The 53,650-nt window shown below is 70.5% G+C and carries 62 protein-coding genes (1 of these 62 cut by a window edge); 34 read left to right on the forward strand and 28 right to left on the reverse strand.

All coding sequences use genetic code 11. The features are described 5' to 3' along the window. The 4 genes from H5411_RS25290 to H5411_RS25305 all read right to left on the reverse strand — a co-directional run. Nucleotides 1-1,109 (reverse strand): enolase C-terminal domain-like protein (locus H5411_RS25290; protein WP_101439557.1); only part of this gene is annotated, 1,109 nt, incomplete at its 3' end. After that, complete coding sequence (locus tag H5411_RS25295; protein WP_101439558.1) at nt 1,106-2,899, reverse strand: thiamine pyrophosphate-requiring protein; 1,794 nt, start codon at nt 2,897-2,899, stop codon at nt 1,106-1,108. The genes H5411_RS25295 and H5411_RS25290, both read right to left, overlap by 4 nt. Before the next feature lie 53 nt (nt 2,900-2,952). Beyond that, nucleotides 2,953-4,764: a glycoside hydrolase family 15 protein gene (locus H5411_RS25300; RefSeq protein WP_101439559.1), complete on the reverse strand. Its 1,812-nt coding sequence runs from the start codon at nt 4,762-4,764 to the stop codon at nt 2,953-2,955. 10 nt (nt 4,765-4,774) lie between these two features. After that, on the reverse strand, nt 4,775-5,110 hold the full coding sequence (locus H5411_RS25305) for a plasmid stabilization protein (protein WP_101439560.1): 336 nt from the start codon (nt 5,108-5,110) through the stop codon (nt 4,775-4,777). A gap of 98 nt (nt 5,111-5,208) precedes the next feature. Between H5411_RS25305 and H5411_RS25310 the strand changes: the two genes are divergently transcribed. Next, nucleotides 5,209-7,161 carry an aconitate hydratase gene (locus tag H5411_RS25310; protein ID WP_183125236.1) on the forward strand — a complete coding sequence of 651 codons (1,953 nt, stop codon included), beginning with the start codon at nt 5,209-5,211 and terminating at the stop codon, nt 7,159-7,161. A 104-nt stretch (nt 7,162-7,265) separates the two neighbouring features. On the opposite strand, the gene ku is transcribed toward H5411_RS25310, so the two are convergent. Beyond that, nucleotides 7,266-8,165 (reverse strand): non-homologous end joining protein Ku, encoded by a 900-nt coding sequence (gene ku / locus H5411_RS25315; protein ID WP_101439562.1) that lies wholly within the window; start codon nt 8,163-8,165, stop codon nt 7,266-7,268. Nucleotides 8,166-8,267: 102 nt separating this feature from the next. Here ku and H5411_RS25320 point away from each other — a divergent pair, with 102 nt between their 5' ends. After that, the gene (locus H5411_RS25320) at nt 8,268-8,882 is read left to right on the forward strand and encodes a DUF47 domain-containing protein (RefSeq protein WP_101439563.1); all 615 of its coding nucleotides are present in this window, start codon (nt 8,268-8,270) and stop codon (nt 8,880-8,882) included. Beyond that, a complete protein-coding gene (locus H5411_RS25325) occupies nt 8,883-9,878 on the forward strand; it encodes an inorganic phosphate transporter (RefSeq protein WP_101439564.1) in 996 nt (331 codons plus the stop codon). On the opposite strand, the gene H5411_RS25330 is transcribed toward H5411_RS25325, so the two are convergent. From H5411_RS25330 to H5411_RS25340, 3 genes are read right to left on the reverse strand one after another with little or no spacing between them, the layout of a single operon-like run. Next, nucleotides 9,879-10,502, reverse strand: a complete 624-nt coding sequence (locus H5411_RS25330) for a phosphoribosyltransferase (protein ID WP_167442073.1) — start codon at nt 10,500-10,502, stop codon at nt 9,879-9,881. It lies immediately after the preceding gene. Between the two features lie 2 nt (nt 10,503-10,504). After that, entirely contained in the window at nt 10,505-11,680 is a 1,176-nt protein-coding gene (locus tag H5411_RS25335) for an SDR family oxidoreductase (RefSeq protein ID WP_101439565.1), read from the reverse strand. Next, on the reverse strand, nt 11,665-12,000 hold the full coding sequence (locus H5411_RS25340) for a DUF3040 domain-containing protein (protein WP_101439566.1): 336 nt from the start codon (nt 11,998-12,000) through the stop codon (nt 11,665-11,667). The genes H5411_RS25335 and H5411_RS25340 overlap by 16 nt, the downstream gene beginning before the upstream one ends. Nucleotides 12,001-12,155: 155 nt before the next feature. Here H5411_RS25340 and H5411_RS25345 point away from each other — a divergent pair, with 155 nt between their 5' ends. Next, nucleotides 12,156-12,371 (forward strand): hypothetical protein, encoded by a 216-nt coding sequence (locus H5411_RS25345; protein WP_143271472.1) that lies wholly within the window; start codon nt 12,156-12,158, stop codon nt 12,369-12,371. Nucleotides 12,372-12,471: 100 nt separating this feature from the next. On the opposite strand, the gene H5411_RS25350 is transcribed toward H5411_RS25345, so the two are convergent. Continuing rightward, nucleotides 12,472-13,005: a hypothetical protein gene (locus H5411_RS25350; RefSeq protein WP_101439567.1), complete on the reverse strand. Its 534-nt coding sequence runs from the start codon at nt 13,003-13,005 to the stop codon at nt 12,472-12,474. Nucleotides 13,006-13,480: 475 nt separating this feature from the next. Here H5411_RS25350 and H5411_RS25355 point away from each other — a divergent pair, with 475 nt between their 5' ends. The 3 genes from H5411_RS25355 to H5411_RS25365 are packed head-to-tail and all read left to right on the forward strand — an operon-like array spanning nt 13,481 to nt 15,591. Further along, nucleotides 13,481-13,735: a hypothetical protein gene (locus H5411_RS25355; RefSeq protein WP_183125237.1), complete on the forward strand. Its 255-nt coding sequence runs from the start codon at nt 13,481-13,483 to the stop codon at nt 13,733-13,735. Further along, nucleotides 13,728-15,341 carry a hypothetical protein gene (locus H5411_RS25360; protein WP_220817438.1) on the forward strand — a complete coding sequence of 538 codons (1,614 nt, stop codon included), beginning with the start codon at nt 13,728-13,730 and terminating at the stop codon, nt 15,339-15,341. Before H5411_RS25355 ends, H5411_RS25360 begins: the two co-directional genes overlap by 8 nt. A gap of 16 nt (nt 15,342-15,357) precedes the next feature. Continuing rightward, nucleotides 15,358-15,591, forward strand: a complete 234-nt coding sequence (locus H5411_RS25365; RefSeq protein ID WP_101439570.1) for a hypothetical protein — start codon at nt 15,358-15,360, stop codon at nt 15,589-15,591. A gap of 103 nt (nt 15,592-15,694) precedes the next feature. Here H5411_RS25365 and H5411_RS25370 read toward each other — a convergent pair whose 3' ends face one another. Further along, nucleotides 15,695-16,153 (reverse strand): cupin domain-containing protein, encoded by a 459-nt coding sequence (locus H5411_RS25370; RefSeq protein ID WP_101439571.1) that lies wholly within the window; start codon nt 16,151-16,153, stop codon nt 15,695-15,697. Between the two features lie 65 nt (nt 16,154-16,218). On the opposite strand from H5411_RS25370, the gene H5411_RS25375 reads away from it, so the two are divergent. Further along, nucleotides 16,219-16,797, forward strand: a complete 579-nt coding sequence (locus H5411_RS25375) for a TetR/AcrR family transcriptional regulator (RefSeq protein WP_220817439.1) — start codon at nt 16,219-16,221, stop codon at nt 16,795-16,797. Between the two features lie 106 nt (nt 16,798-16,903). Here H5411_RS25375 and H5411_RS25380 read toward each other — a convergent pair whose 3' ends face one another. Continuing rightward, nucleotides 16,904-18,106: an NAD(P)/FAD-dependent oxidoreductase gene (locus tag H5411_RS25380; RefSeq protein ID WP_101439572.1), complete on the reverse strand. Its 1,203-nt coding sequence runs from the start codon at nt 18,104-18,106 to the stop codon at nt 16,904-16,906. Between the two features lie 143 nt (nt 18,107-18,249). After that, the gene (locus tag H5411_RS25385; protein WP_101439573.1) at nt 18,250-18,771 is read right to left on the reverse strand and encodes a COG4315 family predicted lipoprotein; all 522 of its coding nucleotides are present in this window, start codon (nt 18,769-18,771) and stop codon (nt 18,250-18,252) included. A gap of 162 nt (nt 18,772-18,933) precedes the next feature. Between H5411_RS25385 and H5411_RS25390 the strand changes: the two genes are divergently transcribed. After that, nucleotides 18,934-19,425, forward strand: coding sequence for a DoxX family protein (locus H5411_RS25390; RefSeq protein ID WP_101439574.1), 492 nt, complete (start codon nt 18,934-18,936; stop codon nt 19,423-19,425). Here the strand turns inward: H5411_RS25390 and H5411_RS25395 are convergent. Beyond that, complete coding sequence (locus tag H5411_RS25395; RefSeq protein WP_183125262.1) at nt 19,336-20,472, reverse strand: 8-amino-7-oxononanoate synthase; 1,137 nt, start codon at nt 20,470-20,472, stop codon at nt 19,336-19,338. The genes H5411_RS25390 and H5411_RS25395 overlap by 90 nt on opposite strands. A gap of 5 nt (nt 20,473-20,477) precedes the next feature. Then, nucleotides 20,478-21,536, reverse strand: a complete 1,059-nt coding sequence (bioB, locus tag H5411_RS25400; RefSeq protein ID WP_101439576.1) for a biotin synthase BioB — start codon at nt 21,534-21,536, stop codon at nt 20,478-20,480. Between the two features lie 48 nt (nt 21,537-21,584). On the opposite strand from bioB, the gene H5411_RS25405 reads away from it, so the two are divergent. After that, entirely contained in the window at nt 21,585-22,127 is a 543-nt protein-coding gene (locus H5411_RS25405) for a TetR family transcriptional regulator (RefSeq protein ID WP_101439577.1), read from the forward strand. On the opposite strand, the gene H5411_RS25410 is transcribed toward H5411_RS25405, so the two are convergent. After that, entirely contained in the window at nt 22,128-24,446 is a 2,319-nt protein-coding gene (locus tag H5411_RS25410; protein WP_183125239.1) for an APC family permease, read from the reverse strand. Between the two features lie 249 nt (nt 24,447-24,695). Between H5411_RS25410 and H5411_RS25415 the strand changes: the two genes are divergently transcribed. Next, the gene (locus H5411_RS25415) at nt 24,696-25,646 is read left to right on the forward strand and encodes a bile acid:sodium symporter (protein ID WP_183125263.1); all 951 of its coding nucleotides are present in this window, start codon (nt 24,696-24,698) and stop codon (nt 25,644-25,646) included. Here H5411_RS25415 and H5411_RS25420 read toward each other — a convergent pair. From H5411_RS25420 to H5411_RS25440, 5 genes are all read right to left on the reverse strand, one after another. Continuing rightward, entirely contained in the window at nt 25,598-26,851 is a 1,254-nt protein-coding gene (locus H5411_RS25420; protein WP_220817440.1) for a methionine--tRNA ligase, read from the reverse strand. The two genes, H5411_RS25415 and H5411_RS25420, sit on opposite strands and share 49 nt — an antisense overlap. Before the next feature lie 141 nt (nt 26,852-26,992). Beyond that, nucleotides 26,993-27,457 carry a DinB family protein gene (locus tag H5411_RS25425; RefSeq protein ID WP_183125240.1) on the reverse strand — a complete coding sequence of 155 codons (465 nt, stop codon included), beginning with the start codon at nt 27,455-27,457 and terminating at the stop codon, nt 26,993-26,995. Between the two features lie 17 nt (nt 27,458-27,474). Further along, nucleotides 27,475-28,071: a class I SAM-dependent methyltransferase gene (locus tag H5411_RS49820; RefSeq protein ID WP_183125265.1), complete on the reverse strand. Its 597-nt coding sequence runs from the start codon at nt 28,069-28,071 to the stop codon at nt 27,475-27,477. Nucleotides 28,072-28,717: 646 nt separating this feature from the next. After that, on the reverse strand, nt 28,718-29,023 hold the full coding sequence (locus H5411_RS25435) for an SRPBCC family protein (RefSeq protein ID WP_183125241.1): 306 nt from the start codon (nt 29,021-29,023) through the stop codon (nt 28,718-28,720). A 61-nt stretch (nt 29,024-29,084) separates the two neighbouring features. After that, a complete protein-coding gene (locus H5411_RS25440) occupies nt 29,085-29,510 on the reverse strand; it encodes a DUF6292 family protein (protein WP_246369218.1) in 426 nt (141 codons plus the stop codon). A 304-nt stretch (nt 29,511-29,814) separates the two neighbouring features. Between H5411_RS25440 and H5411_RS25445 the strand changes: the two genes are divergently transcribed. After that, the gene (locus H5411_RS25445) at nt 29,815-30,426 is read left to right on the forward strand and encodes an HSP18 transcriptional regulator (RefSeq protein ID WP_183125242.1); all 612 of its coding nucleotides are present in this window, start codon (nt 29,815-29,817) and stop codon (nt 30,424-30,426) included. Nucleotides 30,427-31,041: 615 nt separating this feature from the next. After that, nucleotides 31,042-31,413, forward strand: a complete 372-nt coding sequence (locus H5411_RS25450) for an STAS domain-containing protein (protein ID WP_183125243.1) — start codon at nt 31,042-31,044, stop codon at nt 31,411-31,413. On the opposite strand, the gene H5411_RS25455 is transcribed toward H5411_RS25450, so the two are convergent. Further along, nucleotides 31,414-32,640, reverse strand: a complete 1,227-nt coding sequence (locus tag H5411_RS25455; protein ID WP_183125244.1) for a PP2C family protein-serine/threonine phosphatase — start codon at nt 32,638-32,640, stop codon at nt 31,414-31,416. Nucleotides 32,641-32,900: 260 nt separating this feature from the next. Between H5411_RS25455 and H5411_RS25460 the strand changes: the two genes are divergently transcribed. Next, the gene (locus tag H5411_RS25460) at nt 32,901-33,338 is read left to right on the forward strand and encodes an ATP-binding protein (protein WP_183125245.1); all 438 of its coding nucleotides are present in this window, start codon (nt 32,901-32,903) and stop codon (nt 33,336-33,338) included. A gap of 9 nt (nt 33,339-33,347) precedes the next feature. Here H5411_RS25460 and H5411_RS48535 read toward each other — a convergent pair whose 3' ends face one another. Next, on the reverse strand, nt 33,348-33,476 hold the full coding sequence (locus H5411_RS48535) for a hypothetical protein (RefSeq protein ID WP_268744698.1): 129 nt from the start codon (nt 33,474-33,476) through the stop codon (nt 33,348-33,350). 113 nt (nt 33,477-33,589) lie between these two features. Here H5411_RS48535 and H5411_RS25465 point away from each other — a divergent pair, with 113 nt between their 5' ends. The 3 genes from H5411_RS25465 to H5411_RS25475 all read left to right on the forward strand — a co-directional run bounded on the left by H5411_RS25465 (nt 33,590) and on the right by H5411_RS25475 (nt 34,791). After that, on the forward strand, nt 33,590-33,823 hold the full coding sequence (locus H5411_RS25465) for a DUF2188 domain-containing protein (protein WP_183125246.1): 234 nt from the start codon (nt 33,590-33,592) through the stop codon (nt 33,821-33,823). A 100-nt stretch (nt 33,824-33,923) separates the two neighbouring features. After that, entirely contained in the window at nt 33,924-34,607 is a 684-nt protein-coding gene (locus H5411_RS25470; RefSeq protein WP_183125247.1) for a methyltransferase, read from the forward strand. Then, nucleotides 34,594-34,791, forward strand: a complete 198-nt coding sequence (locus tag H5411_RS25475; protein ID WP_101439589.1) for a CDGSH iron-sulfur domain-containing protein — start codon at nt 34,594-34,596, stop codon at nt 34,789-34,791. Before H5411_RS25470 ends, H5411_RS25475 begins: the two co-directional genes overlap by 14 nt. Before the next feature lie 72 nt (nt 34,792-34,863). Here H5411_RS25475 and H5411_RS25480 read toward each other — a convergent pair whose 3' ends face one another. Both H5411_RS25480 and H5411_RS25485 read right to left on the reverse strand, forming a co-directional pair. Further along, a complete protein-coding gene (locus H5411_RS25480; protein WP_183125248.1) occupies nt 34,864-35,844 on the reverse strand; it encodes an iron-containing redox enzyme family protein in 981 nt (326 codons plus the stop codon). After that, nucleotides 35,841-36,959 carry a carboxylate-amine ligase gene (locus tag H5411_RS25485; protein WP_183125249.1) on the reverse strand — a complete coding sequence of 373 codons (1,119 nt, stop codon included), beginning with the start codon at nt 36,957-36,959 and terminating at the stop codon, nt 35,841-35,843. Before H5411_RS25485 ends, H5411_RS25480 begins: the two co-directional genes overlap by 4 nt. 134 nt (nt 36,960-37,093) lie before the next feature. On the opposite strand from H5411_RS25485, the gene H5411_RS25490 reads away from it, so the two are divergent. Beyond that, entirely contained in the window at nt 37,094-37,510 is a 417-nt protein-coding gene (locus H5411_RS25490; protein ID WP_183125250.1) for a low affinity iron permease family protein, read from the forward strand. 7 nt (nt 37,511-37,517) lie between these two features. Here H5411_RS25490 and H5411_RS25495 read toward each other — a convergent pair whose 3' ends face one another. Further along, entirely contained in the window at nt 37,518-37,718 is a 201-nt protein-coding gene (locus tag H5411_RS25495) for a nitroreductase family protein (RefSeq protein WP_246369210.1), read from the reverse strand. Then, nucleotides 37,691-37,873 carry a hypothetical protein gene (locus H5411_RS25500; protein ID WP_183125269.1) on the reverse strand — a complete coding sequence of 61 codons (183 nt, stop codon included), beginning with the start codon at nt 37,871-37,873 and terminating at the stop codon, nt 37,691-37,693. The genes H5411_RS25495 and H5411_RS25500 overlap by 28 nt, the downstream gene beginning before the upstream one ends. 167 nt (nt 37,874-38,040) lie before the next feature. On the opposite strand from H5411_RS25500, the gene H5411_RS25505 reads away from it, so the two are divergent. Continuing rightward, a complete protein-coding gene (locus H5411_RS25505; protein WP_183125251.1) occupies nt 38,041-38,517 on the forward strand; it encodes an SRPBCC family protein in 477 nt (158 codons plus the stop codon). On the opposite strand, the gene H5411_RS25510 is transcribed toward H5411_RS25505, so the two are convergent. Then, a complete protein-coding gene (locus tag H5411_RS25510) occupies nt 38,514-39,233 on the reverse strand; it encodes an alpha/beta fold hydrolase (RefSeq protein ID WP_183125252.1) in 720 nt (239 codons plus the stop codon). The two genes, H5411_RS25505 and H5411_RS25510, sit on opposite strands and share 4 nt — an antisense overlap. Before the next feature lie 131 nt (nt 39,234-39,364). Here H5411_RS25510 and H5411_RS25515 point away from each other — a divergent pair, with 131 nt between their 5' ends. The 14 genes from H5411_RS25515 (at nt 39,365) to H5411_RS25575 (ending at nt 52,498) form a co-directional block, all read left to right on the forward strand. Next, the gene (locus H5411_RS25515) at nt 39,365-39,706 is read left to right on the forward strand and encodes a winged helix-turn-helix transcriptional regulator (protein WP_183125253.1); all 342 of its coding nucleotides are present in this window, start codon (nt 39,365-39,367) and stop codon (nt 39,704-39,706) included. Nucleotides 39,707-39,834: 128 nt separating this feature from the next. Beyond that, complete coding sequence (locus H5411_RS47100) at nt 39,835-40,044, forward strand: hypothetical protein (protein ID WP_220817443.1); 210 nt, start codon at nt 39,835-39,837, stop codon at nt 40,042-40,044. Nucleotides 40,045-40,051: 7 nt separating this feature from the next. Beyond that, on the forward strand, nt 40,052-40,378 hold the full coding sequence (locus H5411_RS47105; RefSeq protein WP_220817444.1) for an SDR family oxidoreductase: 327 nt from the start codon (nt 40,052-40,054) through the stop codon (nt 40,376-40,378). Nucleotides 40,379-40,623: 245 nt separating this feature from the next. Beyond that, nucleotides 40,624-41,124 carry a MarR family winged helix-turn-helix transcriptional regulator gene (locus H5411_RS25525; RefSeq protein ID WP_183125267.1) on the forward strand — a complete coding sequence of 167 codons (501 nt, stop codon included), beginning with the start codon at nt 40,624-40,626 and terminating at the stop codon, nt 41,122-41,124. A gap of 748 nt (nt 41,125-41,872) precedes the next feature. Further along, nucleotides 41,873-43,141 carry an FAD-dependent monooxygenase gene (locus H5411_RS25530; protein ID WP_183125254.1) on the forward strand — a complete coding sequence of 423 codons (1,269 nt, stop codon included), beginning with the start codon at nt 41,873-41,875 and terminating at the stop codon, nt 43,139-43,141. 40 nt (nt 43,142-43,181) lie between these two features. After that, the gene (locus H5411_RS25535; protein WP_183125255.1) at nt 43,182-44,576 is read left to right on the forward strand and encodes an MFS transporter; all 1,395 of its coding nucleotides are present in this window, start codon (nt 43,182-43,184) and stop codon (nt 44,574-44,576) included. Nucleotides 44,577-44,601: 25 nt separating this feature from the next. Then, nucleotides 44,602-45,480, forward strand: a complete 879-nt coding sequence (locus H5411_RS25540) for an FAD binding domain-containing protein (RefSeq protein WP_101439601.1) — start codon at nt 44,602-44,604, stop codon at nt 45,478-45,480. Beyond that, nucleotides 45,480-47,882 carry a xanthine dehydrogenase family protein molybdopterin-binding subunit gene (locus H5411_RS25545; RefSeq protein WP_183125256.1) on the forward strand — a complete coding sequence of 801 codons (2,403 nt, stop codon included), beginning with the start codon at nt 45,480-45,482 and terminating at the stop codon, nt 47,880-47,882. Before H5411_RS25540 ends, H5411_RS25545 begins: the two co-directional genes overlap by 1 nt. After that, the gene (locus H5411_RS25550; RefSeq protein WP_101439603.1) at nt 47,879-48,385 is read left to right on the forward strand and encodes a (2Fe-2S)-binding protein; all 507 of its coding nucleotides are present in this window, start codon (nt 47,879-47,881) and stop codon (nt 48,383-48,385) included. Before H5411_RS25545 ends, H5411_RS25550 begins: the two co-directional genes overlap by 4 nt. Continuing rightward, nucleotides 48,382-49,035: an SRPBCC family protein gene (locus H5411_RS25555; protein ID WP_101439604.1), complete on the forward strand. Its 654-nt coding sequence runs from the start codon at nt 48,382-48,384 to the stop codon at nt 49,033-49,035. Before H5411_RS25550 ends, H5411_RS25555 begins: the two co-directional genes overlap by 4 nt. Then, the gene (locus H5411_RS25560; protein ID WP_101439605.1) at nt 49,022-49,681 is read left to right on the forward strand and encodes an isochorismatase family protein; all 660 of its coding nucleotides are present in this window, start codon (nt 49,022-49,024) and stop codon (nt 49,679-49,681) included. Before H5411_RS25555 ends, H5411_RS25560 begins: the two co-directional genes overlap by 14 nt. 20 nt (nt 49,682-49,701) lie before the next feature. Beyond that, nucleotides 49,702-50,580 (forward strand): alpha/beta fold hydrolase, encoded by an 879-nt coding sequence (locus tag H5411_RS25565; RefSeq protein WP_101439606.1) that lies wholly within the window; start codon nt 49,702-49,704, stop codon nt 50,578-50,580. Between the two features lie 104 nt (nt 50,581-50,684). Continuing rightward, nucleotides 50,685-51,731 (forward strand): M29 family metallopeptidase, encoded by a 1,047-nt coding sequence (locus H5411_RS25570; protein WP_101439607.1) that lies wholly within the window; start codon nt 50,685-50,687, stop codon nt 51,729-51,731. Then, on the forward strand, nt 51,728-52,498 hold the full coding sequence (locus H5411_RS25575; protein WP_101439608.1) for a maleate cis-trans isomerase family protein: 771 nt from the start codon (nt 51,728-51,730) through the stop codon (nt 52,496-52,498). Before H5411_RS25570 ends, H5411_RS25575 begins: the two co-directional genes overlap by 4 nt. Nucleotides 52,499-52,543: 45 nt before the next feature. Here the strand turns inward: H5411_RS25575 and H5411_RS25580 are convergent, their stop codons facing one another. Next, nucleotides 52,544-53,404: an LLM class flavin-dependent oxidoreductase gene (locus tag H5411_RS25580; protein WP_101439609.1), complete on the reverse strand. Its 861-nt coding sequence runs from the start codon at nt 53,402-53,404 to the stop codon at nt 52,544-52,546. Nucleotides 53,405-53,479: 75 nt separating this feature from the next. On the opposite strand from H5411_RS25580, the gene H5411_RS25585 reads away from it, so the two are divergent. Next, a protein-coding gene (locus H5411_RS25585; RefSeq protein WP_101439610.1) for a MarR family winged helix-turn-helix transcriptional regulator crosses the window boundary here: on the forward strand, nt 53,480-53,650 show its 5' end (the start). Its footprint extends 297 nt past the window's final position; only the first 171 of its 468 coding nucleotides appear in the window; its start codon is at nt 53,480-53,482; the stop codon falls past the right edge of the window.

Raw genomic sequence — 53,650 nt, forward strand, 5'->3', positions numbered from 1 at the left:
CGGCCCTCCTTGACCGCATACTCGGCCGCGGCGTCGGCGTGCAGGCGCATCCCGTGCCCGGCGGTGGACATCGACGGGGCGACCCGGCCGCCGCTGGGGTCGAGGCCGCCGTAGAACAGCTCCCGTTCGATCCGGTCGTGGTCTGCGAACCATTCGATGTGCCGGAAGTTCGGGGTCGCCGCGGCCGCGTGCGCGGACAGGTTCGGCGCGCAGTGCGCGGAAACCTCGCGGTTCGCGGCAGCGGCCAGCGCGGCGACGCGACGCCATTCGGTGTAGCCGCCGCACCGCGTCACGTCGACCTGGAGACAGTCGACCGACGGCAGCATCCGGGCGAAGTACGGCAGGTCGTAGCCGTACTCGCCGGCGGCGATGTCCGGTCCGTCCGGCGTGCGCAGCTGCGCGAGCCCGGGCAGGTCGTCGCTGGACACCGGCTCCTCGAACCAGGTGACGCCGAATTCCCGCAACGTCTTCGCGATCCGGCGGGCCCGGCCCACCGAGTAGCCGCCGTTCGCGTCGACGTACAGCGCGGCGTCGTCCCCGATCGTCTCGCGCGCCAGCCGGACGCGGCCGATGTCGCGGGCGACCGCGGACCCCCAGGACTCGCCGATCTTGATCTTCACGCGCGGAATGCGCTGCTTGCGGACCCAGTGGTCGAGCTGTGCGACCAGTTCGTCGTCGTCCTGGGAAGTGAAGCCGCCGCTGCCGTACACGTCGACCTCGTCGTGCACCCGGCCGAGCAGCCGGCTCAGCGGCACGTCGAGCAGCCGCGCGGCGGCGTCCCAGATCGCGATGTCCACAGCGGACAGTGCACAAGAGACCAGTCCGGCGCGGCCGAGGTTCCGGATCGCGTGCTGCATGGCGGTCCAGCACGCGGGCGGGTCCAGGACCGGCTGCCCGACGACCGCGGAGGCCAGCTTGCCTTCGATCAGCGGGACGCAGGAGAAATCGGCGTACGTCCAGCCGAGCCCGTCGGTGTCGCCGGCCCGCACCTTGGCCACGACGAGGGTGGTGGAATCCCAGGCGAGCGTGCCGTCGGCCTCCGGCGAAGGAGTCGGCACCCGGTAGGCGCGCGCGTCGATCCGTTCGAGGTGCGGGGCGGCGACGGTCACCGCGACCGTCCGGGCAGGAACTCCTGCAGCTTCGTCTTCGCGCCCTGGAACATCAGGTGGAACGCTTCGGGATCGCCCTTGAGCACGGACTCGGTCACCGATTTCATCTGCTCGAACGTCGCGTGCGGCGGAATCGGCGGGACCTCGGCGTCGCAGCGGACGTCCAGCACGGTCGGCCGGTCCGCGGCGAACGCGGTCCGCCAGGCCGAGGCGAGATCGCCCGGATCGTCGACGTTGACCCCTTCGAGGCCGATGCTGCGCGCGAACCCGGCGTAGTCGACGTCCGGCAGCGACTGCGATTCCTCGAACTTCGGCGCGCCGCCCATCGCCCGCAGCTCCCACGTGACCTGGTTGAGGTCGTTGTTGTGGAACACGCAGACGATGCAGCGCGGATCCGTCCACAGCCCCTGGTAGCGGGCGATGGTGATCAGCTCGGCCATCCCGTTCATCTGCATCGCGCCGTCGCCGACCAGCGCGATCGCCGGCCGGTCCGGGTGCGCGAACTTGGCGCCGATCGCGTATGGCACGCCGGGGCCCATCGTCGCGAGCGTGCCGGACAGCGTGCTGCGCATGCCTTCGCGGATCCGGAGGTTGCGCGCGTACCAGTTGGTCGACGAGCCGGAATCGGCGGTGACCATCGCGTTGCCCGGGATCTGCTGGGACAGCTCGTGCACGATCCGCATCGGGTTGACCGGTTTCGCGTCGACCGCCGCCTGCTGGTCCATGGTGGCCCACCATTCGGCGACGTCCTTCTCGATTTTCTCGCGCCACGAACGGTTTTCGGTCCGGGTCAGCTTCGGCAGCAGCGCGCGCAGGGTCGCCGCGGCGTCGCCGACCAGGTTGACCTCGGTGGGGTAGCGCATGCCGATGAACCGGCCGTCGATGTCGATCTGCACGGCGCGGGCCTGGCCGTACTCCGGCAGGAACTGGCTGTACGGGAAGTTGGAGCCGATGATCAGCAGCGTGTCGCAGTCGCGCATCATCTCGTAGCTCGGCCGGGTGCCGAGCAGCCCTATCGCGCCGGTCACGTACGGCAGGTCGTCGGGAAGAACGTCCTTGCCCAGCAAGGCTTTCGCCACTCCGGCACCGGTGACGTCGGCGACCTGCTTCACCTCGTCGAGCGCGCCGCGGGCACCCTGCCCGACGAGGATCGCGACCTTCTCCCCGGCGTTGAGCACGTCGGCCGCTTCGCTGATGGCGGGTTCCGCCGGCACCGGGTTCGGCCACGCGGTTCCGGGCGGGCTCGACGGCATCTGCTTGAACGCGTGCTGCGGCGGCTCGTACGGCTCTTCCTGCAGGTCCGCCGGGATGATCAGCGCGGTCGGGGTGCGGGACGCCTGCGCGACCCGGAACGCGCGGTCGAGCGCGTTGGGCAGCTGCTCGGCGACGTTCACCTCGATGCAGTACTCGTTCGCGACATCCCGGTACAGCGCCTGGAGTTCGACCTCCTGCTGGTAGCTGCCGCCCATCGCGGTGCGCGCGGTCTGGCCGACGATCGCGACGACCGGCACGTGGTCGAGTTTCGCGTCGTACAGCCCGTTCAGCAGGTGGATCGCGCCCGGCCCGGACGTCGCCATGCACACGCCGACCGCGCCGCTGAACTTCGCGTAGCCGACCGCGGAGAAGGCGGCCATCTCCTCGTGCCGGGCCTGGACGAAGCGCGGCTGGTTGTCCGCTTTGCCGAAGGAAGCGACGAGACCGTTGATCCCGTCCCCGGGGTACGCGAACACCTGTTCCACACCCCAGTCGCGCAGCCGCGAAAGCAGGTAGTCGCCGACGGTCTCGGTCATGACAAGTCCTCCCGTGCGTTGGGTCTTCCCCGGCTACCCGGAGGTCCGGGGGGTTACACGTCGTGCCGCAGCCCCTGTTGGCGCCCGGTCGCGTTGGTGGTGGTTTCCGCGCCGTCGAGGTGGCGCGCGGTGTTGACGAGCCCGACCATGCTGAAGGCCTGCGGCATGTTCCCGAGCTGGCGTCCGGCGGCGACGTCGTATTCCTCGCTCAGCAGCCCGACGTCGTTGCGGACCCCCAGCATCCGTTCGAAAACCTCGGTGGCTTCCTCGGTGCGGCCAGTCCCGTGCAAGGCGTCGGCGAGCCAGAAACTGCACGGCAGGAACGCGCCTTCGCCGCCGTGCAATCCGCCGGGCCCGGGGTCGGCCTCCGGGTCGAAACGATGGACGAAGCCGTCGTGCGACAGTTCTTTCCGCACCGCGTCGACGGTTCCGCGCACCCGAGGGTCGCTCCCGGGAAGGAAGCCGACGCGGGGGATCAGCAGCAAAGCGGCGTCGAGGCCGCGGGAACCGTAGAACTGGGTGAAAGTGTTGCGGTCGGCGTCGAAACCCTCGCGGCAGACTTCCTCGTGAATCCGGTCGCGCAGTGCCCGCCACCGGTCGACCGGTCCGTCGAGCCGGTGGCGTTCCACTGTCCGGACCGCTCGGTCGATGCCCGCCCACGCCATCACCTTGGAATGCACGAAATGCTGCGGTTCTCCGCGTACTTCCCACAGGCTGCGGTCGGGCTGGTCCCAGTGGCCCTCAAGGAAATCGAGCAGTCCGCGCTGCAGGTCCCACGCCGAATGCGTCACCGGGAGCCCGGCTTCGCGGACGAGGTGCAGGCCGTCGAGCGCTTCGCCCCACACGTCGAGCTGGATCTGGCCCGCGGCGGCGTTTCCGATGCGGACCGGGGTCGAACCGGCGTACCCGTCCAGCCAGTCCACTGTGGACTCCGGCACGCGACGGGACCCGTCCAGTCCGTAAAGGACCTGGAGTTCGGCCGGGTCTCCGGCTGCCGCGCGGACGAGCCATTCGCGCCACGCTCGCGCCTCGTCCGGGTAGCCGGTGCCGACGAGCGCCTGCAGGGTGAAAGTGGCGTCGCGCAGCCAGCAGTAGCGGTAGTCCCAGTTGCGTTCGCCGCCGAGCTGTTCCGGCAGCGACGTCGTCGGCGCGGCGAGGATGCCGCCGGTCGGCTCATACGTCAGCGCCTTCAAGGTGATCAGCGCACGACGCACCGCGACAGGCCACCGGCCGTCGTACCGGCAGCGGCCGATCCACTCCGCCCAGAATTGTTCGGTGTGCTCCAGGGCTTTCTCGGCGTCCGCCGGATCAGGGCGTTCTTTGTACGAGGCGTGATAGGTCAGCACGAACGGCACTCGCTCGCCCTCGGCGACGGTGAATTCGGCGATGCCCTCGGTCGACACTTCGACCGGCGTTGTCAGCCAGACCGCGTCCGGGCCCGCGACCGCGTCGAAGCGCCCGTCGACGTTGCGGACCCACGGCCGCACCGAGCCGTAGTCGAACCGCGGACGCAGGCAGGTCCGCATCGGGACCCGGCCGCGCAGTCCTTCGACGATCCGGACGAGATCAGCGGCGCCGTCGCGCGGCGGCATGAAGTCGAGCACGCGCACGGCACCCTCGTCGGTTTCCCATTCGCTGGCGAGGATCAGGGAGTCGCCGACGTAGCCACGCCGCGTCGCCGGCCCGCCTTCCGCGGGCCCGAGCTGCCACACCCCCGCGCGGTCGTCGTGCAGAAGCGCGGCGAAGCACGCGGGGGAGTCGAACCGCGGCAGGCACAGCCACTCGACGGCGCCTTCCCGCGAGACCAGCGCCGCGGTGTGCAGGTCGCCGAGCAGGGCGTAATCCTCGATCGGGCGCTGGTTCATCGCTGAGGAGTCAGTCCCGGCCGAGTGCCTTCGCCAGTTCCTTCTTGGTCATCGTGGACCGGCCGTGGATATTGCGCTTCTTCGCCTCGTTGTACAGCTGGTCACGCGTCGGGCCGCCGGGGCCGAGCCGCTTGCCGGAGCGGTGCCCGCCGCGCTGCTGCGGCGATTTGTCCCGCAGCGACGTCTTGCTCGCGCGGTCCGATTCGCCCGACTGCGCCCGGTTCTTGTTCACCGTGCGGGCGGCGATCTCCTTGGCGCGCCCCTTGCTCGCGCCGCGCTTCTCCTGCGACTCCTCGATGTGCTGGTACTGCCGTTCGCGTTTCGAACTCCAAGCCTGCTGCGGCATCCCAGTCTCCTTCCGCCGTTCTTGATCCCGGATTGCCCGCGCGGCGGGGGGCGGAAACATCGCGGTTCGCCGCGCCGGAAACGGGTACCCGGCCGCGAGTGGGACGCGAACAGACTCTCGCCGGGCGGCTGCTGGCCGAGCACCTGGTCGCCGGCCGGCTCGAACCAGGGACCGAAATCGGCCTGCGGGTCGATCAAACGCTGACGCAGGACGCCACCGGCACGCTTGTGATGCAGGAGCTCGAGGCGCTCGGGCTCGACCGCGCGCGGACGGAGCTGAGCGTCCAGTACGTCGACCACAACCTGTTGCAGGCGGACGAGAAGAACGCCGAGGACCACGACTATCTGCGTTCGGCGTGCCGCCGGTTCGGGCTGTGGTTCTCCAAACCGGGCAACGGCGTTTCGCATCCGACGCACATGGAGCGGTTCGGCGTGCCCGGCAAGAGCCTCGCCGGATCCGATTCGCACACCTGCGCGGCCGGGGCGCTGGGCATGCTCGCCGTCGGCGTCGGCGGGCTCGAAGTGGCGCTGGCCATCGCCGGGGAGCCGCTCTACCTGCGGATGCCGGAGATCTGGGGCGTCCGGCTGGACAACGAGCTGCCGCCGTGGGTGTCGGCGAAGGATGTCGTGCTGGAGATGCTGCGACGGCACGGCGTGAGCGGCGGACGGCACCGGATCATCGAGTACCACGGGCCGGGCCTGGCCTGCCTGAGCGCGATGGACCGGCACGTGATCGCGAACATGGGTGCCGAGCTGGGCGCGACGGCGACGGTGTTCCCGGCCGACGAGGCGATCCGCGCGTTCCTGCGGGCGGAAGGGCGCGAACACGACTTCCGCGACCTGCGCGCCGGACGCGACGCTTCCTACGACATCGAAGAGGAGATCGATCTGTCCACTGTGGAGCCGTTGGTGGCGAAGCCGTCGTCGCCGGGCAACGTGGTGCCGGTGCGCGAGGCGTCCGGAACGCCGGTGGGACAGGTCGTGATCGGTTCGTCGGCCAACCCCGGGTTCCGGGACTTCGCGGTCGCGGCGGCCACCGTGCGGGGCAGGCAGACGGCCGATTCGGTCAGCTTCGACGTCAACCCGACGTCGCGCCAGATCCTCGTCGAACTGGCCCGCAGCGGGCACCTCACCGACCTCGTCGCGGCCGGAGCCCGCGTGCACCAGGCGGGCTGCCTCGGCTGCATCGGGATGGGCCAGGCGCCCGCGCCCGGCACGAACTCGCTGCGTACTTTCCCGCGGAACTTCCCCGGCCGGTCCGGCACCGCCGACGACTCGGTGTGGCTGTGCTCGCCGGAGACCGCGGCGGTGTCGGCACTGACCGGCGTGCTGACCGATCCGCGCGACTACGCCGCTGAACACCACCTCGCGCACCCGCGGGTCACCGCCCCGGCCCGTTCGGCCGCCGACCCGCGCGTCTTCGCCGCTCCGCTGCCCGAGGACGAGGCTCTGCGGGAGGAGCTGGTGAAGGGCCCGAACGTCGCCGGGCTGCCGGACTTCGACCCGCTGCCGGACGAGATCGAGGGCCCGGTCCTGCTGAAGGCCGGGGACGACGTGTCGACCGACGAGATCTCGCCCGCCGGCGCCCGAGCGCTGCCGTACCGCTCGAACATCCCGAAGCTGGCCGAGTTCACCTTCACCCGGATCGACGAGGACTACCCGAAGCGCGCGGCCGACAGCCCGGTGCATTTCGTGGCGGCGGGGGAGAACTACGGCCAGGGCTCGTCGCGCGAGCACGCCGCGATCACCGCGCGGTACCTGGGCCTGCGCGCGGTGCTGGCCCGGTCGTTCGCCCGGATCCACTGGCAGAACCTGGTCAACTTCGGCGTGCTGCCGCTGGAATTCGCCGACCCGGACGACAGCGAGAAGGTCCGGCGCGACGACGTGCTGTGCGTGTCCGGGCTCCATCGGCTGGCCGAGACGGCGGAGTTCACCGTCCGCAACCAGACTCGAAACGAGGAATACCGCGCGAAGCACCAGTTGTCGCCGCGCCAGGTCGACGTCTTGCTGGCCGGCGGACGAATCCCGCAGCTGGCTCGGGCGCTGCACTGAGGTACCCCCGCCTCCGCAGTTGTCCGTGAAGGACTCTTTGAGGGAATCTGATTCCCTCAAAGAGTCCTTCACGGACAACCGGGAAAAGGGGACAGCTGGGCTGGTCAGGAAGCCTTGAGGGCGGCCTCCAGGTCGGCGCGGGACATCTTCGAGCGGCCCTTGACGTCGCGCTCCTTCGCGAGTTTCTGCAGCTCCGTCTTGGACAGTTCGGACAGATCCGGGGTGCGCGGCTTGCGGCTGCTGCGCACGCTGTTGGCCAGCGCCTCCATGAGGTCGACCACCTTCGTCGGCTCCTCCGGCTCGGAGGCGGGCGTGACGGTGTTCCCGGCCCGCTTGGCCTCGATCAGCTCCTCGACCCGCTCGCGGTAGGTGTCGCGGAACTCTTCGGGCTTCCACGGCTCGGACATCGCGTCGATCAGCTTGACCGCGAGGTCCAGCTCCTTCTGGTTGGTCTTGGCCTTGGCGGGCAGCTGCGGCACGTCGTCCGCGTCGCGCATCTCGGCGGCGTAATGCAGCGTGTTGAGCACGATCACGCCGTCGCCGGCGCGGGCGAGCGCGAGGTGTTCGCGGCCGTGGAAGACGAACTTCGCGACGGCCGCTTTGTCCCGGCTGGCCAGCGCGTCGAGCAGCAGCACGTACGGGCGCTGGGCTTCCTCTTTCGCCGGGGCGAGCCAGTAGGCGCGGTCGAAGTACATCGGGTCGACCTCGGCGAGGTCCACGAAGCTCTCGACCTCGAGCGAGCGCGACCGGCCCGGCGCGATCTCGTCCAGTTCCTCCTGCTCGACCAGCACGTACTCGTCGCCGCCGACCTCCCGGCCGCGGACGATGTCGTCGTAGGGCACCTCGTCGCCGGTCCGCTCGTTCACCCGCCGGTAGCGGATCCGGTCCCGGGTCCCGCGCTGGAACTGCGTGAAGTGCACGGCGTGGTCCTCGACCGCCTTGTACATCCGCACCGGAACGTTGACCAGCCCGAACGACAGCGAACCCTGCCAGACCGGACGCATCGGCGACTCCTTCCTCCCTGGATGCCCGCCGGGTACCCGATGCGGACGCGCGGCACACGGCACCGGTGTAACCGAGGGTGATTCGGGGTAACTGATCCTCCGATGCGCATAAAACCTCGCGGAAGCCAGTTCTTCCAGCTGCTCGCGGACGCGGCCGCGAACCTCGTCACCGCCACCGCGCTGCTTCGGGACCTCACCGAGGCGGCGCCGCCGGACCGGGACGCGATCGCGGCGCGGCTGCACGAAGTCGAACACGCCGGCGACGAGCTGACGCACACCATCATGGTCGAGCTGAACAGCACGTTCGTCACGCCGTTCGACCGTGAGGACATCCAGGCGCTGGCCGCGCGGATCGACGACGTCCTGGACTTCCTGGACACCGCGGCCGACCTCGCGGTGCTCTACCGGCTCGAGAAGTTCCCGCCGGGCACCAAGGGAATGCTGCGGGTGCTGTGCCGCGCCGCGGAGCTGACCGCGGAAGCGATGCCGGGGCTGGCGAAGGTCGGCGAGCTGTCGCCGTTCTGGATCGAGATCAACGCACTGGAGAACGAGGCGGACCACACCTACCGGCGGATGCTCGCCGATCTGTTCCAGCCCGGGGCCGACGCGCTCGAAGTGCTCAAGGCGAAGGAAGTCGTCGAACAGTTCGAACTGGCGGCCGACGGGTTCGAGCACGTCGCGGACGTGGTGCAGACCATCGCGGTCAAGGAGTCCTGAGTGGACGGCACCGCCGCGCTGGTCGCCGTCGTGGTGCTGACGGTCTTCTTCGACTACACCAACGGGTTCCACGACGCCGCCAACGCGATCGCCAGCGCGGTGTCGACCCGGGCGCTCCCGCTGCGCACCGCGCTCGTGCTCGCCGCGGTGATGAACCTGGCCGGAGCCCTGCTGTCGACCGGCATCGCCGCGACCGTCGCCAAGGGAATCATCGACGTCCCGGCCGGTCCCGGCGCGCTGACCGTGGTGCTCGCCGCGCTGGTCGGCGCGATCGCGTGGAACCTGGTGACCTGGTATTTCGGGCTGCCTTCCTCGTCCTCGCATTCGCTGATCGGCGGCATGGTCGGGGCCGCGCTGGCCGCGGCGAGCACCGTGCACTGGACGGGCATCGTGGAGAAAGTGCTGGTGCCGATGGTCGCGTCGCCGCTGCTCGGGCTCGTGCTCGGCTACGCGGCGATGGTGGCGGTGCTGTGGTTGCTGCGGCGGAGGAATCCGCACCGCAGCGGCCGGGTGTTCCGGCGGCTGCAGATCGTGTCGGCCTCGGCGCTGGCGCTCGGGCACGGCTTGCAGGACGCGCAGAAGGGGATGGGCGTGCTCGTCCTGGCGCTGATCGCGGCGGGCAAGCAGAGCACGTTCTCGGTGCCGCTGTGGGTGACGCTGGTGTGCGCCGGGGCGCTTTCGCTCGGCACCTGTTCGGGCGGCATGCGAATCATGCGGACGCTCGGCCGTCGCGTATTCCCGCTCGATCCGCCGCACGGGTTCGTCGCGGAATCGGTCGGTGCTTCGGTGCTGTACTTGACCGCTTTTGCCGTGAAGGCACCGATTTCGACCACGCACGTGATCACCGCGGCGGTGATGGGCGTGGGTGCCACGCGGCGGCTTTCGGCGGTGCGATGGGGGATCGCGCGCGACATCGTGCTCGGGTGGGTGCTCACCTTCCCGGCCGCGGCGGGGGTGGCCGCGCTGGCTTTCTGGCTGCTGTCGGCGCTCGGCTGATCACGAGGGCAGCAGGGCGAGGACTTCCTGGTCGCTGGTCGGGCTGAAGTCCACGTAGAACTCGCCGACGGCGTGGAACTGCTTCGGCTCGCGGAGGAAAACGACCTCGTCCGCCTCGCGGGCGAGCTTCTCCGCTGCGGACGGCGCGCCGACGGGAGCGGCGAAGACCAGCCGAAGCGGCGCGGACGACCGAAGGGCCCGCAGCGCCGCGATCGCCGTCCCGCCGGTGGCCACGCCGTCGTCGACCACCACGGCCTCGTGGCCCGCCGCCGAGCGCGGGGTGCGCTCGCCCAGGTAGCGCCGGACCTGGTCGCGGGCTTCGGCGCGGGCGTGGTCGACCTGGTCGGCGATGTCTTCCGGCGTCAATCCCAGCGCGCGCAGCCCGGCGCGGTCGAAGAACGGCGGCCCGTCCGCCGCTACGGCGCCTAGCCCGAGTTCCGGCCGTCCCGGGGCACCGATCTTGCGGGCCACCATGAGCTCCAACGGCGCGTCCAGTTCCTCGGCGACCGGCGCGGCGACCGGCAGCCCGCCGCGAGCGAGCCCGAAGACGACCGGGTCGGACCAGTCCCGCTCGGCCAGTACGGCCGCGAGCCGTGCACCCGCGTCGGCGCGGTTCCGGAACATTCTCAGCGGCGTCCCTTCTTCGCGGGGCGGCGGAACCGAGTGTCCTTCCCGGACTTCTGGATGCGGCGCAGCCCTTGCCCGGCGATGGCAAGACCGGTTGCGGCGCGGCTGAGCGTTTTCGCCTGGCCGGATTTCCCGCGTGTCGCGTCCCGGCCGTCCGAAGTGTCCTTTGTGGACTTCAGGGTACGGCTCAGCAGCTGTCCGGCGGCGAGGGCGGCAGCGGCCAGCCCGGCCGCCACCGCGCCGTGGTGTCGGCTCAGCACCGGCTGGATGTCCCGCGCTTTCGCCTGCTGGTCGAACTCCCCGTGCGCGCCGTAGTCGAATCCGCGCGGGCCGTCCACCGGCTCCCACAGGTTCGCCGGCTGGCTCGGCGGCTGGGGCTGGCCGGTTTGCTGCGCGCCGAAGCCGGTCCGGGCGAGGTACCGGTCGAGCAGCCCGGGTGCGACGGCGTTGGCCAGCAGCGTCGCGGCGGTGCTCGAACCGACCCAGTACTCGCGGCGGCGCGGATGGTCGGCGGCGTGCAGCACCGCGCGGGCGGCGAGTTCGGGCTGGTAGATCGGCGGCACCGGCTGGGCGTGCTCGGGCAGCCGGGTCAGCAGCCAGGTGAACTGCGGCGTGTTGACCGCGGGAAGCTGCACCATGGTCGTGCGGATTCCGCTGTGCTCGTGGAGAAGTTCGCAGCGGAGCGCTTCGTTGAAGCCCTGGATGGCGTGCTTGGCCCCGCAATACGCGCTCTGCAGCGGGATTCCGCGATACGCGAGCGCCGAGCCGACCTGCACGATCGTGCCGGCGTCCCGCGGTTTCATCCGGCTGAGAGCGGCCATCGTGCCGTGCACGAAACCGAGATAGGTGACCTCGGTGACCCGCCGGTACTCGTCGGGTTTGATGTCGGTGAACCGGGCGAACACCGAGCTGAACGCGACGTTCACCCAGACGTCGATCGGCCCGAGTTCGTCCTCGGCGCGGGTCGCGGCGGCGTCGACCTGGGCGAAGTCGGCCACGTCCGTCGGCAGCTCCAACGGCGTGCCCCCGGCTTCGCGGACGTCCTCCGCCGCGGCGGCGAGCCCCTTCTCGCCCCGCGCCAGCAAGGCGACTTTCGCGCCGCGGCTCCCGAAAGCCCGGGCGACGGCCCGGCCCACTCCGGCGCTGGCTCCGGTCACGACTACGACGGGCGGCATGGAAATCCTTTCCCCGGACCAGGAGTCCGGCGGGTCGGCGGACGCAGACACTCCTGGCGGGCGACGTGCCCGCACACCGCGATCGCCGCCAGCACGAAGCCGAGCAGCGCGAGCGGCACCTCCGGCGGAAAGGCGATCCCGCAGGCCACGAGCCCCGCCGCGACCGCGGTCAGCGCCCAGCACGCCACCGCCCACGCCCGGCGCAGCGGCCACGCCGACTGGCCGAAGGCGCGGCGCACCCACAGCGCGTCGGTGGCGAGAAGCTCTCGTTCCATCGACCGCAGCGCCCGGTGGGGATCCGGCTGCCGGTGCGCGGCCATCGCCTGCTCCCTTCCGCCTGGCCGACGGCTTACCCGCTCCTGGCCAGGCCAAACCGGAACGGCGGAAGAGTCCGGTTTGCCCGGGAAGGCGAGGGGTAACCGGGCGGGCGGCAGCAACCGCCGGAACTCGGCGGAATCGCCGGAAGGAGCACGAGATGAGCAGGCTGCTGGTAGACCCGGAAAGCGCGACCGTCCCTTGTGGACAATGCGGCCGCGCGGCGGTGCACGTGGGAAGGCTGGTCCAGGAGGACGGGACGCCGGTCAGCCACGCCGTCGTGTGCACCGTGTGCCGCGCGCACCGCCCGGGACCCGGGCTGGGGGAGACGCGGCGGCCTCGGCTGGCCGTCGTGTCGAGGCAGTCGGGAGGCTGACTCTGGGCGCGCTGGGAACGTCCGGGAAGGGGTCCTTGACGGAATCTGATTCCGTCAAGGACCCCTTCCCGGACGGTTGCGGGAGCTCCGGGATTCCCGGTCAGCCGATGCCGAGCACGGACTCCGCGGTGGTCCAGTTGGTCAGCATGGCGTGCTGTGCGTCGGCGAGGGTGACCTGCCCCGCGCAGACCGCCTTCTTGACCGCGTTTTCGACGGAATCCTTGGTGTAGGAGTTCTGGTCGCCGTCGTGCGGTTCCGGCCAGAGGTTCTTCGGGTCCTTCGGCGCGCCGCCCAGTTCGAGCGGCAGGAAGTGGTCCTCCTCGTACGAGCTGAGCGAGGTGTCGGAGTAGCCGTAGTCGATGATGCCCTGCTTCTTGAGCGGGGTGGTGTAGGTCGTCGGCGGGCGGATGGTCGACGTCCAGCCGGGGACGCAGATCGTGTCGCCGATGGTGTCCTGCGTGACGTCCGGGTTGGTCGCGCCGGGCGTGCAGGCCGGGTCGGGCAGCGGCAGATAGGACTGCGAGCATTTCGCGGCGAGAGTATGCGGGACGGCGGCGTGCGCGGCCGGCGCGACCAAAGCGAGCGAACCGGCGAGAATGACGGCAGGCGCGGCGAAACGGGCAAGTCGGGACATGGAAATCTCCTCCCAGTAAGACGGTCGCGCCAGCGTCCGCCGGGATCGGGCCATCGCACCACCTACCTTCGAAGGAATGCGTGAAGAATTAACCGGGTGCTCAACTTGTCAGGCGACAAAATGCGCAAGGTGGACGTAAGTCTTCGGCTGCGGGACCGGGATGATTCGCTGATGGGGCGCAAGCCGGGCGAGCGAGGACGAACAGGACCGAAGTGCTTGATCCGTCAGCATTCGGTCGTTCGGGGCAGATCGAAGCCGACCGGCCCGGGAATCAGGAAAGGTTCTTCGGAACGGTTTCCGGTCCGTTTTTATGCGCCTTCCGGGATATCTGGAGAAAAAGTGCGAGAATCCGGTCGCGCTGCGCCGTTCGGCTGAAGGTTGCGGTTCTTCCGTATCCGTTCCCGGCACTCGTGCGACCTTTTTCGTGAACGTCGCCGGAATTGATCTTTTCGGGCGAAATTCCCGGGGGTGAACGATGGGCGAACGGGAAGAACCGCGGTCCGGTGCGGGACGCGGCGAGGGCGCGGAAAGCGGTTCGGCGCGCGAAAACGCGCCCGCCGAACCGGAAGCGGGATACGAGATTCCGATCGGGACGCCGGTTCCGGCCGCCGAGATGGCGCGGCTGAAGGCGGCCGCGGAGCGGCACCGCGATCGGGAGGAGGAGGCCGACGCCCCGGCACGGGCCGGTGACGAGGCCGCGGAGGAAGAGGGTGATCACCGTGATGCCTGAAGCACAGGTGCTCGAGGGCCAGGCAGGCGAAACGGCCGGGGGCGCGTCGCGGGAGATGGCGGAGCTGACGGTCGGCGAACTGCTCGCCGCGCCGCCGTCGCCGGAGCGGTCGCCGTTGTTCGCGCAACGGTTCCCGGTGCCGGTCGAGGAGTACGACCAGCTGAAGACCGGTGCGCGGGAACACGGCGCGGAGGCACTGGCTCCCGAGGACGCGCTCGCCGTGCAGCTGGACGAGGAAGCGGCGGCGGAACCGTCGGAGGAGAATCCGCCGGAGGACGAGATCGCCGAGGGCCTGGCCCCGGCGGCGTCGGCGAGTTTCGAGGGGATCTCGCAGACCGCCTTCCGGCCGCCGGACTGCACGGTCGCGGTCGGTCCGAAGCAGGTGATGGCCGCGGTCAACGTGGACCTGGTCGGCTACGACAAGAGCGGCCTGCAACAGTTCCGGTGGGCGAATTTCACCGCGATGTTCAACCCGGTGCTGCCCGCCGGGGCGCAGCTTTTCGACCCGAAACTGGCCTACGACCACTACAGCGGTCGGTGGATCGTCTGCATCGCCGCCCGCCGCGCCAACCCGCAGGGCTCCTGGATCATGCTCGGCGTCTCGCAGACCGGCGACCCCGCGGGCGGGTACTGGATCTGGAGCACCGACGCGACCGCGAACGGTGCGACCGCGACGGGCAACTGGTCGGACTACCCGATGCTCGGCTTCGACACCCAGGCGATTTACGTGTCCACCAACCAATTCGCCTTCGGCGGCGGGTTCGCCTACGCGAAACTGCGGATCTTCAACAAGGCGGAACTCTACGGCGGCGGGGCCGGCGGGAGCCACACCATCCGCTGGTGGGACTTCTGGGGCCTGAAGAACCCGGACGGCAGCGGCGCGTTCTCCGTGCAGCCGTGCTGTCATTTCCAGGGCATCGGAGGGAATCCGCGGGCCTACCTGGTGAACTCGCTGTTCCCGTCCGGGTCCAGCCTGACCCTCTGGACGTTGTCGAATCCGCTGGGCCTGTGGTCCGGCGGCGCACCGACGCTGACCTCGGCCGCCGTTCCCTGCCGCGGCTACAGCCTGCCGCCGGGCGCGGTGCAAAAGGACGGCGGCACAACGCGAATCGCCACGAACGACACGCGGTTGCTCAACGCGGTATTCCAGGCGGCGGGCCGCACCCAGCGGTTGTGGACCACGCACACTTCCGCGTACAGCTGGCCCGGCGACAGCGAGGCGCGGTCAGTGGTGCAGTGGTACGAGATCGACGTGCCCAGCCACGCGGTCGCGCAACAGGGCGCGTTCGGCGCACCGAGCAGGCATTACTTCTTCCCGGTGATCCAGACCGACATCTCCCGCAACGCCCACGTCGCGTTCGGCCGGTCCGCGCCCGACGAGTACGGCCACTTCCGCCAGACCGGCCGCCTCGCCACCGACCCGCCGGGCACGTTGCAGGGCAGCGCTTCGGTGATCGCCGGGCAGAGTGCCTACACCGGCGGCAGATGGGGCGACTACTTCGGCATCGGCCGGGACCCGTCGGATTCCCGGACCGTGTGGAGCTACGGCGAATACGCAGGCGGGGGCAACACCTGGCGGACGCGTCTCAACGCGGCGAAGTACTGAGAGCGGGGAGGTTGTCATGATCACTGCACGAAAGCTTCGGATCACGGTCGAGTCTGTGCTCGCCGCGCTCAGTGCTGTCGCGTTGGTGCTGACGTTGACCGTTCCGGACTGGATCGAGCGCACGACCGGCGCTTCTCCGGACGGAGGCGGCGGGGAAGCCGAGCGGCTGGTGACGGCTGTCGCTTGCGTAGCGACGGTCGCGTTCGCGGGCCTGGCCGCGTGGGAGTGGCGGCGGTTGCGGACGGTCTGAGCTGTCAGCGGACTTTTGTGGTCCGTGAAGGGCTCCTTGAAGGAATCTGATTCCCTGGAGGAGTCCTTCACGGACGTTCGGCTGCCCAAGTCGCACCGGCGCGTCACTCCTCATAGGCGATCGAGTGCCGAGCCGCCACCGGATTGATCTTCGCCGGGTCCAGCGCGCCGTCCGTGAGCACCGCAGGTCCCGCCTCGAAGAGATCCTCCAGATAGTGTTCCCACCCGCCCGGCGAGGAGATCTGCAGCAAGCGCGGCGGAGGATCCGAGACCGCCCGCAACGCGTGCGGAACCCCGTGCGGCAGCAACGCGAACATCCCCTTCGTCGCCACGTGAGTCTCATCCGCGAAGTCGATGCCCAGTTCGCCCTCCAGGACGTAGATGCACTCGTCGGCCTGGTGGTGGACGTGCCTCGGGATGTCACGCGCCAGTGTCACCTCCAGCAGGGAGAACCGGGTTTCGGTGTCGCCCGTCATCGCCTTCACGGCGAACGCGGGCGGCAGCGGCACCCGGCCCGGCCGCGCCTCGCCGGGCCGCAGGAGCAGGAAGCGGTCCTTCGTCATGGGGTATCCTCGCCAACGTATCGGAAGTGGAGTCCGTTTCCACATTAGCGGCAGGAGGGCGTCGGTTGTCAACGGAGCGCAAGCCGAGGGCGGACGCGGAACGCAAGCCGAGGGCGGACGCGGAACGCAACCGGGCGCGGGTGCTCGAAGCGGCCCGTGCGCTGCTCGCCGAGCAGGACGACGTCCAGTTGCCGGAGATCGCGCGGGTCGCCGGGGTGGGCGTCGGAACCGTGTACCGGAATTTTCCGGACCGGCGGGCGCTCGTGGAAGCGTTGGCGGAGCAGCGGTTCGCCGAGATCGCGGAGTACGCGCGGAAGCGGTGCCTCGACGGGAAATCCGGCGTCAAACGCTATCTGCGGCACGTCGGCGAGGTGCTGTCGGGGGACCGGGCGCTGTCGTCCGCCATCGAGACGGCGCGGGCGTCGGCGGGGAGCGAACCTCGTGGAGAAGCGCTGAAGCAGCTGGAAACCGTGGTGGCGCAGGCGATCGCGGCGGACCGGGCGGCGGGGGTGCTGCGCGCGGACTGCACGGTGGCCGACGTGTACTTGCTGGTCGGCTGCCTGTCGTCGGTGGTCCGCACGGAAAGCGGGGACTGGCGGCGGTTTCTGGAGCTGTCCCTGGAGGGGATACTGCCCCGGGACTAGTCGGTCAAGCGTTCCCGGCGGCGCGGACGGAGAGATCCGGTCGCCGCGGCGCGACCTCAGCGGGCCGCTCCGGGAACGAGTCCGGAACGGCCCGCGGACGCGGGAATCAGGCGAGGTCCTCCAGCGGGACCTCGGGGTCGGCCAGCCGGTCCGGGTCCACCGCCTTGCCCGAGCGGATGAGCGCCTTGATCGGGTCGGTGACGTCCCAGACGTTGACGTTCATCCCGGCCAGCACCCGGTTTTCCTTGAGCCAGAAGGCGATGAACTCGCGCCCGGGCACGTCGCCGCGGAAGACGACGCGGTCGTGGCCCTCGATGGCGCCCAGGTATTCCATGCCGAGGTCGTACTGGTCGGTGAAGAAGTACGGCAGCTCGTCGTACGCCTCCTCCTTGCCGAGCATCCCGGCCGCGGCCACCGCGGGCTGGTTCAGCGCGTTCGCCCAGTGCTCGACGCGGATGTGCTTGCCCAGGAACGGGTGGTAGGCGTTCGCGACGTCGCCCGCGGCGAAGATGTCCGGGTCGCTCGTGCGCAGGCTCGCGTCGGTCACCACGCCGTTGTCGACGCGGAGGCCGGCCGCCTCGGCCAGTTCGACGTTCGGCTTCGCGCCGATCCCGGCGAGGACCGCGTCCGCCTCGAGGACGCTGCCGTCGCCGAGGCGGATCCGCTTGCCCTGGCCGCCGTTGGTGATGTGCTCGACCTGGACGCCGAGCCGCAGGTCGACGCCGTGCGCGCGGTGCAGGTCGGCGAACACCGGGGCGACCTCCCGGCCGAGCGCGGTGATCAGCGGCAGTTCGAGCGTCTCGATCACGGTGACCTCGACCCCGGCCTGACGCGCGGCGGCGGTCGCTTCGAGGCCGATCCAGCCGCCGCCGACGACCACCAGCTTGGCGGCGGTGCCGAACAGCTCCTTGAGCCGGTCGGAGTCCTCGATCCGGCGCAGGTAGTGGATCCCCGCGGTGTCGGGCAGTTCGCGCGGGCTCGCGCCGGTGGCCAGCAGGAGCTTGTCGTAGCCGAGGCTGGTGCCGTCGTCGAGCGTCACCTGCTTCGCGTCCCGCGAGATCGCCGTCGCCTTGACGCCCTGGCGCAGCTCGACGTTTTTCTCGGCGTACCACGCGGCGTCGTGCACCTGGAAGCTCTCGGCCTCGGCGTTGCCCGCGAGATAGTCCTTCGACAGCGGCGGCCGCTCGTAGGGCAGGTGCCGCTCGTCGCCGACGATGGTGATCTTCCCGTCGAATCCCTTGTCGCGCAACGCTTCCGCGGCCTTGGCCCCGGCCAGTCCGGCTCCGATGATGACGAACGACGAGGTCACTGGCGAACTCCTTCGATGCGGGGACGACGGGAGTACTTATATCACTAGCGAAGTTTGGTCTTATTCGGCTGCCCGGTCAAGGTGCCCTGATCAGAGGTACCCCATCGAGACAGCGCCTACCCGCGAAGGCGTTACTTCGCTGCTCAGCCGTACCCGCCGCCGGTGTAGCCGCCTCCGCTGTAGCCGCCGGTGCTCGACGGCGCGGAACTGGCCGTCGCCGTGGTGATCGCGGCGCCGTCCGGCGTGACCATCCACCACAGCCCGCCGTTGACGTTCAGGCCCTGGCCGTTGGTCTGCCCGGCGGAGTGGTCGCCGACGTACCGGTACAGCGGATGTCCGCCGAGGGTCTCTTGCTTGGAGCCGTCCGGCCGGGTGATGGAGCCGACGCTGCCCCGCGCCGGCCCGGTGAGCGGTGTGCCCGCCGCGACCGGGGGCCAGTAGCTCGCGCAGTTCGCGGTGCAGACGGACTGGCCGTCGTGATCCGCGGCGAACAGGTAGATCGTGTCGCCCTTGCTGTCGGTCAGATGCGTCGGCGCGGCGGGCGGCTTGGCGGGTGGCGCGGCCGTGCTCCCGCCGCCCCCGCACGCGGCGGCGAACAAGCCCGCCGCGGCCAACGCGGCCAGCAGCCCGAAATTCCTTGGGGTCGCCAGAGTCGTGACAGTCATCCCAGCCTCCAACAGTGCGTGGGTGGTGCCCTTCCCCCGACACGCGGCTGGAGCCGGAACGGTTCAGCCCGATCCGGCGAGCAGCACCGCCATCTAGACGCGAAGCGTCCCGGCACGTACGGTATGGCAAGCCTAACCTTAGTAACTCTCCGAGGAGGTCCCATGCCAGAGCGTGTGCTCGACCGGGCCGTCCCGTTCGTGCTCGGCCTGTTCCGGATCGTCGTCGGGCTGCTGTTCGCGGCCCACGGCGCGGCGGCGCTGTTCGGGGTTTTCGGCGGCGGCCCCGAGGGCGGAACCGTCGCGGTCGGCGTCTGGCCGTCCTGGTACGCGGCGGTGATCCAGCTCGGCTGCGGCCTTCTGGTCGCGTTCGGCCTTGGCACGCGGATCGCGGCGCTGCTCGCGTCCGGGTCGATGGCGTACGCCTACTTCGTCGTCCACCAGCCGGACGGGTTGCTGCCGCTGCAGAACCACGGCGAACCCGCGGCGATGTTCTGCTGGGCCTTCCTGCTGCTGGTCTTCACCGGTCCCGGCGCGCTCGCGCTCGACGCGCTCTTCGGGAAGCGGTCAGACGACGCTGGCGGCGCGCGACCACTGGGCAGCGAGGCGCGCGGCGTGCTGAGCCCGGTCCAGGTCAACCCCGGCGCGCGCGACTAGCCGGAGCCGGGAAACGCCGTCCGGGACGCTCGGCGGCCGGAAGCAGCCCACGACGATGTCCCGTTCGTAGAGCTGGTTCGCGGCCGCGACGGCCTGGTCCGGCGAGTCGGCGGGAATCGACTGCACCGCGCCCGGCGCTCGCGAAACCCCTGCGGCATCGGCGATCGCGACCGCGGCGCGGTGCAGATCCTCGACCCGCGAAGGCTCGGCGGCGATGATCCGGCACGCTTCGGCCGCACTCGCGGCAGCGGCGGGGGCGAGGCCGGTGTCGAAGATGAACGTCCGCGCCGTGTTGACCAGATGTTCGCGCAGCAACGGCGATCCCAGCACCGCGCCGCCCTGCGCGCCCAACGCCTTCGACAACGTGGCAGTCACCGCGACGTGCGGCGCTCCCGCGAGACCGGCCGCGTGCACCGCGCCCCGGCCGTTGCCCGCGACGCCGATGCCGTGTGCTTCGTCCACCACCAGAAACGCGTCGTACTCGGCGCACAACGCCGCGGTGCGCACAAGGTCCGTGGCGTCGCCGAGCACTGAATAGATCGACTCGACCACCACGATCGCCCGTTCCTGCGACCGGTCGCGCAGCAGCTGCGCGAGGGCGTCCAGGTCGCCGTGCGGGCAGATCGCGACGGGGGAGCGGGACAGCCGCGCGCCGTCGATCAGCGACGCGTGGATGTGCGCGTCGGTGACCAGCAGCGTGTCCGGCGAACCGAGTGCGGTGATGACGCCGATGTTCGCCGTGTAGCCGCTGGAAAACCCGAGCGCGGCCGGTTGCCCGGTGAGGCTGGCCAGCTCGCGTTCCAGCTCCGTGTGACACGGCGTGGTGCCGGTGACGACTCGTGACGCGCCAGCTCCCGCACCGTACTTCTCGACGGCTCGGACGGCGGCCGCGCGCAGTCGCGGATCGGTGCTGAGGCTCAGATAATCGTTCGACGCGAGGTCCAATGTGGACTTTCGCGGATGCCGTCGATCATCGGTCCGCCGGACGAGACCGGCGACGTGCCGGTCCCGTTCCGCGGCGGTCAGCCAGTCGTGCATCGACACCATGGCGGTCACGCGTTGGGTGCGGCGGCGGTGCCCGCCCCGCGTTCCCGGAGCGCCGGGGAGGAGTGCGCGGCCTGCGGCTGTTCGCCCGCGCCGAGGACCTCGAAGCCGGCGTCGGCGATCATCTCCAGGTCGGCCTTCGCCGCCTGGCCTTCACTGGTCAGGTAGTCGCCGAGGAACAGCGAGTTCACCACGTGCAGCGCGAGCGGCTGCAGCGACCGCAGGTGCATCTCGCGGCCGCCGGCCATCCGGACTTCCGTTGCCGGGCAAGCGAACCGGGCCAGCGCGAGGATGCGCAGCGCGCGCAACGGGCTCAGCTCCCACGTCCCGGCGAGCGGCGTGCCCTCGAACGGCATCAGGAAGTTGACCGGGATCGAATCGCTGCCGATGTCGCGCAGCGCGAAGATCGCGTCGATCAGCTCGTCGTCGGTCTCGCCCATGCCGACGATCAGGCCGGAGCACGCGGAAAGCCCGGCGGACTTGGCCTTTTCGACCGTGTCGACGCGGTCGTCGTACCCGTGCGTCGTGCAGATCTCGGAGTACCGGGACTCGCTCGTGTTCAGGTTGTGGTTGTACGCGTCGACCCCGGCTTCGCGGAGCCGCTCGGCCTGGCCGTCCTTGAGCAGCCCGAGGCAGGCGCACACCTCCACGTCGGAATGCGCGGACTTCACCGCCTCGACGGCTTGCGCGACCCGGTCGACGTCGCGGTCGCTCGGCCCGCGCCCGCTCGCGACCAGGCAGACCCGCGACGCGCCGCCCTGGATGCCCGCGCCGGCCTGGCGCGCCGTCTCCTCGGCGGACAGCCACGAGTACTTGAGGATCTGGGCGGACGACCCGAGCCGCTGCGAGCAGTACCCGCAGTCCTCGGGGCACAGGCCCGACTTCAGGTTGACGAGGTAGTTGACCTTGACCTTGTTGCCGAAGTGCGCGCGCCGCAGCCGCCCGGCCGCCGCGACCAGGCCGAGCACGTCCTCGTCCGGCGCTTCCAGCACCGCGCGGGCGTCAGTTCGGTCGAGTACGCCGCCGGCCAGCTGCCGGTCGGCCAGGTCGTCGAAGGTTTTGAACACCTATCAAATTCTAGGCGGCCGCTCGGCCGGAAGCAAGCGGCGGGCAGAATGAGAGGGGTGAAGGTGACGCGAGACCAGATCGTCGACCGGGCGTACGAGCTGCTGGCCGAAGCGGGGCTGAGCAGCCTGTCGATGCGGCGGGTGGCCCTCGACCTGGGGGTCCAGCCGGGCGCGCTGTACTACCACGTCGCCAGCAAACAGGAGCTGCTCGCCGTCGTCGCTGCCCGGATCCTCAAAGGACTGCCGGACGTGGCGAAGGATCCGCGCGAGGCGGCCGGAGACTTCCGCTCGGCGCTGCTGCGAGTCCGCGACGGCGCCGAGGTGGTGTCGTTCGTGCAGGCGTACCGGCCGGACCTGCTGGTGCCCACGCACGCGCTGCGGCGGCTGTTCGCCGCGAAGTTCGACGGACGGCACGCGGAGTGGGCGGCGCGGACGGTGGTCCACTATGTACTCGGGTTCGTCGCGGAGGAACAGAACCACGCCGAACTGGTACGCGCCGGGATCGTCGAGGAGGATCCGGCGCGCAGCGGGGATTCGGACGAGGCGTTCGGGTTCGGCATCGACGCGATCCTCAGCGGGTTGTCCGGCTGATCATCCGTCGCCGGGCGGGCCTTCCTCCTCTTCTCCCGCGGCTTCGAGGATGTGGCAGACCGGGTCGCGGATGACCGGCGGCGTCCCCTCGGCCACGCGGCCGGTCACGCGCAGCACCTGGCCGGGTTCGAGGTCGGGATGGGCTTGGCTGAATTCCAGGGCGACCGTCGCGGTGTCGTCGGCGAGCCGCGCGGTGAGGACCGGACCCGGACTGTCCTCTTCGGACAGCGCGAGTTCCTCGAGCCGCCCGTCGACGCTGACGTCGGTGCCCGGGCGCAGTTCCGCGATGGCGCTGGGGGTCAGTTCCTCCTTCGGGGTCGTGCCGATGCGGGTCAGCAGCCGTTCGACCGCCGCGGTCGCGCGTTCTTCGGGCAGGTGCGGCATGAGCGTGCGGATCCGGGTCTGCACGTCGTACGGCACGATGGTCGCCGCGGCTTGCGGGATGCGGCTGACGATCCGGGCGATCCGGTCGGCGGTCCGGTCGTGCAGCAGCCGCCCGAGCAGAGGCGCGTAGCTCCGCCGCGGCAGGAGCACGGTGATGCTCGTCCGTTCCGCGTCGGCGAGCGCGTCCCGCACCAGCGTGTACGCCGCGCGGGCGATCCGGCGGTCGGGGACGTCGATCAGCCGGAGGCCGGTTTTCACGCCGAGTTCTTCCCATCGGGCACGCAGGCGTTCGGCGGCCTGGGCGTCGATCACGAAGTGCACCGCGGTGAGTTTGTCCGGCCGGAGGCTCTTGCCGTACCGCAGCGCTTCGAGGACGGCCAGGTCGATCGTGTTGACCAGGACGAAAACCTGGTGCCGCGCGTACCTCGTCGGGTTGGCGCGGTTGGCGGTGATGCGTTCGAGCACGGCGGCTTCGGCGCGGTACTCGCGGTTGAGCCGGATCAGGACGAACACGAGGACCGGGAACACCACGACGACCAGCCACGCGCCTTCGGTGAACTTGGCGATGGCGAAGATGCCGACGACCACAGTGGACAGAACGCCGGCGGCGAGGTTGACCGAGAGCTTGAACCGCCAGCCCTGCTCGCGCAGGCGCAGATGGTGTTTGGTCATGCCGTATCCGGCCATGGCGAAACCGGTGAACACGCCGATCGCATAGAACGGCACCAGCGAGGTCACCGTGCCGCCGGAGAAGAACAGCAGGGCGACCGCGAGCACGGTGAGCACGAGGATGCCGTTGGAGAACACCAGCCGGTGCCCGCGCTTCGTCAGCTGGCGGGGCAGGAACCGGTCGCTGGCGACGAAACTGGCGAGGAACGGGAAGCCGTTGAAGCTCGTGTTGGCTCCGGTGTAGAGGATGAGCGCGGTCGAGGCCTGGATCGCGACGAACATCGCCTGCCCGAACCAGCCGTCGCCGAACACCGCACGGGCCTCCTGGGAGACCACCGACGGATAGCCGCTCGCGTATGGCGTCGCGTGCGTGAAGAAGGCGATCAGCGACACGCCGCCGACCAGGACGCCGAGGATGACGGCCATCGTGACCAAAACCTTGCGGGCGTTGGGGCCGCGCGGGCTGCGGAAGGCGGACACCGTGTTGGAGATGGCTTCGACGCCGGTCAGCGACGACCCGCCGTTGGCGAAGGCGCGCAGCAGCACCAGGACTGTCGCTCCGGCGATGAGACCGTCGCCGTGCTGGACCGGCACCGCGCCGGGCAGGTGCGCCGCGTCGTAGGCCGGGAGCCCGACCGTCATAGCCTTGATCAGGCCGACCACGATCATCACCAGCATCAGCGCGGTGAACAGGTAGGTCGGGACGGCGAACGGACGGCCGGCTTCGCGCAGGCCGCGCAGGTTGGCGTAACAGAGCAGGACGACGATCGCGATGGTGATTTCCAGGCTGTACGGCCCGAGCGCCGGGATCGCGGACACGACGGCGACCGTGCCGGCCGAGGTCTGCACGGCGACAGTCACGACATAATCGATCAACAACGCTGCCGCGGCGACCTGCGCGACGCGCGGCCCGAAGTTCTCCCGCGCGACGACGTACGACCCGCCTGCCCGCGTGTAGGCCATCACGACCTGCCGGTACGACGCGGCGACGAGCACGAGGATGACCAGGATCACGCCGGTGATCGGCAGCACCAGGCTGAACGCGGCGAGACCGGCGTAGGGGAGCAGTTCGACCAGGATCTGCTCGGTGCCGTACGCCGACGACGAGATCGCGTCCGGGGAAAGCACGCCCAACGCGGTCGCGTTGGAAAGACGCTCGTGCGTCAATTGCGCGTTAATGAGCGGTTTGCCGAGAAATAGCCGCTTCACCGCATACCCGAACGCGCCCGGTTCCAGGCGGCGCTGGGGTTCTTCCGTGTCTGTCACGGCATCAGCATGCCCGCGCACCCTGCCGATCACACGCTGGGCGGCGAGATCAATCCCATCCTGAAATGCGTTGAGAAACCGGCTCTTCGCTTGCGTCAGGGGCGCATTAAAACGGGTCTTTTCGCCGTTAGGATTTCGTCAAGACGGTGGCTTCCCCGGGGCGGGCGAACCCGTCGCTACGCTGGTCCGGTACCTGGCTTTTACGGAGGAGCGCGCCCGTTGTCGCAGTCGTCCGGTCTGGTGTCGCGGATGGAACGGCGCCAGGTCGTCATCTATCTCGGCGCGCTGGCGGTCGGCGCACTGGCCGGCTGGGCGGCCCCGGCGGCCGGGCCGAGGCTGGAACCGGCGATCAACCCGGTGCTGGCGGCGCTGCTGTACGTCACGTTCCTGCAGGTGCCCGCCGCCGAACTGGGCCGTTCCCTTCGGGACGGCCGGTTTCTCGGCGCCGCGCTCGCGGTGAACTTCGCCGTCGTGCCGCTGGTCGTCGCGGCGATGTCCGTTTTCTTCCCGGCCGGGCAGGCGCTGCGGCTGGGCATGCTGCTCGTGCTGCTGGCCCCGTGCGTGGACTACGTGATCGTCTTCAGCGGCCTTGCCGGAGGCAGCAGCCGCCGGTTGCTCGCCGCGACCCCGTTGCTGCTGCTCGTGCAGATGCTCCTGCTGCCCGCGTTCCTGTTCCTCTTCCTCGGCGGGGACCTGGCGCGAGTCGTGCGGGCCGGGCCGTTTCTCGAAGCGTTTCTCGTGCTGATCGTGGTGCCGCTGGCCTTGGCCTGGCTGACTCAGGCGTGGGCGACCCGGCACGCGAGCGGCCGCCGGTTCGCCGACGCGGCCGGGACCGCGATGGTGCCGTTGATGGCCGCGACACTGGCGATCGTGGTCGCGTCGCAGACCCCGAAGCTCCACGGTGAAGTGGGTCCGGTTGTTTCCGTGGTGCCGTTTTACGTGGTGTTCCTGGTGCTGATGGCGTTCGCGGGCCTGGCGGTCGCGCGGGCGTTCCGGTTGGACGTTCCGGCTGGGCGGGCGATCGTTTTCACCGGGGCGACGCGGAACTCGCTGGTGGTGCTTCCGTTGGCACTGGCGTTGCCGGACGGGTTCGCGGTCGCGGCGGTTGCGGTGGTTACGCAGACGTTGGTGGAGGTGGTCGGCATGGTGTGCTACGTCCGGCTGGTGCCTCGGTTGTTGCCGTCGGCCAGGCGGGGGTAGAGGCGCGCCGGTTTTCCGCCGTCGAGTCGCGCGTGCAGGCGGGCGGCTCCGTCCGGGAGGAACGGGGCGAGTTCCGTGGCGAGTGCCCGGCACGTGCCTACGAGGGTCCCGAGCGTTTCGTCCAGCTCGTCGCCGCTCAACGTCCAAGGCCGGGTCTGTTCGACGAACCGGTTGGCATCGGCGATCACGTCGACCAAAGCGCCGGTGGCAGCCCGGAAATCGAAGTCGGCGAGCGCCGCGTCGATCCGGCTGGCGAGGGCGGTGGCTGTCCTCAATGGACTCGACGGGGCGATCCGGCCGGAACGTCGGGCGAGGCTGAGCACGCGGTGCGCGAGGTTGCCGAGCCCGTGGGCGAGTTCTTGGTCGGCGCGGGCGATCAGCCGCGCTTCGGTGAAGTCGGTGTCGCCGAGCGGGGCGACTTCGCGCAGCAACCACCACCGGACGGCATCGGTGCCGTGCCGGTCGATCAGGTCGGTCGGGCGGACGGTGTTGCCCGCGCTCTTGGAGATCTTCGCGCCGTCGAGGGTGAGGTAGTCGTGCACGAAGACGGTGTCCGGCAGCCGTTCGCCCGCGGAGAGCAGCAGCGCGGGCCAGTAGACGGCATGGAACCGCAGGATGCCTTTGCCGATGACGTGCACTCGTTCGGCCGCCTCGGTCCAGCGCGACGGGTCGGCGGTCAGGTAGTTGGCGAGCGCGTCCCACCAGACGTAAATCACCTGATCCGGGTCGCCGGGCACCGGGATGCCCCAGCCGTCCGCCCGCGCGGCGGGCCGGGACACGCTGATGTCGGACAGTCCGGAGCGGACGAACCCGAGCACCTCGCGGAGCCGGGCGGCGGGTTCGACCCGGAGGCGGCCGGATTCCAGCAGTTGCCGGATTTCGCCGGAGTAGCGGGAAAGCCGGAAGAACCAGTTCCGCTCGGTGACTGACTCTGGCGGGGCTTCGTGTTCGGGGCAGCGTTCGTTGTCGGGATAGAACTGTTCGCAGCCCAGGCAGTAGCGGCCGGTGTAGTCGCGGAGGTAGAAGTCGCCGCGCCGGGCGCTGGCTTGCCACAACCGTCGGACGCCTTCGCGGTGCCGCCGATCGGCGCTGGTGCGGACGAAGTCGTCGACGGCCAGCGCGTGTTTGATTGCGCCGGCTCCGCCGTCGCGGGCGGGATCGCGTCGGCGTCTGGAGGAGCGGTGCGCCCGCCTGGGGGCGGTCACACCGCTCTTCCAGACGCCGACGCGATCCCGCGTTCGGGTCCGGTCAGCGCACGACGGCAGGCCCTGGGGGTGGGGTTTGTCATCCGGGCGATGTTCAGCTCTTCGTAGTGGCCGATCGTTCCGGCACCACTGGTTTTCCAGTCAGCGTCCGGTGGCGCCGTCGATCAGCTCGCGCAGGATGTCGGCGTGTCCGGCGTGCCGTCCGGTTTCCTCGATCATGTGCGTCAGCGCCCAGCGGACGCTCGGGCCGTCGCGTCCGGGCACCGGGGCAGCGAGGTCCGGGCAGCTGTCGAGAAGTTCGTTGGCTCGCTGGACTGTTTCCCGGTAGCGGTCGACCACCTCGGCGACGCTGTCCTCGGTGCGGAACGTCGACGGCCAATTCCTGACCGTCTCGCCGAGAAACAACGACCGCTCCACGAAGATCAGGTGGTTGAGCAGGCCGAGCAGATTCGTGCCGGACGGCACCGCGGCGGCGTGGGCTTCGGGTTCCGGCGCACCGTCGACCTTGGCGGCGACGGAGGTGCGGAGATAGTCGAGAAATCCGCGCAGGACTTCGGTTTCGCTGCTTCCGGTGCGGGGCGGCGGGGTGTCGCGGCGGCGGGCCACAGCGGTCTCCTTGAGGTTCAGGCGGCGCGGCGGATCAGCAGGACGTGGTCGACGACCTCGGCGGTCTGGCCGTTCGGTCCGGTCGCGAGACGGGTGGGGGAGTCCGCGCGCTCGACGGTCCACCCGGCAGGATCGAGGCCCAGGTCGGCGGCGATCTCCGCCGGGCCGGGGAAACGCGCGTCCGGGTCTTGGTTCCACGACCACGGCGCACTCGAACCGTGGTCCACGACCAGCAACCGGCCGCCGGGCCGGAGTGCGTGCGCGGCGGTGCGCAGGACCGTCGTCCGGTCCAGTTCGAAGGGCGTCTGCAGGTAGTGCGCCGTCACGAGGTCGAATTCCCCGGCCGGGAAGCTGACCCGCAGGTCGTGCCGCACGGCGGTGATCCGCGTGCCGGCGAGGCGGTTGACCGCGACGGCCGAGATGTCGGTCGCGGTCACGGTCCAGCCGCGCCCGGCGAGCCAGCGCGCGTCGCCGCCGTTGCCGCAGCCCAGGTCGAGCGCGTCGCCGGGCGGAAGCTCGGAGACGATTTCCTCGAGGCGGGCGTTCGGCCGCGGGTCCGCGGGCGGCCGGGCGGCGTGGACTTCGTCCCAGAACAGGGTCGCGTCGGTGGTCATCGGTCGGCTCCTCGGGTCGGTGTGCGCCCAGAGTCGCCGCAACCGTGCCGGGAGCGCACGCGATCTTGCCGGAACGGCAATTCCCGCGTGCTGGACAGTGGCCGGGGAGCCCGGCGCGATCGAGATGGCGCCCCGGTCCCCGGAACTCGCCGCGGACGGTTGCCCGCTGTGGCACCTCGGCGGGGTTTCCCGCGACCACGCGCACGGCTGCCGCGACCCGCCCAGCAGGAGCAGCACGTCCGGGCTCACGCCCGCGCGCACCCGCGAGGCGAGCTCCGGCGACGTTGTCCCGAGTGCCGAGTAGACCGCGCGGACCAGGCACCTCGCCGCGTGCGGGGAACGCCTGGTGCGCAACGAGATCTCCATCAGGAGGGCCTCGCGGTCGCACGTGCGGGCGCGGCTCGGCGCGACGATGCCCAGCCGGGTTTGCTCGGCCAGAGGAAGACATCGCAGCAGGCTGTCGACGACGCAGTCGATCGCGAGCCGGTTCAGTTCGGTGCGACGCAGGCGAGGCCCGGGCAGAATTTCCTTCCGCGCCACCATGGACCATCAACTCCTGGGCGCAGAGTAGCCGATCCTCCGCCCCGGGTGACGTTCCTGTTCCATGCGGCGGAAAACGATCCGGCGGCGCTCCCTGGTCGACGGTTCAGCCGGGCGAGCCGGACAAAACGGCGAGCCGGTCCAGGGACTCGCGGATCCGCGCGGGCACGTCGTCGCGGCGCGGGCCGGCCGGAACCGACAGGTGCAGCGTCGCGTGGCTCGTGCCCGCCGCGCCCGGACGGACCTGAAGCCAGCCGCCGTCCCATTCCAGCCGGAGCTGGTCGCGGCGACCGGCCGGGGGCACGGCGACCGGCTCCGGCATCCATTCGTTCAGGCGGGCGGCGTCGGCCGCGGCGGCGTAGACATGCTCCGCGGGCGCGGGCATTCTCCGTTCGGCCTCGAACTCGCTCATGGCCGTGGCTACCCGTTTCGCGGCGGCGCGAAACCGGGGGAGTCCACTGTGGACGCTCGGGTCACACCACCTCGCGCAGGATGGCGTCGAGGTCCGCCGGGGTGCCCAGGGTGCGGAGTTCGGGCGGTGCGAGGCAGCCGATCCGGTGGTCGTCGTCGCGCACCGCGGCGGCGAACTCGGCGACGCGGGAAGCGGGCGGCGCGATCGACGGCCCGCCCAGGTAGCGGATGACGATCAGGTCCTCGCCGGAATGCGTTTCCACGGCCGCGGCCCAGCCGTGGATCTCGTCCCACAGCAGGGCGACGTCGCGGCCGGGGTAGGCGGGCAGGTGCCCGTCGAGGGCGACGTAGGCCGATACCGGGGTGTCGTGGTCGACGGTGCAGGATTCGAGGCCGATGCCCAGGGCGCCGGTGACGTCGGCGAGGTAGTTCCACAAGCGCACCACTGCCGGGTGCGACGGTCTGGTCTGGGCGGTGTGCAGCGGCAGGGACACGAGGACAACGCCTTTCTCGCGCGAAGGACTGACACGGACCAGGGGTGGCCTGGTCTGCGCCACGGGCCGCATCCGAAGACGCGGCGGGTATTCCGGCTAGCGGCCGGAAAGCGCCCTGGCGGGCGGTGCGGACGTGATTCCCGGCCGAGGGGTGCGGGAAACCTGGAGGACGCGGCGAATCGGCCCGCGGGGCCGGCAGGTCATCGGAGTCACCTCCACCGCTCGACAGGGGACGCCCTTTTCTTCTAGCATGTCGTCAAAAGGATGACAACTGTCGAGTCGTCGAGAGGATGACGCGATGGCGGAGGTGGAGCCCAGCCTGCTGCTCCAAGGCGTCCGCGAGGCGGTGCAGGCCGCCCGGGACGGGGGTGCGGCGGCCGACCGGTCGCTGGCCGCGCTGTCCGCGCTGCGGGCGCTGCGCGACCAGCTCGGCGAATGGGAACCGGAACTGATCGCGGCCGCGCGCGCGGCGGGCGCGAGCTGGGCCGTGCTGGCCCCGGCGCTGGGCGTGGCGAGCAGACAGGCGGCCGAGCGCCGGTACCTGCGGCTGCGGCCGTCGGCGACCGGCGAGACCACCGGCGAAGCACGCGTCGACGCCGAACGCGGCCGCCGCGCGGGAGACCGGGCGGTAGCGGACTGGGCCCGGCGCAACGCTGCGGTGCTGCGCCGGCTGGCCGCGGAGGCCAGTGCCGCGCCCGACCTGGACCCCGCCGGACAGGAAAGCGCCGACCGGCTCGGAGTGGCGCTGGGAGAGGACGATGTCACGAACCTGCTGCCGCCGCTGGCGGACGTGCGCGTGCACCTCGAACCACGACACGCGGCGCTGGCGGACCGGGTCGGCGAGATCAGCGAGCACACGAACCGCTTGCGCCAGGACGCGGCCGGACAGCGGCGCGGCCGTTCGCGATAAGCGGGAGTGGGCGCGTTGCCCGGATCCCGGCGTGCTGGTCTGCCGGGACGGGTCGGCGAGCGCGTCGGCAAGGTCGCGTGGGCCGGTGGGGCAGCTGTCCGTGCTGAGTCGCGTCAGGTGCGCGGCTGGCGGCGACGTGCGCGCTGCGCGTGCCGCGTCGCCTCGGCCTGCGGGGCCAGGCCGCCGGACAGCGGCGTGGCCGGGCGTAGCGGCCCGACCTGGGCAACCCGCTGGCAGGGACGCAGCCGGAATCGCGCGTCTATCGGCCGTGCGCGGACGCGGCGAGGCAGTAGCGCACCCGTCCGTACTGCGCCGCGTCCCCGGAGCCGCTGCGGGATCGGTGCGCGTCTCGAGTCGCGGCCTGCCGCGTCGGCGAGTGCTCCGGTCGGCCTTGGCGGGACCCGGCCGGGCGGTTCCGGAGCCGCCCGCGGTGAGCCGAATGTCTCTTCCCGGTGCCCCGCGCTGCCGATGTCCCCGGGATCCGAGATCATTTCCGGCGGCGGCATTTCGTGCGAGCCGTCGATGTGAGGCATGCTATTCGCGGTTGAGCAGCCAGCCGCGTACTTTTCCTGCCCGGACGCTGGAGTGCCGGGCTTCCTGAGGAGGGAAAGAGCGATGAGTGAGCTGACCGACCCGGTGATCGACCCGCCGGGTTCGCTGTCGATCGAACGGGCCGACCGCGCTCCCGCGACGGTGCTGGCCCTGCACGGGGACCTGGACCTCGGGACCGCCCCGAAATTGACGGCCGCGGTCGCCGAAACCGTCACCGGGAAGCCCCCGGTGCTGGTCCTGGACCTGACCGGGGTCGACTTTCTCGCGTCGGCGGGGCTGACGGCGCTGCTGGCCGTGTGCCGGGAGGCGCCGGAGGGCACCGAGGTGCGGATCGTGGCGTCCGGCCGCGCGACCCTGCGGCCGATCCAGCTCACCGGCCTGGAGCAGAGCCTGCCGCTGTACCGCACGCTCGACGAGGCGCTGGCCGAGAACTGATCAGTGCGTTTCCGCCCCCGCAGTGCGCTGGAGCACCACGAGTGCGACGTCGTCCTGCGGGGGGCGGGACCCCACCATCGCGGCCATGATCCGTGCGCAGGCCCGTTCCGGGTCCTCCGGCCGGACCAGTTCGGCGAGCTGGTCCATGCCGGTGTCGACGAGGCGGTCCCGGCGCTCGACGAGACCGTCGGTGTAGAAGGCCGCGACGGCTCCCGGCGGCAGGTCCACGGTGGTGGTGCGCCGGTCGAGAGTGGCCCCGACGGTCAGGCCGACCGGCGGGTCCGGCGGGGCCGGAACGAGTTCGGCCGGTTTGCCCGGCGAAGCGACGACGGGCGGAAGGTGCCCGGCGAGCGACAGCGCCATGCGCGTGTGGCCGGGTCTGAGGATGCCGTAGGCGACCGTCGCCATCACACCGTGCTCGAAGTGATTCGCCTTGCGGTCGAGTTTGGCGAGGACTTCGGCGGGATCGTCGCAGTCGAGCGCGTAGGCGCGCAGCGCGCTGCGGAGCCGTCCCATGATGACCGCCGCTTCGAGGCCGTGTCCGGACACGTCGCCCATCACGATCCCGGTCTGGTTGCCGGGAAGCCGGAAGACGTCGTACCAGTCGCCGCCGAGCCCGGCCTCCGCGCCCGGCACGTAGCGCGCGGCCAGGCGGAGGCCGTCGACGGCGGGGAGGATGCCCGGCAGCAGGCTGCGCTGGAGGGCAATGGTCGCGGCCTGGTTCTGGTGCATGGTCTCCGCCTGCAGCACGGCCGCCAGCCGCTCAGCGAGCAGCCGCACGGTCTCGATGTCGGTGGTCGTGAACCGGCGCTCCCGCACGGACCCGACGTGCAGCACGCCGACCAGTTCGGTGCCGGCCAGCATCGGGACCCCGAGCATGGTGTGCAGGCCGCGCTCGGACAGCAGCGCGTTGATCACCGTGGTCTTGTCGACGCGGTCGATGACGACGGGCTCCCGGCTCGCGGCGACCGTTCCGGCGAACCCCACGCCGACCGGCACCTGGACGCCCTGGTAGACCTCCTCCTCGAGGCCCGCCGCCGCGACGGCGACGAGGCGCTGCCAGCGGGACTCGTGCCGGAGCACGGTGGCGGTGTCGACGTCGAGGACCGTGCAAGCCCGGGCGAGGATCTTCGCGAGATTCTCGCCGAGGTCGGCATTGCTCGTCCCGTCGCCGAGGATTTCGGCGAGACGAGTGCGCGATTCGGGCTCCGGCGCGTGAAGCGGCATGCAGCGACAGTAGCCGAACCGGCGCGGGGGTCCAGAGATGTGCGTCGGCAGGTGTGAAGTCTGCCCTGTCCGGGTACGCCCGATTGGGCATCGACGAAGTCGAGAACGAGAAGGGGACTTCCCCACGTGAGGTCAAGCGGCTGCGGCGAGGGACGGCGAAGCGCGGCGGCGTTTTCCGGCATGGAAGCTTCCCCGCATCCCGCCGAGCCGCCGGCGGGAGAGGGGTCCTGTTGTCCTGGCCAACAGAAGAGGGACCGGCGGTGACCGGCCCGGACTCCGGGGCGGGCGACGCGCCCTGGGTGCTGGACCTGCGCGGTACCGGCGTGTCCGCCCTGCCCCGGGTGCGCGCCTGGGCGGGCAAGTCCCTGGGGCATCTGTCGCCCGACCATCTCGCGGACGTCCTGATGGTGATCGAGGAACTCGCGTCGAACGCCTACGAGCACACCTCCGGCCCCTTCTGCGCGCGGTTGACCGTGCTGTCGCGCCCGTGTGTCGTGGTGATCGAAGTGGACGACCCGGAGCCCGGCCGCCCGGAGGTCCGCCCGCCGGACTACGAGCGGGCGCGCGGCCGGGGCATGCTGCTCGTCGACCGGCTCGCCGACGACTGGGGAGTGCACGAGCACACCGGCGGCAAGACGGTCTGGGCCCGGCTCGGCTGCGGGGTGCCGGCCCGGGAGGCCTGCGAATCGTCCCGCTGAGGCCACGGCTCACCGGCCCTGCTGCGGGTCCGAATCGTCGTGCTCGTCGCCGGACGTGCCCTGTTCGCCGCGGATGGTCTCGCGTTCTTCTTCCGGGGTGTCGCCGTAGACGTCGTCGGACTCGCGCGGTTCGGTCATGGTTTCGCTCCTTCCGTTCGCGGTCCGGGTACCCGGGGACGGCGGCCGCTACCCGGTTGTCCGCCGTGGCGTCGGGTACCCGGCGGTCAACCGAGCGCGGAAGGAGGCGCGGAATGGCCGAAGGGGACATTCACACGTGTCGCGAGGGCGGGCTGTGGAAGAACCGGATCGAGGGCATCCGCCGGGTGGCGAACACCGCGGCGCGCCGGGCCGACGCGGTGTCGATCGGCCGGGAGATGGCGCAGGCGCGCGGGGTCGGCCACTACGTCCACGGAGACCCCCGGCCCGACGGCGACGGGGAGATCGTGGAGCAGCGTTCCTACCGGCCCGCCGCTTCTGCCCGGTGACCGGCTGTCCGGCCGTTTTCGGGGCGGTGCGGCGGAAATCGCTGTTTGTCCTCACGGGACGGGGGTATTCCCGGCGGACCGACCGAGACGGAGGACCGCCATGACCATGTCCGTGCGCACCGCAGCGGAGGCCCGGCCGCTGGGCAGAGTATTCCGGCTGCCCGGGGTCTACCGCCCGCAAGAGGACACCGCCCTGCTTTCCGGCGTGCTGGCCGCGGATACGAGCATCGGATGCGGAAAGCGCTGCGCGGACCTGGGAACCGGCAGCGGCGCGCTGGCGATCGCCTTGGCGCGCACGGGCGCCACGGTCGTCGCGGCGGACATTTCGATGCGGGCGTTGGCTTCCGCGTGGATGAACACCGTCCTGCGGGCTCTGCCGATCGGCCTGATCCGGGGCGGGCTCCAGGAAACAGTGGAAGCCGGGCCGTACGACGTCGTGGCCGCCAACCCTCCGTACGTGCCTTCTCCCGCGCCGGCGGTCCGCTCGAGTCGCGCCTGGGACGCCGGGCCGGACGGCCGCGCGATGCTGGATCCGTTGTGCGCGGCCGCTCCTTCTCTGCTGACCCGCACTGGCGCGCTCTATCTGGTGCAGTCGACGATGTCCGATGTGGACAAGACCCGCTTCGCGCTGGCGGCGGGCGGCCTGCGCAGCGAAGTGGTCGCGCGGGCGGAAGTGCCGTTCGGGCCGGTGGTTTCCGGACGCTTGGACTACCTGATCGACCGCGGATTCGTGCGGCCCGGCGAGCGCACCGAGGAACTGGTGGTGCTCCGTGCCGCGCGATGAACGCCGGGTCCGGGTGGTGCCGGGCGGGCCGGTCCTGGTGGAGGGCCCGGTGGAAGTGTCCACTCCGGACGGGGACACGGTGCGGTCGGACCGGTTCGTCGTGGCGGTGTGCGCTTGCCGGCGCAGCAAGAGGTTTCCGTGGTGCGACACGAGCCATCGGAAGCGGGTGCGCGGCAGCGGGTGACTCGCACACACCGGAGGACTCCTTGCGGGAAGCTGATTCCCGCAAGGAGTCCTTCCCGGACTTTGGCCGCGGTCAGGGCAGCGGCTGGCGCAGCGAAGACAGCCCGGCCTGCCAGCAGCCGAGCAGGTGCTGGTCCAGCTGTGCTTCCAGGAAGCCGGTGGCCTGGATGCCGAACACGACGTCCGCGGCCAGTTCCGGTTCCGCGGCCAGCAGGCCGCCGACGACCTCGTGCCGCATGACCTGCTCGTGCACCGCGTCGGCCTCGATGTGCTCGGTGTAGAAGAAACGGCAGGCCGCGGGCGCGTCGAGGCGGCGCAGGATCCGGTCCATCCGCTGCGCGCCGGGGGCGGTGGTGATCTCCGCGGCGGCGAAGTGCCCGACCAGCGCCCCGCGCGACGCCCGGTGCAGGCCGAACATCGACATCATGTTGACCAGCGCGAGCATCGGCCCGGGAACGTGGTCCAGCAACGCCAGGTACCCGTCGGGCAGGCCGGCCGCCGCGAGCAGGTCGGCGAACAGCGTGGCGTGCACCCGGTCGGCGTGGCCGCCGCCGAACTCGTCGAATTCGACCGCTACCAGTCCGGCCTTCGCCGCACCGGACAGCCGCGGGATGACCCACGCGTGCGGATCGGCTTCTTTCAGGTGGTAGATCGACCGGTGCGCGAAGAGTTCGCGCACGTGCCACCATTCGCCTTCGGCGAGCAGGAAACCGACAGCTCCGTCGGCGTCGTGTTCGGTCAGCAGCTCGTCGAGTTCGGTGTCCACGTCGGAGCCGCCCGCGACCGCGTCGCGCAGTGCGGAGCGGAACGTGTTTTCCAGCTGGGCCCGGATTCTCAGCAGCGCGGTGTCCCATTCGCGTTCCGCGTCGACGCCGGGCAGCCCGCGGTAGTGCAGTTCGTAGCAGAGATGCAGGGCGAGGTGGAGATCGTCGCCGAACGGGTCGGCGTCGCGGAGGTCGACCGCGGTCCGGCTGCCTGGATCGCGCAGGAGTTCCAGCAGCGCCGCGGAGACCGGTCCGCGAGCGGTCGGCAGTGCGAGCAGGGAGGTCGTCATTTCCCCCGGGTACCCGCCTGGGGCGAGGTCACGCGTGGGACGGTGCGCGCGGCGAGCATCGCGACCACTCCGTCCGGCCCGGCTTTCCGTTGTGCGGCTGAACCAGTGCCGTCCCGCAACGCTGCTCGGACGAGCCGGTGGGCGAGTTCGCGGTCCCCGGCCGCCTGCAGCGCAGGTTCCGCATAACGGAGCAGATCGGCTAGGAAGTCGGCGGCGCGCAGCGGTCTCGCGCGGACCGGGTCGACGAGGGCGCCGGTGAGGCCGTGCCGCGTCGCCGCCCACACCGCCGCCGAACCGATTTGCGGATCGAGCGGAGATGCCTCGACGCCGTGTTCCAGGTCAGCGAGTGCGGACGCGACGAGTGCGCGCGACAGGACCGCTTGGACGAGCGTGCCGTCAACGGTCAACGGCACGTCGGCGACCCGCAGTTCGACCGTCGGATACCGGGGCGAAGGCCGAGCGAGCCAGAACGTCTGCTCACGGTCCACCAACGCGCCGCATTCCACCAGCGAGTCGACGAGACGCAGATGCTCGGCGTGCGAACGCGCGTGCGGGGCGAGCCCGGAGCCGGGAAAACGGGTCTGCAGAGCCATTCTCCAGCTGTGCAGCCCGGTGTCGCGGCCGCGGTCGAACGGGGAGTTGGCTGACAGCGCGAGCAGCGCCGGGAGCCACCGCGCGAGATGGTTCACGACCGCTACCGCGGTGTCCGCGTCCGGCACGCCGACGTGCACGTGGCAGCCGCAGGCCTCGTAATCGGCGGCCAGATCGCCGTAATGCGCGTCGATCCGCGCGTACCTGTCCGGCGGCAGCGGCTCGGCGGGGGAGCGGCGGGCGCCGACCGGGCTTCCGGTGGCCAGGAGCGCGCAGCCAGCGTCGGTCGCGGCGCGGGACAGCGCCAGGCGGCCGCGGCACAGCTGGTCGCGAAGCTGCGCCGCGGTCGTGCAGACGCCGGTGGCGTGTTCGACCTGGGTCGCGCGCAATTCCCGGTGGACGGCCGCGCCGTCCGCGAGCTGTCCGACCTTGCCGAGAACCTCGTCCGCGACGGGCATCGGGCGGCCGTCGTCCGGCGCGGCGAGCAGAAACTCTTCCTCGACGCCGAGTGTCGGTACGTCCATCGGCACCTCCCCGGACCGGAATACCCACGCGGCGGCGCGGCAATCCGCGGCGGTCCTTTCCCGGCAGCGCGGCGTTTCCCGCTGAGGCCGGCGGGTATCCGGCGCGGCGACCGGCAGACCGCGAAGGAGGCTTGATGGGCAACGACGATCGTCCGCACGGCGCGGTGATGCCGAGCGACGTCCCGCAGCGGCTCTCCTGGTTCGACCGGTTCGCGACGACGACGAGCGGTTACGTGTCGCACGCCTGGTTTTTCGTCGCGTGCGTCCTGCTGGTGGTGGTGTGGGCGCCGTCGATTTTCGTGTTCGGCACGGTCGACACCTGGCAGCTGGTGATCAACACGCTGACCTCGATCGTCACCTTTCTTCTCGTCGCGCTGCTGCAGAACACGCAGAAGCGGGCCGACGAAGCGGTGCAGCACAAGCTGAACGCGATCGCCGACGGGCTGAGCGACCTGATGGAGCACGTCGGCGGCGACGATCCGGACGTCGGCCGGGACCGCCGGGAACTGCGGCGCGCGGTCGGGCTGGAGGACCGGGAAAGCTCGGCGTGAACCCGGTTCAGGCGTCGAACCGGGTGGTCTCCGCGAGCGGGGCGCGCCCGACCGAGAACCGGTTGACCGGTGCGGCGCGGCCGGCGTAGCCGAACGAGATCCCGAACAGCAGCGCGACGTGCGGGGTGCCGTAGAAGCGCGGGCTCTCGGCGTAGTAGGCAGCACGCGCCTCGTGGTCGTCTAAACCGATCCGCAGTGCGCCGTACAACGCGCCGCGATCGCCAGTGCGTAGGCGGTGACGATCCAGGTCATCGATCCCGGCCCGCCGAGGTCCGCGGCGATGCGGGGCAGCGCGGTGGCGATGCCGATCTTGGCGCGCCGGGTGAACGGGCCGGTTTCTTCCGCCGCGGCGGTTCTCGGCATGGCAGGACGCCCTTCCCCCAGGAGACGTCCTCCCAAGGTAGCCACAAACGTGCCCACTGGGCAACTTTCTGCTCATGCGTCCTCGGGTGTCGAAACGGCGGCGCCGAATTCGTGGCGTAGGCAAGAGCGGCTCCACGCCGGGCCGGGGAAGACGAGGAGAGGCCGTCATGACCGAAAAAGTGAGCGCCACGCTGACCATCGCCACGTCCGCCGAGCAGGTCTTCGCGGTGCTGGCGGATCCGGCCGCGCACGCCGCGATCGACGGCACCGGCTGGGTCCAGGCCGCGGTCGACCACGCCCCGCTCGCCGCGCCCGGCCAGCTCTTCCGCATGGGCATGCACCACGCCGACCACCCGGACGGCGACTACGAGACGGTCAACAAAGTGGAGGTCCTGGACCCGGCGCGAGCCATCGGCTGGGTGACCGGCTACCGGAAAGGCGACGGCGAACTGGAGTTCGGCGGCTGGCTCTGGCGGTACGACCTGGCACCGCTCGGCCCGGCCGGGACCGAGGTGACGCTGTCCTACGACTGGTCGGCCGTGCCGCAGTTCGTCCGCGACCGCGGCATCCAGTTCCCGCCGTTCGGTCCCGGCCACCTGGACGGCTCCTTGCGCCACCTGGCCGAGTTGTGCGCCGCCGGCTAGGCGAGCTTCAGCAGGAGTTCGCTCAGCTCGACCGGCATCGTGATCATGCAGTCATGCCCGGTCGGCAGCTCCCACACCTGCGAGGGCGTCCCGTTCGGCTGGATCGCGGGGACGGGACGGCGGACGATGCCCTTCGGGGTCGTGCCGACGCAGTGGATGTGCGTGCGCGGGATCGCTCGCGCGGCCGGGTTGTCCAGCCGCACCGGCTGCTGCAGGCAGCGCACCGGCTGGTCGGAGAGCATTCCGCGCAGCCATTCGAGGTCGGCCGGATCGGTGACGCCGAAGAGCCCGAACGGCGCGGGCCGCTCCGGCAGCGGCGGAACGCGCCAGCCGTCGCCGTGCTGCTGGGCGAGGTCGATCAGGCTCTGGCTGACCGGCTGGACGTCGACCGCGGTTTCGCCGTCCTCGGGCACCATCGCGTCGAGGTAGACCAGCTCGGCGACCCGGTCCGGCACCTCGTTCGCGGCCGACGAGACGACCAGCCCGGCGTAGCTGTGTCCGACCAGGACCACGTCCTGCTCGCCGCGGAGCACGTCCACGATGTCCTGGACGTGGGTGTCGAGCCCGATTTCAGGGCTGAGCAGGTGTTTCTTGTCGCCGTAGCCGGTCAGGGAGGGCGCGAGCACCCGGTGCCCGGCCGATTCCAGCAGCGGGACCACCCGGTCCCAGGCCCGGCCGCTGTGCCAGGCGCCGTGGACCAGTACGAACGTCGTCATCTCAGGGTTCCTCGTTCTCGGGATTCGTGGTTACCTGCAGTAACCCGGTACTGTTTGATAACCATCGTGATAGTCCGCGCCGCGGCGGGCAATAAGGCACTAATTAGTGCCCCGGTTCTCCGGAGGTAACCATGGCCGACGAGGTGTGCCGGACCCGAGTGGTCCTCGAGATCGTGGGGGACAAATGGGCGCTGCTGATCGTCCGCATGCTGCGCGACGGCCCGCGGCGGTTCACTGAGCTCAAACGGGAAATCGAGGGGATCAGCCAGCGGATGCTCACGGTCACGCTGCGGGACCTGGAACGCGACGGGATTCTCACGCGGACTGTCCACAATGTCATGCCGCCGCACGTTTCCTACGAGCTGACGGCGATGGGCCGGACCCTTCGCGAGGCGACCGCGCCCTTGCTGGAGTGGAGCGTCGAGCATTTGGCGAAAATCGAAAAGGCGCGCGCGGACTACGACGCTCGCTGAACGGGATTGGCTGGCTCTCTGAACTGGCGCGGCGACGGCGGCCAGCCGGCGCTCCTCGAACCGCGGCGTTCCGGTGATCCGGACGCGTCGATCTCACTGCGGGCCAGCGCCGCGTCGACGTCGCCGGAATGCGGGGTGGCCACGATGTCGTCGCGGCGGAAGAGTTCGGGCGGTTGGACGTCGGGTTGCTCGACCCGGGCGTCCCCGGACGGTTCGGACTGGCCGATTTCACCGAACCGTCCTATCGGGACAGCAGGCGGACCAATGTGGACGATGTGGGGTACGGCCTGCGTGCTTGCCATTGGTGCGCCGCCAGGGCGAGGGGTCGGTCGTCGTGACGGCGAGTTGGCCGGACTGACCGGTTCGCCGGACCTGTTCTACGCGACCAGCAAGCACGCCTTGATCGGCCTGGTCCGGTCGGCCGCGCCGCAGCTCGGCTCGGACGGCGTCCGGATCAACGCTCTCTGCCCCGGCTTGGTGGACACGCCGGTCCTCGCGGGATTCCGTTCGTCGCTGGAGAAAGCCGGGCTTCGGATCGCCGAGCCCGCCGAAGCCGCGACGGCCGTGGAGACGATCCTGGCGAGCGGCGAGACCGGAGGCGCGGGGGTTATGCAGGCCGGTCGCCCGGCGAATCTTGTGCCGGTGCCGGAAATCCCGCTTGCCGCTAGGTGAACGCGTCCCACCTCGTTCCGGCAGAGGGTTGGGCGAGTTTCGCCGTTCTGTACTCGACTGGCGGCTGCGGCCTGTCCGGTTTGACCGGAAATTGAGGGACGCTGCCTGAGCTGCGTGTGCCCGAGCCGGAATTTGTCCGAGGACGTACTATCCTGGGCGGGCAGGGATGCGGGGACAGGCTTCGGCGGGCCGGACGGGCTGCTGCGGCGCGGGTGCGTAGTTAAGGTCGAGGGATGTCGACAGCAGTGGGTGGGTCAGCGAAAGGCGGCTCGCGGGCGGGGCGTCGGGTGAGCCTGGAGGCGCCGGCGGATCTCGCCGCGGCGCCGGGGTACGGGGCTCGGCGGCTGTACCAGGCGTATTTGGCGGCTTGGAATCGGCATGTCGATTCGGTGCTGACCGGGCCGCAGTTCGCGGTGCTGTCGGCGGTGCGGGCTTATCCCGGATTCGACCAGACCGCGTTGGCCAAGGCGGTGGCGCTGGATACGTCGACGATGGCTGATGTGTGCCGCCGGTTGGAGAATCGGGGGCTGATCGCACGGGGGCCCGCGCCGCATGACGCGCGGGCGAAGGTGCTGACGTTGACGGAGGACGGGTTGGCCGCGTTTCGAGAGGTGACCCGGCGGACGCGGAAGCTGGATCAGGCGTTGCTGGCGGGATGCCCGGAGGAGCGGCGGGCGGAGATCGCGGGGATGCTGAATGAATTGGGGGCGCTGTGGGAGGCGGTTGCTGAGCGTCCGGAGATTTGACGGTTTTGGGGCGATCGGCTCGTCGCCTGGCGGCGACATTGCAGGTGGGGGTTGCGTGGGGCACCCCGAAGCCCGAGTGTGCTGACGGTCTGGGGGTGCTTGTCAAGGCGGGAAAGATGCCTTGACAAGCACCCCCAGACCGCAGGGAGGCTTCGTATCGGGGTGCGGGGGTGGTGTGGGTGCCTGGATCTGTTGAGTGCGTTGGCTGCGGTTGGGCGGGGTTCACTGCTTGGGTGGGTTGGCTGCGGTCGGGTGTTGCTGCGTGAAGGGCTCCTTGGGGATCTGAGTCCGTGAAGGTTCCTCTCATGGATCGCCTCGCCGTCCAGAGGGGTGCTGTTCGGTGGTGGGCTTGGCGTTTCGCGGCTCAGGGGGAGCCCGTTCTCGCGGAGCGGCACCGGCGGTGAGCGGGATGTCGGGGGATTCCGGTCGAGGCGGGCTGCGCTGGCATCGGCCTGGGTGCGGCACCAACTCGAGTGCGGCGTGCTGGGTCGGCATGGGGGCGACTGTCTCGGCAGCGCTGTGTACCGTCCAGGGGTTTCCAGGTCGCGACTGCCTGTCGAGAACTCTGCCTGAACGGTCCCGCGAAAACCGCTGTGCCGCCTCGCTCGGTGACTGGTCCGGCACCCACCGCGCCCGCGGCGCCTGATCGTCCCGAAAATTCTCCCGAGACTATTGCGTGTTCGGATAATCCGTGTTCGGATTAACCGCATCCGGGTGACGGGTCGAGCTAGCGGTAGGAGGTCAGCGGGTGGCGGCGAGTCAGTCTTTCGAGGTAGTGGTCGCCGGGGGCGGGTTGGGCGGGCTTTGTGCTGCCTTGTCGTTGCGGCAGCGCGGGTTGCGGGTCACGGTGGTCGAAGCGGCGCCGCAGCTCGGGGAGATCGGGGCGGGGATTCAGACCGCGCCCAATGCCAGCCGGATCCTGATCGGGCTGGGGTTGCGGCCCGAGCTGCAGAAGGTTCGGTGCGAACCGCAGGATCAGGTGCGGCGGCGGTGGGCCGACGGCAGCATTATCGCGCAGTTGCCGCTCGGGCAGCGGGTCGTCGACAAGTACGGGGCGCCGTACTGGCATTACCACCGGGCGGATTTGCATTCCGTTCTCTTGCGGGCGTGCGTTGATCCCGACGGGGCCGGGCCGGTCGTGAAGGTCGCGACGGCGGCGAAGGTGGTCGATCTCGATCGCGGGAATCCGGAGCGGCCCGCCGTCATTGCCGAGGACGGGCGCAGGTTCGAGGGCGACGTTGTCGTCGGGGCGGACGGGATCCGTTCCGCGGTAAGGGATCTCGCCGGGTTCGACGATACTCTCGCGTTTTCCGGCGAGATGGCGTATCGGGCGCTGATTCCGGGCGATTCGATCGCGGCGGATCCGGCGACGCGGTTCCTGGTCGACCGTTACCATTCGACGATCTGGTACGGGCCGGACAAGCATCTGGTCCACTACATGATTCGCGGCGGCGACTATTTGAACGTGGTGGCGATCGTGCCGTGCACGGAGGAGGTCGAGAAGAACTGGAGTGCGCCGGCCAGCGCGGAGCAGCTCGCGGCTGAGTATTCCGATTGGGACGACCGCGTGCCGACGATGCTGTCGAAGGCCAAGGACGACGTCTCGGTCTGGGCGATGTACCGGCGCCGCCGCGATCCGGTGTGGGTGGACGGGCGCGTCGCGTTGCTCGGGGACGCTTGTCACGCAATGCTGCCGTACCAGGCGCAAGGTGCGTCGCAGGCGATGGAGGACGGCGCGGTTCTCGCCGAAGAGCTGGGGCAGGCGACCCGCGAAGGGATCGACAGCGCGCTGACCCGGTATGTGCACCGCCGCGCCAAGCACGCGGGGATGGTGCAGGACGCGTCCCTGCGGAACATGAGTTTCTACCACTTGCCGGACGGTCCGGAGCAGCGCGAGCGCGACGAAAAGCTGCGGAGTTTCGACGGCGAGTCCGATGTGTCCTACGACTGGCTGTGGAACGGGACCCCGCTCAACGACCCGGACAACGAATCCATCCACTACCAGTTCGCCCGATAGCACGAACGGCCCACGCAGACTTTCGCAAAGGAGCAAAGCTATGCGTACCGGAGACCAGGTGGTCCAAGACTTGCCGTGGCGCTGGCGCGTCCAGGGCAAGATCTTCCTCATCGGCGGGCTCGGCTACATGTTCGACGCCTGGGACGTGGCGCTGAACGGATTCCTCACCCCGTTGGTGGGCACGGAATTCGGGCTGTCGGCCACGCAGCGGGGGTTTGTCGCCACGGCCAATCTGATCGGCATGGCGGTGGGGGCGGTCGCCTGGGGGACGGTCGCGGACCGGATCGGCCGCAAGCGGGCGTTCAGCATCACGTTGCTGTTGTTCGCGTTCTTCTCGGTGTTCGCGGCGTTGTCGCCGAACATCGAGGTGTTCCTGCTGCTGAGGTTCCTCGCGGGAGTCGGGCTCGGCGGCTGCATCCCGGTGGACTACGCGATTGTCAGCGAGTTCTCGCCGCGCAAGCAACGGGGGCGCGTACTGTCCGCAATGGACGGTTGGTGGCCGGTCGGCACCACGCTGGCGGGGGCGTCGGCGACACTGCTGGTTCCGGTTTCCGGGAACTGGCGGTGGATGCTGGTGCTGATGATCCTGCCCGCGGTGCTGCTGTTCTGGGCACGGCGCGGGGTTCCGGAATCGCCGTTGTATCTGGTCCGCAAGGGGCGCGAGGCCGAGGCCCGGCTGGTGATCGACGATCTCGTCGAACGCACGGGCGCGCCGAAGGAGCAGTACCGGATCCCGGCGGCGATCCAGGAAGACAAGCGTGCCGGCGGGGTGTTCGCGGCGGCCGATCAGCTGCGGCGGGTCTGGGCGTACAACCCGAAGGTCACCGGGGTCGCCTGGGCATTGTTCATCACCGTGATGCTGGTGTACTACGCCGCGCTGAGCTGGATGCCTTCGATCCTCAAGGCGCAGGGCTTCGGGGAGATCGCCGCGTTCGCTTCGACCACTTTGATGAACGCGCTCGGTATCGTCGGCGTCGTGGTGGCGGTGTTGCTGGTGGACCGCATCGGCCGCAAGCGGGTGATCGCCGCGGCCGGGCCGCTGGCTGCGGTCACGCTGGTGATTTTCTCGCTGGTGCTCGGGTCGGCCGGGGCCGCGGTGGTGGCGATCGGCGCGTTCGGGCTGTTCTCGCTGGTGGTCATTCCGGTGATGTACGCGTTCGTATCCGAGCTGTACCCGACGGAGCTGCGCGCGTCGGGCTTCGGCTGGGCGTCGTCGTCCAGCCGAGCGGTCACCGGGTTCGCGCCATTGCTGTTCGGCAGCGTGCTGTGGCCGGTGCTCGGGCTGCCGCTGACGTTCACGCTGCTCGGCCTGCTCGTCGTCGGGGCCGTGGTGTTCATGGTCTTCTGCGCGCCGGAAACCCGGGGCCGGGAGCTGGACCGGATCGCCGACGAGACCGCGCCCGCGCCGCACCAGTCCGAAATGGACGCAGTCTGATCCGCCGCCGCAGAAAGGGAATCGCATGAAGCCCGCCGCGTTCGCCTACCACCGGGCGCACGACGTCGCCGACGCCGTCGGCCTGCTTTCCGACCTCGCCGGGCGAGGGCGGGAGCCGAAAGCGATCGCGGGCGGGCAGAGCCTGATGCCGATGATGAGCTTCCGCCTGGCCCGCCCGAGCGACCTGGTCGACCTCGGGCGGCTGCGGGACCTGCCGGGGATGACCGAGATCGCGCGGACCGGTCCGGCGCTCCGCATCGGCGCGATGACGACGCACCGCCAGGTCGAGCTGGCCGCGCTCGGCCCGGGTTTCGCGGTGCTGGCGGAGGCGATGCGGTACGTCGGGCACCTGCCGATCCGGTCCCGGGGCACGGTCGGCGGCAGTCTCGTGCACGGCGACTCCACTGCGGAGTGGTGCATGCTCGCGCTGCTGCTGGACGCGGTGATCGTCGCCGAAGGCCCGGACGGCCGCCGTGAAATCCCGGCCGGGGAGATGTTCTACGGCTTCTACGCGACCGCGGTGGAGGCGGACGAGGTCGTCACCGAGGTCCGGTTCACCCGGGCGGCGCCGAAGGCCGCGTTGACCGAGTTTTCCCGCCGTGCCGGGGATTTCGCGACGGTCGCCGCGGCGGTGACGCTCGAGCCTCGCGCGGACGGATCGCTGGAAGGCGGCCGGGTGGTGCTCGGCGGGGTCGCGCCCGCACCGATGCGGGTTCCGGAAGCCGAGGCGGTGCTGGCGGACGGCGAACCGGGACCGGAGTTGTTCGCCGCGTGCGGGCGGGCGGCGGCGGAGGCGATCGACCCGCGGAGTGACGCGCAGGGGAGTGCGGACTACCGGCGTGCGCTGACGAGGACGTTGGTGGCACGGAGCCTGGGCCAGGCGTGGGAAAAGGGAGAGCGGTGATGGCGAGTTCGCCCGAAGAACCCCGGTTCGACGGCCGGGGCGGCAAGTGGATCGGCGCGTCCGTGCGCCGTCGCGAGGACCCGCGGCTGGTCACCGGTCGGGGGCGGTTCGTGGACGACATCCACCTCCACGGCATGCTGCACGCCGGGTTCGTGCGCGCGACCGTCGCGCACGGCAAGATCACCGGACTCGACCTCAGCGCCACTCGCGAGGTGGACGGCGTCGTAGCCGCGTACTCGGCGGAAGACCTCCAGCTCGGCGACATGGTCGCGCTGCTGGACCGCCCGCCCGAGGAGTTCACCCCGACCACGATGCCGATCCTCGCGCGCGGAAAGGTCCGGTTCGTCGGCGAGCCGATCGCGCTGGTCATCGCGAAGGATCCGTACGCGGTCGAGGACGGCATCGAGGCCGCTCAGGTGAGTTACGAGGTCCTCGACGCTGTCGTCTCCGAGGAAACAGCGCTCGCCGAGAATGCGCCGTTGGTGCACGAGGACGCGCCGAGCAACGTGCTGCTCGATGTCACGGCGTTCGACACCCCGGGCGTGGACGAAGCGTTCGCGGACGGGTGCGTGATCGAACTCGTCACCCGCAGCGGACGGCAGAACGCGCTGCCGCTCGAGACGCGCGGCGCGGTGGCGTCCTGGGACGACCGCGACGAGCAGCTCCTCGTCCAGACGTGCAGCCAGGTGCCGCACCAGGTCCGTACCGTGCTGGCGCGGTCGTTGCGGATCCCGGAGCGTTCAGTGCGCGTCGTGGTCCCGGACATGGGCGGCGGCTTCGGGCAGAAATGCGTGGTGGGCCGGGAGGAAATCGCCGTCGCGGCGGCGGCGAAACTGTTGCGGCGTCCGGTCAAATGGATCGAGGATCGCAGCGAAGCCCTCGCGTCCGGCTTCCTGGCGCGCGAGCAGCGCTACCGCACGCGCGCCGCGTTCACTCCGGACGGCGAACTGACCGCGCTGGAGTCCGACATCGTGTGCGACATGGGCGCGTACTCGTGCTATCCGTTCACCGTCGGCATCGAACCGCTGATGGCAGCGGCGGAAATGCCGTCGGTGTACCGGGTGCCGGCCTATCGGGTGCGGGCAAGAGCGATCACGAGCAACAAAGCGCCGACCGCGCCGTACCGCGGGGTCAGCCGTCCGCAGTACGTCATGGTGATGGAGCGGATCATGGACCTGGCCGCGCGTCGGCTCGGCCTCGACCCGGTCGAGATCCGCCGCCGCAACGTGATCACCGAATTCCCGTACGTGGGCATCAACAAGGTGACCTACGACCCCGGCAGCTACCTCGAATCGCTGGAGCTGGGCGAGAAGATCCTCCGCGACGAGGGCTGGTACGAGCTGCGCGAGAAGAACCCGTATATCGGCATCGGCTACAGCTGCTTCTCCGAGCGCACCGGCTACGGCTCGGAGGCGTTCGCGAAGCGGAAGATGACCGTCGTCCCGGGGTTCGACGTGAGCGAGATCCGGATGGACCTCACCGGTTCGATCGTGGTCACGAGCGGCACGATCAACCACGGGCAGTCCCACGAGACGACGTTCGCGCAGATCGTCGCGGAACGCCTCGGCGTCGACCTCGCCAAGGTCAAGCTGCGCCAGGGCGACACCGAGCGGATCTCCTACGGCTGGGGCACTTTCGCGTCGCGCTCGGTGACCATCGGCGGCTCCGCCGTGGCGACCGCGGCGACCCGGCTGGGCGAGCAGCTCTGCGTGATCGCGGCGCATCTGCTGGACACCCGCGTCGAGAACGTCGGCCTCGACGGCGACGGCGGCGTGATCCAGCTCGACGACCCCAGCCGGCGGCTTTCCTTCGAGGAGATCGCCGACGTCGCGTACCTGCGCAGCCACCTGCTGCCCAAGGAGGCCGAGCCGACGCTCACCGCCACCGCGGCGTTCGACGTCCCCGGCGACGGGACGTTCTCGAACGCCACGCACGCGGTCGTGGTGGAAGCCGACCCGGGCACCGGCCAGGTGAAAATCCTCCGCTACGCCTGCGTCGAGGACTGCGGCGTGGTGATCAACCCGAAGGTGGTCGACGGGCAGGCGCGCGGCGGGATCGCGCAGGGCATCGCTGGCGCGCTGTTCGAGGAGGTCACCTACGCCGAGAACGGCGAACCGTCGGCGGCGAGTTTCATCGACTACCTCGTGCCGACCGCCGCGGAGATTCCCGACATCACCGTCGACCATCTCGAAACCCCGTGCGCCTTCACCGAAAGCGGCGCGAAGGGAGCCGGGGAGGGCGGCACGATCGGCGCGCCCGCCGCGGTCCTGAACGCGGTCAACGACCTCCTCTGGCGCACCGGGGTCCAGTTGGAGCAGACCCCGATCCACCCTGAGGCCGTCCTCGCCGCGCTCGCTGTGACTGACCTGGCCGACCGGGAGAAAGCGGGAACCGGAGCATGACCGACAAACAGCTGATCGTCCTGACCGTCAACGGCGAGGAGCACGAACTGCTCGTCGAACCGCGATGGACGCTGCTCGACGTGCTCCGGCACCACGTGGGGCTCACCGGCACGCACGTCGGCTGCGAGCACGGTGTGTGCGGAGCGTGCACGATCCTGGTCGACGGAGAACCGGTGCGCGCCTGCCTGATGTACGCAGTGCAGGCGGAAGGCTGCGCGATCCGGACCGTCGAGGATCTCGGCACCCCGGAGGAGCCGAACGACTTGCAGCAGGCGTTTTCGGAACACCACGGGCTGCAGTGCGGCTTCTGCACGCCCGGATTCCTGATGCTCGCCGAAGGATTCCTGGCCCAGGAACCGTCGCCGACGCGGGAGCAGATCCGGGAGACGGTGTCGTCGAACCTGTGCCGCTGCACCGGGTACCAGACCATTGTGGACGCGATCGAGGCCACCGCCGCGCAGCGCTCCACCGAATCCGGCAGGAAAGAGGACGCCGTCCGATGATTCTCGAGAACACCCTTGACCTTCCCGGCGATCCGGACACGGTGTTCGCGCTGCTCAACGACGTCGAGCGGGTCGCGGGCTGCCTGCCCGGCGCGGTGCTGGAGGGCCGGGACGGCGAGTCCTACCTCGGCAGGGTCAAGTTCAAGGTCGGCCCGGTCAGCGCCGCGTACGCGGGCAAGGTCCGGTTCACCGAGATCGCCGAGGCCGAGCGCCGGCTGCGGCTGTCGGCGCGGGGCGCGGACAGCCACGGCAACGGCGACGCGGAAGCGGACGTCACGCTGACCCTGGTGCCCGGTCCGAAGGGTTCGTCGCTGAACCTGCGCACCGATCTCGTGGTGCGGGGCAAGATCGCGCAGTTCGGCAAGGGCGCGATCAGCACGGTGTCGAACCGGATCCTGCAGCAGTTCGCGCAGAATCTCGGTGCGCTGCTGGAAAACGGCGGAAGCGCACCGGCTCCGGCGGCAGCGGCGACCGCCACCGCGCCTGCCTCGGATTCGCTCGACGGCTTGGCGATGCTGCTCCCGCCTGGTGCCAAGCGTTATCTCCCCGTCGTCGCGGCGGGCGCGCTGGGGCTGTTCCAAGGCTGGCTGCTCGGCCGGATCCGGTCGCAGAACAAACTGATCAAGGAGCTGCTGCGTGAACGCGCCTGAAAACGGACTGCACGGCGCAGAGACGGACCAGACCTATGCCCGCGCGGGTTTCGGCGCCGCGGTGCCGAGAGGGACCTCGCCGGTGCTGGTCGTGGTCGACCTGACCCGCGGCTTCACCGAACCGGAATTCCCTTCCGGCGCGGACCTTTCCGCCGAAGTCGAAGCAGCTGACACGCTGGTCCGGGCCGCGCACGAGAGCGGGGCTCCGGTCGTCTGCACCGCGATCAGCTACACCCCAGCGGAGGCGGACGGCGACGCGATCGCCTGGCTGCGCAAAGCTCCCGGCATGCGCAGCCTGCGCGACGGAAGCGCCGAAGTCGCGCTCGACCCTCGGCTGGAACGGCACGACACCGACCACCTGATCGTCAAAAAGGGTGCATCCGCGTTCCACGGAACGGGCCTCGCCGCGCTGCTCACCGGCCTGGGCGCGGACACCGTGCTGGTCTGTGGCGCGACGACCTCTGGGTGCGTACGAGCGACGGCAGTCGACGCTGTCCAGTCCGGCTTCAACACACTCGTCGTCCGCGACGCTTGCGGCGACCGGGCGCGCGGACCGCACGACGCCGCTCTCTTCGACCTGCAAGCCAAATACGCCGACGTGATCGACCTGGGCGAGGGCGTCGAGCTGCTCGCCAAGGCCCGCTGAACCCCGGAAGGAGTTCCCGCATGTCCGCAGTGTCCGACCGGGTGCTGACCCAGCCCGCGCTCGCCGAACTGGCGAACGTCCCGGCGACGAGCGTCTGGGTGCGGTCCGGTTCCGTCCGGCTGCACGTCCTCGACTACGGCCCGGCCGACGGCGTCCCGCTCGTGGTCCTGCCCGGGATCACCAGCCCGGCGATCACCATGGACTTCGTCGCCCGCGAGCTGACCGACCTGGTCCGCCCGCTGGTGCTCGACATCCGCGGCCGCGGCCTGTCCGACGACGCGCCCGGCGCCGGGCCGTTGCACGGCTACGACCTCGATGCCTACGCCTCGGATGTCGACGCCGTCATCGACCAGCTGCAGCTGTCCGATCCGGTGCTGCTCGGCCACTCGATGGGTGCGCGGATCGCCGCGAAGGCCGCGAGTTCCGCGCACGGCACGATCCTGGCGGACCCGCCGATGAGCCACGCGGACCGGCCGTATCCGACCACTTTGGACACTTTCGCCGCGCAGCTGGACCAAGCCCGGCGCGGTAGCGACGCGGACGAGGTCGCCGCCTCCTGGCCCCGGTGGCCGCGCCGGGAACAGGAACTGCGCGCCGGCTGGCTCGCGTCGTGCTCCCGGACCGCGATCGCCGCGACGCACGCCGGGTTCGAGTCCGAGGAATTCCTTCCCCTGTGGGAGAAACTGACCGGACCGGCGGTCCTGCTGTTCGGAAAGGACAGTCCCGTGGTGACGCCGGAGGACGTCGCCGCGCTGGCTGAAGCCAACCCCGCGCATCCGCTCGTGGGCATCGAGAACGCCGGGCACATGATCTTCTGGGACGAGCCGGAGCCCGCCCTGCAGGCGCTGCGGTCGGCGTTGCAAGACCTGCTCGCCGCGCGCTCACCCGCCGTGCCGTGAAGGACTCCTTGAGGGAATCTGATTCCCTCAAGGAGTCCTTCACGGACCGTCGGCACATTACGCGTACTCGGATAATCCGTATTCGGACAATAAAGGAGGTCGCCATGGACCAGAACCTGTTCAACGACATCTGCTTGCGCCAGCTGACTTTTTCGGGCGTGCACGAGGGGGAGACGGTCGTCGTGCTGACGCGCGGCGCCGAGCGCGCGGAGTACGCGGATGCCTTCCTCTGGGCCGCCCAGCAGCTCGGTGCCGCGACCTACCACATGCGGCTGCCGTCGCCGGCGAGCGCGTCCGGCGCGTGGGCGGTCGGGGATTCCGGCCTTGACCAGCTGCCGCTCGCCGTCGAGGCGCTGAAGGCCGCGGACATGGTCGTGGACTGCACGTTCCTGCTGTTCAGCGAGGAGCAGTTCGCGATCCAGGCCGCCGGCACCCGGATCCTGACCGCCGTCGAACCGCCCGAGCTGCTGGCCCGGCTGATGCCGACGAAGGAACTGCGCGAGCGCGTCGAGATCGGCGCGGAACTGCTGGCCAAGGCCAAGACCATGCGGATCACCAGCCCGCACGGGACGGACGTGACCTACCAGCTGGGCGTGTACCCGACGATGAGCGAGTACGGCTACACCGACCAGCCGGGCCGCTGGGACCACTGGCCGGCGGCGTTCGTGTTCACCGGCGGTTCCGACGACGGCGTGGACGGCAAGATCGTGCTCGCGCCCGGCGACGTGCTGCTGCCGTTCAACACCTATGTCCAGACGCCGGTCGAGCTGACCATCGAAAAGGGCTTCATCCAGGACATCCGCGGCGGCGCGGGCTCGTCCGGCCTCGACGCCGACCTGCTGCGCAGCTACATCGAGTCCTTCCACGACCCGCGTGGCTACGGCATGTCGCACGTCGGCTGGGGCCTCGACGAGCGGGCGCACTGGCACGGCCTGACCCAGTTCCCCGGCGGCATGGGCATGGAACTGCGGAGCTTCTACGGCAATGTCATGTTCTCGATCGGCCCGAACAACGAACTCGGCGGCCCGAACGACACGGCCTGCCACTTCGACATCCCGATGCGCGGCAACAGCCTGTACCTCGACGACGAGCTGATCGTCGACGCGGGCGAGCTGACCGTGAAGGACATGCGCCCGGCGGCGAAGCGATGACCGACCACCACATCGGGATGATCGTCCCGAGCTCCAACCTGACCATGGAAACCGAGCTGCCGCGGATGCTGCGTGCCCGCGAGGAGCGGTACCCGGAGGACCGGTTCGTCTTCCACTCCGCCCGCGCGCGCATGCAGCACGTGACACCGGAGCAGTTGCGCGCGATGAACGCCCAGGCGGAACGCGCGGCGACGGAACTGGCCGACGCGCGGCCGGGCGTCGTGGCGACCGCGTGTCTGGTCGCGATCATGGCCCAGGGACCGGGTTATCACTGCACCGCCGAGGAGTCGATCAGGTCGGCGTTGCGCGCGGAGGGCTCGGATGCGCCGGTGGTTTCGTCCGCGGGCGCGCTGTTGTCCGGGATCGCCGCGCTGGAGGCGAAGCGGGTCGCGATCGTGACGCCGTATATGAAGCCGTTGACCCAGGCGGTCGTCGAGTACCTGGAGGACGCGGGCGTCGAGGTGGTCGACTCGCTCTCGCTGGAGGTGCCGGACAACCTGGCGGTGGCGCGGCTCGACCCGGCGGATCTGCTTGAGCACTACCGGAAACTGGACCTGTCGCGGGCGGACGCGCTGGTGCTGTCGGCGTGCGTGCAGATGCCGTCGCTGCCGTCGATCCAGCCGGTGCAGGACGCGGTGGGCATCCCGGTGCTGTCGGCGGCCACGGCCACGACGTTCCGGATCCTCGGCGAGCTCGGTCTCAAGCCGGAGGTGCCGGGGGCGGGGCATTTGCTGAGCGGGAAGGTGTCGGCGGCGAAGGCTGCCTAGCGCGGAATCCCGAGGCCAGGCTGGTCTGTCCTCGGGATTCGCCGGTTACCGACGGCGGGCGGCCACCCGTTCGCGGACCCGCGGCGCGACCTCCCGGGCGAACAGCCGGATGGCGTCGGCGGAGTCCGCGGACAGGAGAAACGCGCTCATCCCGTGCGTGAGCGCGAGTTCGGCGAGCTGGTCCGCCCATTCGCCGGTGCTGCCGGACGGAATCCCCGGCAGGTTGTACAGCCGCCGGATCTCGGCGGGGGACCGGCCCGCCTTCCGGGCCGCTTCGTCGATGAGCGCGTTCGCGGCGGGCAGGCGCTCCGGCGGGACGCGGGTCATGCTCGGCAGCCAGCCGTCCGCGGACCGGCCGATCAGGCGCAGCGTCCGCGGGCCGAGCGCGCCGAGCCAGAGCTCCATCCGGTGTGCGGGGAACGGGCCCGGCGGAGCGCCGGCGAGCCGGTGATGCGAGCCGGACACGCTGGCCGGCGGCCCGGGTGTCCACAGTGCACGGACGACTTCGATTGCTTCCGTGAGCGCGTCGAAGGCTTCGCCGGGGGTGTACCGCGGACCGCCTTGGGCGGCGATGTCGCCCCAGTACGCGCCCGCGCCGAGGGCGAGTTCGGCGCGGCCGCCGCTGAGCAGGTCGAGACTCGCCGCCGAGCGCGCGAGCACCGCGGGCGGGCGCAGGGGCAGGTTGGCGACGTTGGGGAACACGCGCACCCGCTCGGTGCGCGCCGCGAGGACGCTCAGCACGGTCCACGCGTCGAGCAGATCCGGCCGGTACGGACGGTCCGGCACGCTGAGCAGCTCGAGCCCGGCGGTGTCGGCGGCTTCGGCGAGCGCGGTCGCCGCGCCGGGGTCGGCGGCTTCCGGCAGGAGGACGACGCCGAACTGGAGGTCGTGGCCGTAGTCAGGCATGCGTCGCCGGAAATCGTGTCATGACGACATGATTACCTAACGACATTAGTTCTGTCCAGCGGCTAGGATCCGGGCATGGACGAACTGCGCCCGCCGACCCTGCTCGCGCTGCCCTCGTACCTGGCCGGGCACGTCGCGCGGATCGGACGCCGGGAGCTCGTCAGCGCGCTCGAGGCGCACGACCTCCGGCTGCCGCATTTCGCCGTGCTGGCCGGTCTTTCCGACTTCGGGCCGCTGGCGCAGCAC

It is taken from the genome of Amycolatopsis echigonensis (assembly GCF_014174495.1).
Lineage (GTDB): Bacteria > Actinomycetota > Actinomycetes > Mycobacteriales > Pseudonocardiaceae > Amycolatopsis > Amycolatopsis echigonensis.

Excerpts from the sequence above, each read along its gene's own strand:
- H5411_RS25295 (WP_101439558.1), bottom strand. The coding sequence starts at position 2,899 with ATGACCGAGACCGTCGGCGACTACCTGCTTTCGCGGCTGCGCGACTGG.
- H5411_RS25300 (WP_101439559.1), bottom strand. The coding sequence starts at position 4,764 with ATGAACCAGCGCCCGATCGAGGATTACGCCCTGCTCGGCGACCTGCAC.
- H5411_RS25305 (WP_101439560.1), bottom strand. The coding sequence starts at position 5,110 with ATGCCGCAGCAGGCTTGGAGTTCGAAACGCGAACGGCAGTACCAGCAC.
- ku (WP_101439562.1), bottom strand. The coding sequence starts at position 8,165 with ATGCGTCCGGTCTGGCAGGGTTCGCTGTCGTTCGGGCTGGTCAACGTT.
- H5411_RS25320 (WP_101439563.1), top strand. The coding sequence starts at position 8,268 with ATGCGCATAAAACCTCGCGGAAGCCAGTTCTTCCAGCTGCTCGCGGAC.
- H5411_RS25330 (WP_167442073.1), bottom strand. The coding sequence starts at position 10,502 with ATGTTCCGGAACCGCGCCGACGCGGGTGCACGGCTCGCGGCCGTACTG.
- H5411_RS25335 (WP_101439565.1), bottom strand. The coding sequence starts at position 11,680 with ATGCCGCCCGTCGTAGTCGTGACCGGAGCCAGCGCCGGAGTGGGCCGG.
- H5411_RS25340 (WP_101439566.1), bottom strand. The coding sequence starts at position 12,000 with ATGGCCGCGCACCGGCAGCCGGATCCCCACCGGGCGCTGCGGTCGATG.
- H5411_RS25345 (WP_143271472.1), top strand. The coding sequence starts at position 12,156 with ATGAGCAGGCTGCTGGTAGACCCGGAAAGCGCGACCGTCCCTTGTGGA.
- H5411_RS25350 (WP_101439567.1), bottom strand. The coding sequence starts at position 13,005 with ATGTCCCGACTTGCCCGTTTCGCCGCGCCTGCCGTCATTCTCGCCGGT.
- H5411_RS25355 (WP_183125237.1), top strand. The coding sequence starts at position 13,481 with ATGGGCGAACGGGAAGAACCGCGGTCCGGTGCGGGACGCGGCGAGGGC.
- H5411_RS25360 (WP_220817438.1), top strand. The coding sequence starts at position 13,728 with ATGCCTGAAGCACAGGTGCTCGAGGGCCAGGCAGGCGAAACGGCCGGG.
- H5411_RS25365 (WP_101439570.1), top strand. The coding sequence starts at position 15,358 with ATGATCACTGCACGAAAGCTTCGGATCACGGTCGAGTCTGTGCTCGCC.
- H5411_RS25370 (WP_101439571.1), bottom strand. The coding sequence starts at position 16,153 with ATGACGAAGGACCGCTTCCTGCTCCTGCGGCCCGGCGAGGCGCGGCCG.
- H5411_RS25385 (WP_101439573.1), bottom strand. The coding sequence starts at position 18,771 with ATGACTGTCACGACTCTGGCGACCCCAAGGAATTTCGGGCTGCTGGCC.
- H5411_RS25390 (WP_101439574.1), top strand. The coding sequence starts at position 18,934 with ATGCCAGAGCGTGTGCTCGACCGGGCCGTCCCGTTCGTGCTCGGCCTG.
- H5411_RS25395 (WP_183125262.1), bottom strand. The coding sequence starts at position 20,472 with ATGGTGTCGATGCACGACTGGCTGACCGCCGCGGAACGGGACCGGCAC.
- H5411_RS25405 (WP_101439577.1), top strand. The coding sequence starts at position 21,585 with ATGAGAGGGGTGAAGGTGACGCGAGACCAGATCGTCGACCGGGCGTAC.
- H5411_RS25415 (WP_183125263.1), top strand. The coding sequence starts at position 24,696 with ATGGAACGGCGCCAGGTCGTCATCTATCTCGGCGCGCTGGCGGTCGGC.
- H5411_RS49820 (WP_183125265.1), bottom strand. The coding sequence starts at position 28,071 with ATGACCACCGACGCGACCCTGTTCTGGGACGAAGTCCACGCCGCCCGG.
- H5411_RS25435 (WP_183125241.1), bottom strand. The coding sequence starts at position 29,023 with ATGAGCGAGTTCGAGGCCGAACGGAGAATGCCCGCGCCCGCGGAGCAT.
- H5411_RS25445 (WP_183125242.1), top strand. The coding sequence starts at position 29,815 with ATGGCGGAGGTGGAGCCCAGCCTGCTGCTCCAAGGCGTCCGCGAGGCG.
- H5411_RS25450 (WP_183125243.1), top strand. The coding sequence starts at position 31,042 with ATGAGTGAGCTGACCGACCCGGTGATCGACCCGCCGGGTTCGCTGTCG.
- H5411_RS25455 (WP_183125244.1), bottom strand. The coding sequence starts at position 32,640 with ATGCCGCTTCACGCGCCGGAGCCCGAATCGCGCACTCGTCTCGCCGAA.
- H5411_RS48535 (WP_268744698.1), bottom strand. The coding sequence starts at position 33,476 with ATGACCGAACCGCGCGAGTCCGACGACGTCTACGGCGACACCCCGGAA.
- H5411_RS25465 (WP_183125246.1), top strand. The coding sequence starts at position 33,590 with ATGGCCGAAGGGGACATTCACACGTGTCGCGAGGGCGGGCTGTGGAAG.
- H5411_RS25470 (WP_183125247.1), top strand. The coding sequence starts at position 33,924 with ATGACCATGTCCGTGCGCACCGCAGCGGAGGCCCGGCCGCTGGGCAGA.
- H5411_RS25480 (WP_183125248.1), bottom strand. The coding sequence starts at position 35,844 with ATGACGACCTCCCTGCTCGCACTGCCGACCGCTCGCGGACCGGTCTCC.
- H5411_RS25485 (WP_183125249.1), bottom strand. The coding sequence starts at position 36,959 with ATGGACGTACCGACACTCGGCGTCGAGGAAGAGTTTCTGCTCGCCGCG.
- H5411_RS25490 (WP_183125250.1), top strand. The coding sequence starts at position 37,094 with ATGGGCAACGACGATCGTCCGCACGGCGCGGTGATGCCGAGCGACGTC.
- H5411_RS25500 (WP_183125269.1), bottom strand. The coding sequence starts at position 37,873 with ATGCCGAGAACCGCCGCGGCGGAAGAAACCGGCCCGTTCACCCGGCGC.
- H5411_RS25505 (WP_183125251.1), top strand. The coding sequence starts at position 38,041 with ATGACCGAAAAAGTGAGCGCCACGCTGACCATCGCCACGTCCGCCGAG.
- H5411_RS25510 (WP_183125252.1), bottom strand. The coding sequence starts at position 39,233 with ATGACGACGTTCGTACTGGTCCACGGCGCCTGGCACAGCGGCCGGGCC.
- H5411_RS25515 (WP_183125253.1), top strand. The coding sequence starts at position 39,365 with ATGGCCGACGAGGTGTGCCGGACCCGAGTGGTCCTCGAGATCGTGGGG.
- H5411_RS47100 (WP_220817443.1), top strand. The coding sequence starts at position 39,835 with ATGCGGGGTGGCCACGATGTCGTCGCGGCGGAAGAGTTCGGGCGGTTG.
- H5411_RS25535 (WP_183125255.1), top strand. The coding sequence starts at position 43,182 with ATGCGTACCGGAGACCAGGTGGTCCAAGACTTGCCGTGGCGCTGGCGC.
- H5411_RS25540 (WP_101439601.1), top strand. The coding sequence starts at position 44,602 with ATGAAGCCCGCCGCGTTCGCCTACCACCGGGCGCACGACGTCGCCGAC.
- H5411_RS25545 (WP_183125256.1), top strand. The coding sequence starts at position 45,480 with ATGGCGAGTTCGCCCGAAGAACCCCGGTTCGACGGCCGGGGCGGCAAG.
- H5411_RS25550 (WP_101439603.1), top strand. The coding sequence starts at position 47,879 with ATGACCGACAAACAGCTGATCGTCCTGACCGTCAACGGCGAGGAGCAC.
- H5411_RS25555 (WP_101439604.1), top strand. The coding sequence starts at position 48,382 with ATGATTCTCGAGAACACCCTTGACCTTCCCGGCGATCCGGACACGGTG.
- H5411_RS25565 (WP_101439606.1), top strand. The coding sequence starts at position 49,702 with ATGTCCGCAGTGTCCGACCGGGTGCTGACCCAGCCCGCGCTCGCCGAA.
- H5411_RS25570 (WP_101439607.1), top strand. The coding sequence starts at position 50,685 with ATGGACCAGAACCTGTTCAACGACATCTGCTTGCGCCAGCTGACTTTT.
- H5411_RS25575 (WP_101439608.1), top strand. The coding sequence starts at position 51,728 with ATGACCGACCACCACATCGGGATGATCGTCCCGAGCTCCAACCTGACC.
- H5411_RS25580 (WP_101439609.1), bottom strand. The coding sequence starts at position 53,404 with ATGCCTGACTACGGCCACGACCTCCAGTTCGGCGTCGTCCTCCTGCCG.